The following is a 57,671-nucleotide window of genomic DNA, read 5'->3' as shown; positions in this document are numbered from 1 at the left end:
TTTAAATAATCGTTTTCTAAAGTGGAGTGCGATTGAATTTGGCTATAACCACAATGGTGATTCGTTAATAATAAGCCTTTTGGAGAAATAACCTCACTTGTACAGCCACCATTAAAATGACCGATAGCATCTTTAAGGCTTGAATTGTTTACATCGTAAATGTCTTTTGCAGTTAATTTACTGCCTAAACTTTGCATTTCATCTTCGTTCATTCCTTCTAATAATGAAGGAATCCACATGCCTCCTTGTTGGGCAGAAACTTGAACGACAATAAAAAAGAAAATAATTTTTAAAAAGCGCATGATTCGTATTTTTTGATTTTTTGTAAAGATAGAAAAGCTTGTTTCATATCTTTAATGTTTTAGCTAATAAAGCACGATATTTTATGAATTTCAAATCAAAATTACCAAATACAGGCACTACTATTTTTACGGTGATGAGTGCCTTGGCAAAAGAGCACAATGCTATAAATTTATCACAAGGATTTCCGAATTATCCTAGTTCACAAAAGTTGAATGACCTAGTCGCTGAAGCAATGAATAATGGCTACAATCAATATGCGCCAATGGCTGGGAATTTAGATTTGCGATTGGCGATTTCTCATAAATACGAATTGCTTTATAAAAACACCTATCATCCGGAAAAAGAAATTACGGTTACAGCTGGAGCAACCCAGGCTATTTATACAATTATTTCGGCTTTTATAAGATCAGATGATGAGGTTATTATGTTTAAGCCGGCTTACGATTGTTATGAACCCGCTGTAGAAATCAATGGAGGAAAAACGATTCCTATTCAATTGTCGGCACCAAATTATGAAGTAGATTGGGATGAAGTCGCTTCAAAAATCACATCGAAGACTAAGATGATTATTATTAATTCGCCTCATAATCCAAGCGGCACAATTTGGTCTAAAGAGGATATGCTTCAACTTCAAAAATTAACAGAGAATACAAATATCATTGTATTGAGTGATGAGGTTTACGAACATATTGTATTTGACAAAGCACAACACCAAAGTGCCTGTTTGTTTCAAGGTTTAAAACAACGCAGTTTTATTACAGCTTCCTTCGGAAAAACATTTCATAATACAGGTTGGAAAATTGGGTACTGTTGTGCACCGGAAGAATTGATGGTGGAATTTAGAAAAGTACATCAGTTTAATGTGTTTTCCGTTCATCATCCTTCGCAAAAAGGCATTGCAGATTATATGCAAGATGCCGAAACCTATTTAAGTCTGAATACATTTTTCCAACGTAAACGTGACTTGTTTTTAAATTTAATTTCGGAGTCTAGATTTAAGTTTCAACCTTCTAAAGGAACTTATTTTCAGGTTTTAGATTATTCCGAAATAACGGATGAATACGACGTAGATTTTGCTAAACGATTAACTGAGGAACATAAAATTGCGGGAATTCCACTGTCAGTTTTTAACGAAAAAGGTAAAGATGATAAGGTCTTGCGATTCTGTTTTGCCAAAACTAACGAAACCTTAGTGCAGGCTGCTGAAATCATTAATGAAATTTAATGTTAAATCTTTGGTAATGCTGTGACGTTCCAGTTTATTTGGGTCTTATTATTAAGAACCAAATAACTTATTATATCATGAAATATCAATACTTAATAACTTGTCTTTTGTTGGCCTTAATCGTATCTTGTGGTAGTAGCGAACGTGTTATTACTTCAGACGGAACCGTTTACGAACTAAAGGGTAATAAAATTATAAATGATGGCATTGACGTTGCTGAAAGTTTATCTGAAGAACGAAAAGCTGAAATTGAATCTGCCGTAGAGGCCCAACGAAAAGCGAAAATAGAGGCTTTAAAACGTCAAGAAGAACTAGACAAGAAGCAGAAAGAGTTAGAGAAAGTTCAAAAGGAGGCTGAGAAGAAGAGAAAAGAAGCTGAAGAAAAGCGTAAGGAAATTGAAAAGAAGCAGGCAGACTTAGAAAAAAAGTTAAAAGCTCAAGAAAAAGCGCGTGAGGCTTATTTGAAGGCGGAAAAACGTCTCGCTAGTAAGCTAGAGCGCTACGAAAAGCTTAAAGTTAAAGGGAAATTATCTCCTCGTGACGAAGAAAAATGGCAAAAAAGATTTGAAGGTTGGGAAGAAGATCTAAAAAAAGCCAAAATAGAAATGGATAACTTAAATAAGTAGAAAACATGAAATATATACTTACTAGTATTTGTCTTGTATTTGCGTTGTTTTTAAACGCGCAAGAAGTAGTGAAAGATGGAAAAACCTATGAGGTTAAAAAGGAGAAAATCTTTTTGGAAGGAAAAGAGGTGACTTCAACCTTAGATCTAGAATTAAAAGACGCGATTTTATTAGAAGCTACAACAATTTCTAAAAAACTGAAATTAGAAAAAGAGGCTATTAAACGATCTGAAAAGTTAGAAAAAGAAAAGAAACAGGCAGAAAAGGCACAGAAGAGGGCTGAAAAAGCTCAAAAGAAAGCTGAAAAAGAATTAAAACAAAAACAAAAACTTAAGAGGAACTACGATAAAGCGCAGCGCAATCTCCAAAATTCACAGAAGAAATTTGAAAGATTAAAAGATAAGGGTAAATTGTCTCCTGTTGATGAAGCCAAGTGGCTTAAACAACTTGAAAAGCTTTCAAAAAGAATGGAAGTAGCAAAAAGAAAACTATAAGTACAATGAGCAAGACATTAAATGTTGCCTTAGTACAAACGGATTTAGTTTGGGAAGATCCTGAGGCCAATAGACGTTTACTAGATGATAAGATCAACGCGCTTTCTAGCGAAGTTGATCTTATTGTTTTTCCTGAAATGTTTACTTCAGGATTTACTATGAATCCTTCGGCTGTTGCTGAAACTATGGAAGGTAGAACTATAGAATGGTTAAAAGAGAAAGCTAAAGAAAAACAAGCTGTCTTAATGGGAAGTCTTGTAATTACTGAAAATGACAACTTTTATAATCGTATGGTTTGTGTAGAGCCTTCGGGCGCTATTACAAAATACGATAAACGCCATACCTTCACTTTAGCAAACGAACATAAAGTCTATACAGCAGGAACTGAAAAGGTGATTTTTGAATACAAAGGTTGGAAAATTTGTCCGCTTGTTTGTTACGATTTGCGCTTTCCTGTTTGGGCAAGAAATGTGGAAGACTATGACCTTCTAGTTTATATAGCGAGTTGGCCAAAAGTCCGTATTACGGCTTGGGATACATTGTTAAAAGCAAGAGCTATCGAGAATATGACTTACTGTATTGGTGTCAATAGAGTAGGGCTCGACGGAAACAATCATGAATACAGTGGTCATTCTGTGGCTTACGATGTCTTAGGGAACCGATTAGATACTTTAAAGGAATCTGAAGATGCCACGGAAATTGTAACCCTTAAGAAAGATCAAATTAAAACCTATAGAGATAAACTTAGTTTTTTAAAAGATAGAGACTCTTTTAGTCTAAAAGTATAAAATCTATAATTTGATCGAAGTTGGAACGTACCTCGTCCATTTCTGTTTCCAAATAACTTACACGTTCTGGCTGAATACCTAAAAGGAAATTCCCTGTATCATATTTTCCATTTCCATTAGTGTCATGAATCACACGTAATGCATATTGTCTTGGGACTAAATTATTGAAGTCTACCACGGGAGATTCTGTGGCTAATTTTTCATACATCACATTTCCTTTGTTGTCGACCAATTGAACGATTAGTGGAAGTTTAGCGTTTTTAAGTCTAACACGTACATTACCATATTCAGACTTCATTTTTGTCCTCAGATTATAAGTCAGTGTGTCTTGATTCGAAGCATTATAAAAATCTGTAAAAGCTTCAGGAAGGAAGGTGAAATTGTAGGTCTGACCTTCTTGTTTAGCAATTGGAAATTTGTATTTATTATATATTGAATCATATTCCACCTCGAAGCCTACCTCTAAAGAATCTTTATCGATGATCTTAATTTTTGTTCTATCAATTTTAGATAATGGAATGTTAGCGCCTATTGTGAATTCGTCTTCAAAGTTTAAGATGCTAGATGTTAAGGATTTTAATACTAAAGAATCTGCTTTAAGCTTTCTGAAGCGATGTTTAAACGTGTCAACTGATTTTTCATTAGTGACAAGAAAAAATGTAGAGTCTGCTTCAAATTTAGGTTGATACCAATAGTACAAAGTGTCTTTGGTTTGGTCTTTAACAATTCGAGTTTTATAACCTTCAGGTGTATCGCCTAAGACGTCAATTCGCATATTTTCATAACTTCCTTCATAAGGAAAGATAAGTCTTGTTTCTCCATCCTGTGATGGTCTTATGGCTTTGAAATTAATTTCTTCCTTAAATAGTTTTAAAGGATACATCGAGTCCGATGGCACTGTGATATAGCCTTCATGAAAACCAATCTTATCTGCTTTTTGATCGAATAAATAATTTGAGTTTTTATCTTTTAAAGCGATTAATTTATACTTTCCAGCTTTTATATTTTCAATATTAAACGTAGTTAAGCTGTCTAATGTATTTGTAATATATCTTGGTTTTTGTTTATAAACAATAGAGTCATTGTACGTTGAGTCTACTTCATAAAGCATTACCGAAACAAAGGTTTCTGGCTCTTTAAGTAGGGCATCTTCAACATATCCTTTTACAGAAAGAGAGTCGATTGTATTTCCTGTAGAAAACACATAACGAAAGTAGGGATATGGATTCTGTTCGTTGTTATCTACAATACTCTCTCCAAAATTAAAAGCATAAGTAGTATTAGGAAGTAAAGTGTCCTGAATTTTAATAGTGATATACTTACTAGCGCCACCCATTGGAGTTACTATAGGGTCAGTGTCCATTGGAGGGGAAACGATAAGTTGTTTACGAAGGTCCTTGATTTTTACATATTCATCAAAGCGAATAACAATCTCATTACCTTTAAAGTTAGTCGAGAAATTTTCAGGTCTAGACTCTAATATTACAGGTGGATCTACATCTTTTTCGCCTCCAGAAGGTGTCCCGCGATTGGCACAACTAGCAACACTTAAAGCTATAATAATTAGACCTAATATTCGTATCACAGAGAAATGCATCTATTGAAAATAATTTAGCACAAAGAAACGATATAAATGATAACAGCCAAAACGTTTCATTTTTAGATTTTCCTTTTGACACGAATTTCACCAATTATCTCTAAGTTTTTTAAATCTTTTATATTTTAATAGACGTGACAATAAATGAAACTTGTGTCTTTTGTTTATCAAGAAATAAACAAATCTTCAGAAATTATTACTCAGCCAATATTAGATTTTCAGTATGGATATCCTTCTAATCTATACGATTCGTGTGAATCAGTGAAATTTGTGTCTTTTTTTACAAATAAGTTATTGCTGTTTTTTTCTCTTAATTTCTATTGCTCCAATATAATCGTAAAAATCAATCTGCAATGGCCATGGTGGCAAGACTTAACTTGATATTCTCGATTTTTAGTAATTCAGTTGCGCATGCTTCTACTGTGGCCCCTGTGGTAATAATGTCGTCGACCAATAAAATATGTTTTCCTATTAAGGATTGATTTTCGGAAATGGCGAATAAGGCACCATCATCATTCCAGCGTTTAATTCTCTCTTTGAAAACTTGTGTTGTAGATGGTTTAACCTTTATTAAAACGGTGTCGTTATAGTCGGCCTTTAATGACTTTGCGATTTCTTGACCAAATTTAGCAACTTGATTATAGCCACGTTTTCTAAGCTTAGTTTTATACAAGGGTACTGGAATCACGATATCTATTTTCTGATAAGCTTCTAAAGTAGCAAGTTCTGCCCCTAACCATTTGCCAAAAAACTCACTAATTTGTTCATGACCTCTATATTTTAAATTATGAAGAATTTGTTGCACAATTCCTTTTTTCGAAAAATGCAATAGAGCCGTTGCATGTTCTAGGGCAACACGACCATAAACGACCTTTTTTACAGTTTCAGAGTCATCAAAATGATAATTAGTAACTGGTAAATGATGTCTGCATCTTGTGCATAAAACAAGTTCGTTGTCGCTCAAAACATAGTTACAGGCCTCACAAACCGCCGGAAAAAATAAGTTTAACAAGTTTTTCACCTCTTAGTCGAATAAAATCACGCCCAACGTTAATATATTATAGTTTTGCCATTAAATTAAGAAATTAATAATGATTGTTAATCCCCTACTATTTAACTATCGGTTAATTATAGGATCTTTATTAGTAGTTTTAACGGTTTTAGGAGTATACAGCTATAATAATTATCAGTCTGTAGAATCCTATGAGCAATTCCTAAAGCAAGAGAAAGTCTTGATTGAGACTGAATTGTCAGAACTATTATTAGGTTATGAAGACTTAAGTCAAGATTACGAATTTATGGCTTTAGAACTTAAAGCTGCAAAATTGGAAACTCAAAAAACTCTAGATTCATTACGAATATTAAAGAGTGAATTATCCATAGTTAGTAAATTTAAAAATCAACTTCTTGTATTAAAATCAAAGTCGAAACTACTTCTTGGGACTATAGACTCCCTTAGTTTAGCAAATGAAAAACTACAGAATGATAAACGGTATGCATTAAAAACGATTCAGGACAAAACGGCTACTATCAATAATTTAGAAGAAATAAATGCTTCTTTGAATAGAACTATTAATAATGCGTCACTTTTAAACGCTGTTTCTATTAATGCTAGGCCATACAAACTAAAATCTGGTAAAAAGAAATTTACTGATCGCGCAAGACGAGCTAATGCTATAGATGTATGTGTTACATTAACAGAAAACCCATTGGCCCTAAACGGAAGAAAAGATATTTATATTCAAATTGTTGGTCCAGACGGCAATGTTGTTGCAGATAAAGGAGAGGTAGTTTTTGGGAACTCTTCATTGATTTATAGCAATAAAAAGACTGTAGACTACAATAATGAAAGCATGGAGATTTGTGCACAAGTGGTAACTGGTGATGATGACAAGCCTTTTGAGAAAGGCTACTATTTTGTTCACGTTTTTCATAAAGAGAGGAGCTTGGGGAGTACAAATATTGAGTTAAAATAATCTAATCATATAATTTTCCTAAAACCGTTCTGTTAATCAGAGCGGTTTTCTATTTTTGCAGTATTATGGCAAATGAAGATCAATTTAAAAAAGTAATCTCTCACGCAAAGGAGTATGGTTACGTTTTCCAAAGTAGTGAAATCTACGATGGACTTAGCGCAGTTTATGATTATGCTCAAAACGGAGCAGAATTAAAGAAGAACATTAGAGACTATTGGTGGAAAGCCATGGTACAAATGCACGACAATATTGTGGGCATTGATGCCTCTATATTTATGCATCCAACCACTTGGAAAGCTTCAGGCCACGTCGATGCTTTTAACGATCCTTTAATTGATAATAAGGATTCAAAAAAACGTTATAGAGCAGATGTATTGGTAGAAGATTATTGTGCCAAAATTGAGTCTAAAATTGAAAAGGAAATCAAAAAAGCACAAAAACGCTTTGGTGATGCTTTTAATAAAGATGAATTTGTGTCTACAAATCCTCGCGTTTTAGGTTATCAAGAACAAATTAATACCATTTTAAAACGTTTAGGACAGTCTTTAGAAAAAGAAGACTTAGCTGATGTTAGAGCTCTAATTGAAGGATTAGAAATTGCCTGTCCGTTGAGTGGAAGTAGAGAGTGGACAGAAGTAAAACAATTTAACCTTATGTTTGGTACTAAGCTTGGTGCTTCTGCTGAACATGCTATGGATTTATATTTACGTCCAGAAACGGCTCAAGGGATATTTGTGAATTTCTTAAACGTTCAGAAAACAGGACGTATGAAGATTCCATTTGGAATTGCACAAACAGGAAAAGCGTTTAGAAACGAAATTGTTGCAAGACAATTTATTTTTAGAATGCGTGAGTTTGAACAAATGGAAATGCAGTTCTTCATTAAACCAGGTACACAAATGGATTGGTTTAAGCATTGGAAAGAAGAACGTATGAAATGGCATCTATCTCTTGGAATGGGAGAAGATAATTACCGTTTCCACGATCACGAAAAATTAGCACACTATGCAGATGCTGCTACAGATATCGAATTTAAATTCCCATTCGGATTTAAAGAATTGGAAGGAATTCATTCGCGTACAGATTTCGATTTAAAACAACACGAAGAGTTTTCAGGAAAAAAATTACAATACTTTGATCATGAAGACAACGCGAGTTATACACCTTATGTTTTAGAAACGTCTATTGGTTTAGATCGTATGTTCTTAGCGGTTTTTGCAAATTCTTTGGTTGAAGAAGAATTAGATAACAATACAACCAGAACGGTTTTAAAATTACCTGCAGTTTTAGCACCAACAAAAGCAGCGATTTTACCATTAGTTAAAAAAGATGGACTTCCAGAAATTGCACAACAGATTGTTGACGATTTAAAATGGGATTTCAACGTCACTTACGATGAGAAAGATGCAGTAGGTAGACGTTATAGAAGACAAGATGCTAATGGAACACCATTCTGTATTACTGTAGATCACGATACTTTAGAAGATAACACAGTAACGATTCGTCATAGAGATACTATGGAGCAGAAACGTGTAAAGATTGAAGATTTAAGAGATATTATTAAAGCTGAGGTCGATGTAAAGCATTGGCTTAAGAAAATGCAGTAAATAAGTTCCTTTGGAAAAGGGAATCTAACGAGTATAAAAAACACCCAAGCTTTTAGTTTGGGTGTTTTTGTTTATAAGGATGGCATTTTTTCTAAAAACGAGAATTGAAAATAACGTCTAATTGTAAGGTGACTTGGCTTATCAATTAATGGCTATGGCCACCTTCACTTTCATTGAGCAACATACCAATACCTTTTATTAAAATTTGTTTGTTTTTAAAGTCGTCTGCATTTAAAATTTCAACAGCATCTTCAGTTTGTTTGCCAACTTCTAATTTTACTTTTTCAAGATGAAATACATCGTTTTCATCATTCTCTAAAGCTAAAGCATAAGTGCCATCCTCTAAACCGACTATCGCTTCTTGTGGTAAACCCATCTGTTTTGAGCTTTCCGTAATTATTTCAGCCTCTACAAACATACCTACAATAAATTGACCTTCTTCATTATTAACATGTCCGTGAACTTGTACACGTCGGCTTGCAGCGTCAATTGTTGTACCTATTAAGTGAACATCAGCTTCGAAAGTTTCCTCTGAAGCTTCTGGGATTTTAAAGAGAATTTTTTGACCTTTTTTAATGTTCATGATATCTTTTTCGAACACAGACAATTCTAAATGAATATGATGTGTATCTACAATTTCTAAGATGATATCACTAGAGGATACATAAGATCCATTACTCACATTTACTTTAGTCACAAAACCATCGATAGGCGCATAAAGATTTACACTTGAAGAAATAGTACCTCCTTCTACACGGGCTGGACTAATATTAAGCATTTGGAGTTTTTTACGTAAACCATTAAAGCGAGCGAGATTACTCTTATAATCGCTTTCTGCTTTTAAATAGTTTTTTTGGGATGTGATTTGCTCATCGTATAAAGTTTTCTGACGTTCGAATTCAGATTTTAGATAGCTTAATTGCTCCGCTACTTCAAGATAATTTTGTTGAATCTCTACATATTCAGGATTTTGAAGTGTGACCAAAAGCTGCCCTTTTTTAACCTCACTTCCAACCAATAGTGGGGTTTGAGTTATATAACCACCAATAAATGGAGAAATCGTCGATTTGTTCTGTGGTGGCACGTCTATCATGCCATTTACTTTTATAGATTGGTTAAAATCGAATTTAGAAACAGTACCAAATGCCATGTTCTCACTTTCAAATTGCGCTTTAGTGATGGTGATATGATCGTGATCAACCTCGGTTGTTGTAACGTCCGTTTCATTGGTCTTCTCGTTTGCACAGGCTATAAAAAGCATTGCGAATATTATGATATATAGATTTTTCATCTTTAAAATATATTTAAAATAAGGTGATTAATATTGATAACGGTTTGGTTGTAAGCATTTAGATTATCCAAATAAGACAATTCAATGTCTTTAGCTGTTTCCAAACTTTGGATGTATTGAAAAAAGTCAATTTCACCTTCCTTAAAGGTTCTGTTGCCTGTTTTAATAATTTCATCTTTTAGTCGTTTGCCTTGACTTTCATAATAACTTATAGCTTCTTCGTACTTGTTCAGTGTTGTAAGCAGTGATTGATATTCAGCATTTAACTGCACTTTATAATCATTTTGCTGTTCTGAAATGACCTCTTTAGCGATTCTTGAAGCTTTTATTTTTGAAGAATTTCCAAAGAACAATAAAGGAATTTTTAATCCAATTTGATAGCCTTTAATATTGGTATTCAGCTGGTCATTTTTGCCTTGAAAATATTCGAAACTTAAGTCTGGTAGTAGTTGCTGTTTTTCCATTTTATGAACAGCATTTTGATAATTTTTAGCATTTTCAAAATAGTGTAAACCGGCATTCTCTTGCATAGACGGGCTATGTAATTCTAATTGTTCTAATTCCTGTTCAATAATTTCTAGAGTATCCACTTGGACAATAGCTTTTAAGCGTTCTTTAGCGTAGGCTACATCTTGCAACGCTTGTTTGTAAAGCGTCTGTAGTTGCTGTTGTTTAGACTCTGCTGTGATGGTTTCTAAGTAATTTGTCTCACCTAGTTCAAAACGTCTTGCTGCTTTAGTGGCAAAGTCTTGGTATAAACTGTCCAAAAAGCGATACGTTTCCGCTTTGTTTTTTTCATAACGCAATTGGTAATAATTAGAATATACCGACTTTTTAAGTTGTTGAAACTTTAGGTCATATTTAGATTCTTCAACTAGTACCTGTGCTTTGTTAAGTTTTTTATCAGCAAAATACCGGGTTGGAAATTTGAAATCTTGGGTAATACCAAATACTTTTAAAACTTCGTTATTAACCTGCATATTACTTTCGTCGTAGTTGTAATACACTTCGGTTTTGTCAAAACTAAATGCCGATCCAACCAAAGCGTCACTCTGCTCAATTTGTAGATTCGAGGCTTTTAATCCGGCATTATTTTCAATGGCTAAATCTAAGGTTTGTTCAACGGTTAGTGGAGATTGCGCATTCCCATTCCACATAAATAAAAAGCCAAGTATAGTTGTGATTACTGTTATATTAATTTTCATTTCTTTTTTCTTTTGAAACCAAGCGTATAACACGGGTAGAACTACTAAGGTTAAAATCGTAGCCGTAAATAAACCGCCAATAACAACCGTTGCTAAAGGGCGTTGTACTTCGGCACCAGCATTGGTAGATATGGCCATAGGTAAGAATCCTAGAGCTGCAGCCGAAGCTGTTAGTAAAACGGGGCGTAAACGCTCAGTCGTGCCTCGCTTAATTAGATCTTCAATGGTATCGAAATTTTCTTCCTCTTTTAAAGCTTTAAAATGTTCGATTAATACAATTCCATTAAGTACAGCAATACCAAAAAGAGCAATAAAACCTACTCCCGCTGAAATACTAAAAGGTAAATCTCGTAGCCATAGTAATAAGACGCCACCAACTGCGGCGAGCGGAATTGCCGAATACACAATTAAGGCTTCTTTCACAGAGCCAAAAGCAAAATAAAGCAACACAAAAATTAAGGCTAATGCAATTGGAACAACAATTAGTAATCTGTTTTTAGCACTTTCTAAATTTTCAAATTGACCGCCATAGGTGATGGTGTAGCCAATAGGTAAATTCAGCTTGTCATCAAGAATAGTTTTTACATCATCTACTACGGATTCTAAATCTCGATTTCTAACGTTGATACCGACTACGATACGTCTCTTGGTATCATCTCTTGAAATTTGAGCAGGTCCTTCGGTATAGCTGATGTCGGCTAATTCGCTAAGTGGAATTTTATGCCCATTAGGAACATCGACATATAAATTTTGAAGACTGGATAAGTTCTTTCTACTTCCTTCATCTAATCTTACAACCAAATCAAACTGCTTTTCACCTTCAAATACATTTCCAACGGTTTCTCCAGCGAATCCCATCGTAATTAATCTATTTACATCGGCAATGTTTAAACCATAACGGGCAATTTTATTCCGATTATAATTCACACTCATTTGAGGTAGACCTTCAACCTTTTCAACAATTATATCTGAGGCACCGTCAATATTTTCAACTAATGATTTAACTTCATCTGCTTTGCGTGCCAATACGGATAAATCTTCACCAAATATCTTAATGGCCACATCGGCTCTAACACCAGTAATTAATTCATTAAATCGCATCTCAATCGGTTGCGTAAATTCTACGTCCATTCCTGGGATTATGGCTAAGGCTTCCTTAAACTTTTCAGCTAATTCGTCTTTACTTTCTGCAGAAACCCATTCATCTTTAGGTTTGAGTTTAATAATAACATCACTCTCTTCCATAGACATAGGGTCTGTAGGTACTTCCGCCGCTCCAATTCGCGTAACCACTTGATCTACTTCAGGAAATTTATCAAGTAATATTTGCTCGATTTTTGTGGTGATTTCTATGGTTTTACTCAAAGACGTTCCTGTTTTAAGTACGGGCTGAATTACAAAATCACCTTCGTCTAAAGTTGGAACAAATTCGCCTCCCATTCGGGTAAAAATTAAAACACTCGCTGCTAATAATATAGATGAAAGAATAATTACAGATTTTTTGTGTGCTAAGGACCAATTGATAATAGGCTGATACCTTCTGCTTACAAAACTCATTATTCTTACTGAAATATTTTTTGGCGAAGGTTTAGTTGGTTTTAAAAATAAGGAAGCTACAACAGGAACATAGGTTAAGCATAATAACATAGCACCTATTAAAGCAAAACTGAAGGTTAATGCCATTGGTCTAAACATTTTACCTTCAACACCACTTAAGGCTAAAATTGGGATGAATACAATTAGAATGATTAATTGCCCGAAAATGGCAGAATTCATCATTTTTGAAGCACTTTTTAGTGTAATTGAATCAATTTCTGATTGTTTTTCTGTTTTACTGAGAGCTTTTAACTTATCACTTTGAGAAATAATCCGGAATGCAATAAATTCTACAATAATCACAGCGCCATCAATGATAATCCCGAAATCAATGGCGCCAAGACTCATTAAGTTGGCATCGACACCAAAGACGTTCATCATGGAAATAGCAAACAATAAACTAAGTGGAATCACTGAAGCGACCACCAAGCCAGACCTGAGGTTTCCTAATAATAAAACCACTACAAAAATTACAATTAGTGACCCAAGGATTAAGTTTTCAGAAACCGTATAAGTTGTTTTATCGATAAGTTCTGTTCGCTCGAGGAATCCATTGATATACACACCTTCTGGTAAGGATTTTTCAATGGAGGCAACACGTTCATTTACGGCATCGATAATGGCTTTGGAATTACCATCTTTAATCATCATAATTTGCCCTAAAACTTTTTCACCTTCACCATTTCCTGTAATGGCTCCAAAACGCGTAGCACTACCAAAACCAACTTTAGCAACATCTTTAATATAAATAGGTGTGGAGGTGTTTTTTACTACAATATTTTCAATATCCTCTAAAGTTTTCACCAAACCTTCACCTCTAATAAAGAAGGCCTCGTTGTTTTTTTCAATATAACCACCACCTGCAACACTATTGTTTTTTTCTAAAGCCTCGTATATCTCAGAAATTGAAATATTCATAGCATTTAGTTGTTGTGGCTTAATGGCGACTTCATATTGTTTTAAAAATCCTCCCCAAGTATTCACTTCAACAACACCAGGAATTCCTGAAAGTTGTCTTTTCACAACCCAATCTTGGATAGTTCGCAAATCTGTAATGGAATAGCGATCTTCATAACCGGGTTTTACATCTAAAATGTATTGGTAGATTTCACCCAAGCCTGTAGTAATTGGTCCCATTTCCGGACTTCCGAAGCCTTCTGGGATTTTCTCTGAGGCTGACTTAATTTTTTCGGCAATAAGTTGCCTTGGTAAATAAGTACCCATTTTATCCTCAAAAACAATGGTCACCACAGAAAGGCCAAACTTAGATACAGAGCGAATTTCTTCTACTCCAGGTAGGTTTGCCATTTCCAATTCTACAGGATAGGTAATGAATTGTTCGACATCCTGAGTGGATAAATTTCGAGAAGTAGTAATAACCTGAACTTGGTTATTCGTAATGTCTGGTACAGCACCAATGGGAATTTGAGTTAAGGATAAAATTCCAAAACCTATTATAAAGGCGGTAAACAGAAATATAATCAGCTTGTTTTTTAAGCTGAATTTGATAATGCTTTCTAACATAATTCAAAAATTAGGAAATAATATTGGCCTGATTAAATAGAACCAGGAGTATAGTCTAAAGTGAATTATGCGTGTTTTGGTGGTTGAAAAATAGAAGGTTTCTCAAAATTAGTATGAGAATCAGTGTAGAAAAAATTGAATGGAATGCTTATAAATTCGTGATGTAAGAATTCAAAAGAAATTATAGGATTTATAAAAGCTGTGCTGATATGAGAACATAGTTGATGGGCATCTTTAAAAGGTAAATCTTGGTGCTCATCATGATCAGTTTTATGCTCGACTTCCGCATCACCATAATGCTCTGCTATAAATTCGAAAAAACTGTCACCATACATTTCCTTATGATACTCGGCATGTTCCAATAATATGCCGAACTTAGAAAGGTCCTCTAAGCCGATATTGAAACTTTGTATAAGTATCAAAAATGAATATGATAAAGCTAATAGTTTTCTCATAATTTGCTACGAATATACAAATTTTAGAAAGTACTAAATGTGATAAATGTCACATAGCTTAAAAATAGGCTTTTAGTTGAATAGTTCCGGTATGAATGGTTTTAGAAGTTTCTGTTTTTCGTCCAAAATAATTCAAATTCAGGTCTAAATATTTAGTCAACTTCTTTTGCGCTAATAAACTCCAAGTAAAGTTTTTTCCTGGTTGCAAACCTTCGAGCATTTGATAAGCTACAGGTGAATTAGCATTGCCTTCAAATTCATTTTGAAAAATATTGAACTCGCCTGTCAATGCTACCTTTTGAGTATTATTATAAGTGAAGGATAAGCCGTAATTATTCTGAACTAAAGATTCTAAGCTTCCAATTGAATTGTCCTTTGAAGTGTATTGATAAAACACATCGAACTGTGCACTTTCGTTAAATAGATAGGATAATTTAGGCTGAAATCGAGCTTCGTTAATATTGAAATTTCGGTTAGAAAAATTTTCACTTAGACTTTCGTTGACTCCAAAACTAGTAAGAGCATTTGCTAACCAATTCACTGCAAATTTATGCGTGAAGTTCAATTGATGATTGGTTAATTTATTTTCTTGAAATCCAATAGACAATAAATTCCGACTCGTATTAGTAAGGAAAGTATAAGAGGTTGTATATCGTTGTTTTCCACGATTAAAAAACAATACATTCCGAACACTATTATTTAAGGCTAGCTGATTGTCTTCATCCTCTTTAAATGGGTTGAGGTTGAAATTATTTCCTTCACGTTTTATTTTTCTATCGATTAAATATGACAACTGATTGTAAAAATGTGAAAAGAATTTCTCGGTTTTATTTTCTGAAGTACTCCATTGTTGCGGATTGAATGTTAGGGTCTGACTTAATCGGTTTTGATGCGTTCGTATAAAAATTTGATTAGGTAAAAGCACTCTAATATAACTGCCTTGATCAGCAAATTGCGCAACTTCAAATTCGTTTAATTCTTGAATTCCATTGTCGTTATAATCTATCCAAGTATATGCACCTTGCCCAGCTTCAACCTCTACATAGGTAAAATCTTGCTGTGGTAAGGTTCCTGAGTTGGTCTCAAAACTCGTGTTCCAAATAATCAGATTGTTGAATAATTTTTGACTGTAGTGTAATCGACTGTTTAAACTCTGTTCGTCTTCAATGGTGTTGTCTTCTGATTTTAAATCTCTATAATTTACGAAAAGTTGAAGGTTAGTATTTTTATTTTGAATTAATCGTGACTTTAAATAATAGGTGTTTGAATTATTGACGCGGGCTAATGAGTTGTTTCGTAAACTATCATTAAAACGTTTTATATAACCTACTTCAGCAAAAACTTTAGTGCTATCTCCAATACCTACAAAAGCTTCGTAAGCCTTGAATTTTTGACTTAAAGGCGTAAGTGAATCCGTTGAAATCACGCGTTGTTCGTTGTCTTCAGTAGAAAATTTCACACCTGTCCATTTGTTGTTTTTACCATAAACTATGCGATTAAATGAACGTAAAAACGTAGAGCGATTAATAGAACTTTCATTATTTAACAGACTTGAATTTGAAAATATTCTGAAATCACCTAGACGCAGGTTGGTCATTACATGATGACGGTTACCGTTAAATTGCTCTGAATAGTTTAAATGCTCAAAATTGTAGGTGGCATAGCCCTTTTTGGAATGTGATAGTCGAAGTCCTGAATTGATCAACAACTGGTTGGCTCTATTAATATTTTCGGGTTGATTTTCAGTGGTGTCCAAATTCCAATCTCGATTGAATTCAGCGCGATACAAGCGTTGAATGGTATTAAAGTTCTTTTGAATAAAATCCGTATCCACTGAAGCTGATAAATTCCAAAGACTGTCGGATTGAATGATGTTTTGATTTAAAGTTAATTTACCGGCATAGCCATCATTATTCTCATCATCTAAAGTTGAAAATAAATTACTGTCCTTTTTGCTACCTGCTAATTCAAAAAAGACATCTGTTCTTTCAGAAGGTTTATAGGCGCCATTAATCACTGCAATTTGTAATCGTTCAGGCGCAACGAGTTGAATAATGGGGTCATAATTACCTTGTGGAACTCCTGATATTGGTGCAACGTATTCAAAAATATTACTGATGGCATTTGAATTGCTCAACACATAATTTCCTTGATTTGCACCGACCAAGGAGAACTTAACACTGTATAATTCGTCTTGTGGATTATTTGAAAACACAAAGATCTCTTCAGTTCCAATAAATTCCTTTTTGTATAAAATTCGGTTTTCAGAATAGGATTGTGCTGTTGCAGAAGGCGCCACCATCAAATCCCGATTATCACCTGCATCAGCTAGAATCTGCGTTTGTTCAGTGGATAGGTTTTGTTGTAAGGGTTGATTTTTTGCATCAGATTCAGAATATATTGAAATATTCATTTTTAGTTTTTCGGTATCATATTGCGCGCCTCCAAAAACGGTAAATCTTGAATATTTCCGTTCACTAAATTGGTAATCGACGGTGATTCGCATTTCAGAAGTGATAGGAAATGTGGAATTGAATATAATTTCACCTGCATTATAATCTATAATATAATCATTGTTTTCACCACGTGTTAAAGGCACGCCGTTGACATATACCGTTTCACTACCAGAAACCACAAGAACATACAATTCATTATTCTGGCCACGTAACTTATAAGGTCCTTGATTTCCTTCTTGTGCTGTAAATTGAGTGGTTGTAAATTGTCCGCGAACCAAAGCACCTGAAGCAAATGCCGAGGTTTTTTCGCTCAAATTAGCATTCACTAATAAGCCTTGCACACGTTTAGAAAAGTTGGCAAAATAGCTGTTGTTATTTACCAAGTCTATATCGCCAGCTCGTATATTCCAATCGTCACTAAACAATTCAATAAAAACTTGGTCAAATTCATCTAATCGTTGAGAGTAACCACTTTCTTGCAAGGGAATATTCGCGTCTTGTATGGAGGCTCGTAAAGATACTTTATCACTCAGTTTTCCTGATATCTGTAAATCCAGTTCGCTATTTAAAACGGAGTTTTGATTATTTCCAATAGTGACACCTCGAGAAATACTTCCAGAGGTCGTTAAACCATCAAAAGGCGTATAGTTTATTTTCGACGTCGTATTTTGAAGTTGATAAAAGCGCTGAAACTCCGAGGAGCGCTCAATAATTACATCATCGTCTAACTGTTTGTAAACCTTGGTTAAAAAGTTGGGATAGCGTAGGTATTCAACTTGAATGGTGTCTAGATTAATTGGTTGCTTGAAATGTAAAATGGCCTTGGCAAAATCTACTGAATATAAAGTGGAATCTATGATGGTATTCTCTATCGACTTAATTAGAAATCGCGAAGGATTAATACTCACCGAATCAATCCGAATGGAATCTTTAACCGCAACTTTTTTTATTCTAAAATTACTATTCTGTTCTTGAGAAAAACCCAAAAATGATAATAGAAAAAATAGAAAAAGGACTGCGTTTTTCATGTAGAATAATAACTGCGGAAAGCTCTAAATATTTTATGCTTAAGTACGACGAGATATATTCGTTAAATCATACTTAAATTAATAGTGTAAAAGTAGGGTATTATTTATTTTCGCTAAAACACAAGAATTCAAATATGAAAATTGCATCATATAACGTAAACGGCATCAGAGCCGCTATAAATAAAGGTTTTATTGATTGGTTAAAAGCAACAGCTCCAGACGTTATTTGTCTACAAGAAATAAAAGCTATGGAAGATCAGCTCGATCTTGATTTGTTTAAAGAAGCTGGATATCACTATAATTATTGGTTTAGCGCTCAGAAAAAAGGCTATAGTGGTGTCGCTATTTTATGTAAAAAAGAACCTAATCATGTTGAATATGGTACAGGAATAGAATCCATGGATTTTGAAGGACGAAATCTTAGAGTTGATTATGATGAGGTTTCTATAATGAGTATGTATTTACCTTCAGGAACTAACGATGCGCGTTTATCACATAAATTTGAATATATGAATCTCATTTATGAGTATTTAAATGAGCTTCGATCAGAATTTCCAAATCTTGTGGTTTGTGGCGATTATAATATTTGTCATGAAGAAATTGATATTCACAATCCAAAAATGAAAGGTGTTTCTGGATTTTTACCAGAAGAACGTGAGTGGCTTGGAGAGTTTATTGATAGTGGATTTGTTGATAGTTTCAGACATCTGCATCCAGAACGTCAAGAATTTTCATGGTGGAGCTACAGAGCGAATTCTAGAGCCAATAATAAAGGTTGGCGTTTAGATTATGCAATGGTGAGTGAACCTTTACAAGAAAAAATCAAACGCAGCGTTATACTCACTGAAGCCGTTCATAGTGACCACTGTCCAATTTTATTGGAATTGGATATTTAATTGAAACTTAACCCGAAACTGAATTATAAACAAGAACATCTTATTAATTAGATCATGATAAAAAGAATTTCATTATTAGTATTGACTATCACATTATTCACCTCCTGTGTTTCCAAAAAGCTTTACACAGAAATGGAGGATAAATACGCAAATGCAAAAAAAGAAAATCGAAACTTATCTGAAGAAGTAGATGAATTGTATAAGCGAAATTCTTCCCTGAGTAATAATTTAGATCGTTTGCAGTCGTCTTATGATTCGGCTATTGCAGAGCGAGATAAGCTACAGTCCGATTATGCAGCGGCTAAAACAAATCTTGAAAACTTAAAGGCGTCTTATAATGCTTTAGAAGAAAATAGTTCGGCGGCAATTGCAAAAAACTCACAGAAGAATAGAGAACTTTTAGCGCAATTAGAAGCTAAAGAACAAGCATTAGCGACAGAAAACGAACGTTTAAAAACTTTGAAACAAGAATTAGAAAGTCGCTCCCAACGAGTTGCTGAACTAGAAAATGTAATTGCTTCTAAAGATGCTGAGATGAACAAGCTTAAAGACGCAATCTCTAAAGCATTAACTAATTTTGAAGGCAAAGGACTTACGGTTGAACAGCGCAATGGAAAAGTTTATATTTCTATGGAGAACAAATTGTTGTTCGAATCTGGAAGTTGGTATGTGGGAACTCAGGGAAAACAAGCTGTAAAGCAATTGGGAAGTGTTTTAGCTGAAAACCCAGAAATATCTGTTTTAATTGAAGGACACACTGATAATGTGCCATATAATGGAAATGCACAATTAAGTGGGAACTGGGATTTATCTGCAAAACGCGCGACATCTATCGTGAACATTTTAAGAGAAAATGCAGCTATTAATCCAGAAAACTTAACAGCAGCCGGAAGAGGAGAGTATGCGCCAATTGCTACTAATGATACTGCTGAAGGTAGAGCTAAAAACAGAAGAATTGAAGTGATTTTAACGCCTAAGTTAGATGAGATTTCAAGATTATTGAATGAGATTTAACAAATTCCTGTGAAGGCAGGAATCTTGTAAATAGAATTTAGACCTCAAAATTTATTATAACCTTTGAGGTCTTCTTATTTTTGCATGTATCAACTATTACTTTGAGCTTAGTCGAGAAGTCTCTAAAATTAAGTTTAATTAAAAGGGATTCCTGTGTTCGCAGGAACTAAAGATGAAATACACAACATTACCGAATACAGATATAAAAGTTAGTAAATTATGCCTTGGTACCATGACTTGGGGAAATCAAAACACCCAAGATGAAGGTTTCACTCAAATGGATTTAGCCTTAGATAGTGGCATCAATTTCTTCGATTGTGCTGAGCTCTATCCTGTTCCTGCGGAAGAAAAAACCTATGCGGAAACAGAACGTATTATAGGAAATTGGTTTGAGAAAACTGGGCAAAGAGATAAAGTTGTATTAGCAACAAAAATTGCGGGTACGGGAGATTATACAGCTCATATCAGAACGAATGGTTTTAGTAAAGAAGCATTGAACGATGCTGTAAACCATAGTTTAAAACGATTAAAAACGGATTATATAGATTTGTATCAACTCCATTGGCCGGAACGTACAACTAATACTTTTGGGATACGAGATTATTCGATTGATGAAAATGACCAATGGGAGGACAATTTTAATGATATCCTTCACAGCTTAGACGGCATTATAAAATCAGGAAAAATTAGACACGTTGGAATTTCTAATGAAAAAGCTTGGGGAACCATGCGCTATTTAGAGGAACACGAGAAGCATAACTTACCTCGAATGATTACCATTCAAAATGCCTATTCCTTATTAAATAGATTATTTGAAGGTGATTTAGCTGAAGTGGCGCACAGGGAAAATATTGGTTTATTGGCGTACTCGCCAATGGCATTTGGAGTTTTGTCTGGGAAATATCTCAAAGGAACCGCAAATGATAGATCACGACTAAATTTATTTAATAGATATACGCGTTACAGTAGTCCACAGTCTACAGAAGCTACGAAGCGTTATATGAAAATTGCAGAAGTGAATAATTTGAGTTTTGCTCAAATGGCCTTGGCATTTGTAACACAAAGACCTTTTGTGACAAGTACAATCATTGGTGCTACAGCTATTGATCAATTAAAGGAAAATATAGATAGTACTAATGTCTCCTTATCGGATGAAGTTCTTAAAGCTATCAATGAAGTTCATGCTGAGATCCCAAATCCAGCACCGTAAATAAAAAGCATTCTTTTAAAGGAGTGCTTTTATTGTTCTATAGCTTAATCTGACGATTGATCTGTTCTTGTAATGAGATAAAAGTTTCGGTTCTTGAAACTCCTTTTATGCTTTGTATTTCAGAATTCAAAACATGCATCAAATGCTCATTGTCCTTACATAGAATCTTGATAAAAATAGACCAATTCCCTGTGGTGTAATGACATTCTATCACTTCGGGAATCTTTTGTAATTGTTTTACAGCTTCAGGATTACTCATGGCTTTGTCTAAATAAATACCAACAAATGCCATTGTTGTATAGCCTAAGGCTTTTGGATTGAGGATAAATTTAGAACCTGCTAAAAGACCAGATTTTTCCAGTTTTTTCAATCGTTGATGTATAGCGGCTCCAGAAATTCCAACATTACGAGCTATTTCTAGAATTGGCGTTCTAGCGTCTTCCATAAGAGCGCGTAAAATTTTCTTATCAATTCCGTCAATGTGAATACCGTTGTCCTTAACTTTCATAATTAATCTATTAGATTGAAAGTTAAAGATAAAAAAAGCGTTTCAATTTGAAACGCTTTATAATATTTATCTAATTATTAACTGGTCTATATACTTAATGGATTATAACCTAAGTATGGGACTTCGTATTCCTTGAAGATTACATCATGAGATTCTAACTCTTTCAAAATAGGTGTGTATACTTCTTTTGTAATTGGAATTTGAACACCAGGCGTTTTTATTTTACCATTTAAAATAGCTAAGGTCGCAATAGCAACTGGTAATCCTACTGTTTTAGACATAGCAGTGTAAGTTTGATCCTTACCAAGAGTTACCATCGTGGCGTCGATTTGATGTTTTTTGCCATCAAGTTCATAGCCGAATTTATGATACATCACAATCATGTCTTTATCTTCTTGATCTAATGTCCAACTGTCCATAAGAATCTTCTGAAGAATTTGAGCTGGAGTTGCTTTATCTAACTCCACCATTTTATCATCGTTGAAAATATCAAGCTCTACAAATTTTTCCCAAACCATGTCGTCTTGGTCAATTTTTAAAGCATGTCTAAATTTTAATTCAACAGAATCTGTTGGACTATAAGGTAGAAACGCATTAACAAAATCACGATAACTCATGTTTTTACTATCGTCAATAGTGTAGCTGTCGTCTGTCATTCCTAATTGAACAAAAGCATTCCAAGCTCTACTAAAGCCTACACGTCTAATTGTGCCGCGATATAAAGTTTTAACATTGTCTAAGCCGTACACTTCTTGATATTTCAAGGAATCCCTGTTGGCATAACCTTCAAAACGACCAAAACCTTCCACATCTAAAAATTCAGTTCGTCTAAATAAACGGTTATATGGAATGTACTTAAATTGATTTTCTTGTAAGAATTTTGCAGCACCGCCTTGTCCAGCAACAACTACGTTTCTTGGGTTCCACGTAAATTTATAGTTCCAAAGATTATTGTCGCTTTCAGGAGCTACTAAACCACCGGTAAAGGATTCAAACAAAATCATTTTACCTCCTTTATCTCTAATGCGATCAATGACGTGCATTGCACTCATGTGGTCTATACCAGGATCCACACCGATTTCATTCATAAAGATGAGGTTGTTGGCTTTTGCATCCTCGTCTAAAGCTTGCATTTCTGGGCTCACATAGGAAGCTGTGACCATATTCTTTTTATAGGTAATACAATCTTTAGCAACTTCTATATGAAAACGTGCTGGTAGCATCGAGATAACGATATCTGCCTGTTTTATAGCAGCCACTCTAGATTCAGCATTAAATACATCTAAGTGTATTACATCTGTATTAGGATGATTGCCAGTGAGTTTTTTAGCATTGTCTACATTAAGATCACCGATAGTGATTTTTAGATTTTCAGTTTGAGATTTTTCGAGTAGGTATTTTATAAGATATGATGAGGATTTGCCTGCACCAATAATTAAAATGTTTCGCATAATTGGGTTTATATGACTAATTTTGTAAGCCACGAATGTAACAAATAGAATAGGCAATTAAAACCTAAACGGTAATTTTTATTATGAACAAGACACTATTAACCACTGGAGCAATATTAGGTATTCTTGGAATTATTTTAGGTGCTTTTGCTGCGCATGGTTTGGAGAAAATGGTTGATGCTGATGCGATTAAGACTTTTGAAACGGGCGTGAGATATCAAATATACCATGCGTTTTTTCTTCTTATTGTAAGTCGTTTGACTTTTCTGAATTCTAAATTGAAAAAAGTAATATTCTATTTGGTGCTCATAGGTGCCATTTTCTTCTCTGGCTCTATTTATGGATTAGCTACAAACACATTGTCAAGCTTTGATTTTAAGACTATTGCAATGATTACGCCCTTAGGTGGACTACTTCTAATCGGGGGTTGGACGGTTTTATTAGTTGGTATTATAAGAGCTAAAGTTGAATAATGTTAATCTTAAGCGTTTTATTGAAATAAAATTATAATTTTGCAATCTAAAATAACACAACAATTATGGTAAACCATACACAATCAACGAAATCGATTTCGTTAGATCAATACGGCATTAAAAATGCTAAAGTCAAGTATCAATTATCTTCAGATGAGCTTCATGCTGAAACTATTGCTAAAGGCCAAGGTGTAGAATCATCATTAGGAGCAATAGCTGTTAATACAGGTGAGTTTACTGGGCGTTCGCCATTAGATAGATTCATAGTAAAGGATGATGTCACTAAAGATAGAGTTTGGTGGGGAGATATCAACATTCCTTTTGATAGCGATAAATTTCAAAAGCTTTACGATAAGGTTGTTGATTATTTATCTGAAAAGGATGTATATGTGCGTGATAGCTACGCCTGTGCAGATGAGAACTATAAGCTTAATATTAGGGTAATCACTGAATATCCTTGGAGTAATATGTTTGCTCACAATATGTTCTTACGTCCTACAGAGGAAGAGTTAAAAGATTTTACACCAGAATGGACTGTTGTTAACGCTCCAGGCTTTATGGCAGATCCTGAAGCCGATGGAACACGTCAGCATAATTTCGCTATTTTAGATTTTACTAGAAAGATAGCTCTAATTGGTGGTACTGGTTATACAGGTGAAATTAAGAAAGGTATTTTCTCTGCGCTTAACTTTATTCTTCCTGTATTTAAGGAGACTTTACCAATGCACTGTAGTGCAAACGTTGGAAAAGAAGGAGATACGTCTATTTTCTTCGGATTATCTGGAACTGGTAAGACAACCTTATCTACAGATCCAAATCGTAGCTTAATTGGAGACGATGAGCACGGTTGGACTAAAGAAAATACAGTTTTCAATTTTGAAGGTGGATGTTATGCTAAGGTGATTAATTTATCGCAAGAGCAAGAGCCAGAAATATATGGTGCCATTAAAAAAGGAGCAATCTTAGAAAATGTGATTTTGGATGAGCAAGGCAACGTTGATTTTGCTGACACTTCTATTACACAAAACACGAGAGTAAGTTACCCTATTTATCATATAGATAATGTTAGAAAACCTTCAGTAGGAGCCAATCCAAAGAATATCTTTTTCTTAACGGCAGATGCGTTTGGAGTATTGCCTCCAATATCTAAGTTAACACCAAGCCAAGCAGCATATCACTTTATTTCAGGTTATACAGCTAAAGTAGCTGGTACAGAAGCAGGAGTTGTAGAGCCAGTGCCAAGTTTTTCAGCTTGTTTTGGAGCGCCATTTATGCCATTACACCCAACGGAATATGGAGATATGTTAAGTAAAAAGATGTTAGATGCAGGTGTTAATGTTTGGTTAGTGAATACTGGCTGGACAGGTGGTCCTTACGGTGTAGGAACACGTATGAAATTAAAATACACGCGTGCTATGATTAATGCAGCATTAAATGGTGAATTAGGTGACTATACTTATGAGAATTATCATATTCATTCAGTATTTGGAGTAGCGCAACCAAGAACTTGTCCTGGAGTGCCAACTGAAGTATTAAGCCCAAGAGCTACATGGAAAGATGACAAAGCATATTATACTATGGCATTTAAATTAGCAAATGCTTTTAGAGAGAATTTTAAAAAGTACGAATCTAATGCGTCTGAAGAAGTTAGACGTGGTGGACCGCAGCGTTATATGTTTTAGTACTTAGTTATATATAAATAAAAAAGGGATTCTAAATTTAGAATCCCTTTTTTTTATCTTATTGTTGAAACTATTTGCCTTTATTTACAGAATCAATATATTTCTGTAAAGCCATAGTCATTGAAGGTGTTTCAGGAGTTGGTGCAGAAATGTCTACACGTAATCCTTTTTCCTTTACAGCCTTAACTGTTGTGTTTCCAAAGACAGCTATACGTGTGTTATTTTGTTGGAAATCTGGAAAATTATGGAACAATGATTCTATTCCAGAAGGACTGAAGAATACTAATATATCATAATACACATCTGCCAAATCAGATAAATCACTAATTACAGTTTTGTAAAATGTGGCTTGTTTCCAATTAACTCCTAATTCATTTAATAAAGTTGGAATTTCTGGTTTTACCTTATCTGTAGTTGGAAGTAAAAAGGCTTCGTCCTTATACTTCTTAATCAAAGGCATTAAGTCTTCAAATGTTCGTTTACCAACATAAATTTTTCGTTTTCTATAAACTACATATTTCTGTAAGTAATACGCAACTGCTTCAGACTGGCAAAAGTACTTCATAGAATCAGGTACTTTAAAACGCATCTCATCTGCAACTCTAAAGAAGTGATCTACTGAATTTCTACTAGTAAGAATGATTGCTGTATATTTACTAAGATCCACTTTTTGTTGCCTTATATCCTTAGCTGATACACCTTCAACATGAATGAAGGGTCTAAAGTCCACTTTTACTTTTTGTTTTTCTTGTAAATCAAAGTATGGAGAGTTCTCTATTTTAGGCTCTGGTTGCGATACTAAAATCGTTTTAACTTTCATAGGTAAACCTGGTGTTTTAAACGTTATATTCTCTAATTACCTTATACAAAAGAATATAAGGTCCGATTTCGAGAGCGCAAAGATACAAAATAAAATAGAAAAAGTTAGGGTTTATTGATTTTTGATAAGATTTATATGATATTAAAAATCCTACAAAGTTTATGATACAAACCATTGTAAACGCTATGATGAGTACAATTTCTGCCGAATATTTGGTATATAATAAAAACAAATTTGCCATAAAAAAGAGCAAACCAGAATAGTTTTTAAATGTGGTTTTTTGAAATAAATAATCATCAATCATGCTATCTATTTCAAAAAGGCTTCCTATGAGGCGTTCTAGTAAGGTTTTAATTATAATTATGGTTGAAACTGCAAATAATAACTTTAAGAAACTAACGAGTTCAAAATTTAATGGTGAGACAAATGTAGAATAAGCGAAATATGTAAAAATACTGAGTGAGACACTGAGGTTTATGAATAAGACGCTGTCAAATTGATCGATAAATTTTTGATCTTTAGAGTAAATCTTAAGGTAGCGCGAATTACCGATTACGTAGATAAAATCGTTAAATCTAAGTGTGTTTAAAAACTTAGCCACAACAACGGAAAATAACCCTATCATTGTGAATATAGTGAACCACTCGTGTGTAATATAATTTCGCATATGCTGCTAAATTATGAAGAATATTAAGCTAATACCAATTAAATATTAAAATGGCTTAAAATAAAATTTTCATATAAGCAATGAACAAAAATCTTATCTATCAAAAACGTTAATTCCGCCCTATAATCCATTAAAAACTTTACTTTTGTTGAAATTCTAATAGCTACTCAAAAGAGTATTTAAAAATGAGTTTATGTCTGACGCTATTGTCATTATTCCAACATACAATGAGATAGAAAATATCGAAGCCATAATAAGAGCTGTGTTTTCTCAGCCAAAAAGGTTTCATGTTCTTATTGTAGATGATAATTCACCAGACTCTACTAGTAAAGCTGTTAAAATTTTACAAGAGGAATTTAAAGACCAGCTACATTTATTAGAACGAAGAGAAAAGAGTGGCTTGGGTACGGCTTATATAGCTGGATTTGAATGGGCATTAGAAAAATCTTATAACTACATCTTTGAAATGGATGCCGATTTTTCGCATAACCCTGACGACTTAATAAAGCTGTACGATGCTTGTGCAACAGGCGGAGGAGATATTGCGGTAGGTTCTAGATATGTAAAGGGAATTACTGTTGTGAATTGGCCATTGTCACGTATTCTCTTATCTTATGGGGCATCTCGATACGTAAGACTAATAACACGGATGAAAGTTAAAGACTCCACGGCAGGTTTCGTTTGTTATAAAAGAGAAGTTCTAGAAGCAATTAACCTTAAAAAAGTAAAATTTGTTGGTTATGCTTTTCAAATTGAAATGAAATTTAAAGCCCATAAAAAAGGGTTTAAAATAGTTGAAATACCGGTTATATTTAAAGATAGAACCAAAGGAAAATCAAAAATGAGCGGAAGTATTATTTCTGAAGCTATTTTTGGAGTGATTAGTTTAAAGTTAAAAAGTTTATTTGCTAATTAATAAAAGATGATACGAAATACCCTCATAAAAAATGCAAGAATAGTCAACGAAGGAAAAATCTTTGAAGGTGATATTCTTATTGAAGATGATATTATAAAAGAAATTGAAACTTCTATAAGTGTTAAATCTGCTGATATTTTAGTTGTCGATGTAGAGGGGAATTATGTGTTTCCTGGAATGATTGACGATCAAGTGCATTTTAGAGAGCCTGGTTTAACACATAAAGCAAACATTGAAACCGAATCAAAAGCGGCTATAGCTGGTGGTATTACATCATTTATAGAAATGCCAAATACAAATCCACAAACAACGACCATAGAAAAATTAGAAGAAAAATTTGCTATTGCGGCCGAATCATCTTACGCTAATTACTCATTTATGTTTGGAGGAACAAACGATAATTTAGACGAGATATTAAAAGTAGATACAAAAACAGTGGCAGGTTTGAAGCTGTTTTTAGGATCTTCAACAGGAAACATGTTGGTAGATAATCCTGAGGTATTGGAGAAGATATTTACAAGTACAAAAATGTTGATTTCAGTACATTGTGAGGACGAGGATACAATAAAAGCAAATTTAGATAAATACATTGCGGAGTATGGTGATGATATTCCAATGGAGTTGCATCCTAAAATCCGAAGTGAAGAAGCCTGTTATTTATCGTCTTCAAAAGCCATAGAATTAGCAAAGAAGACAGGAGCAAGGTTGCATATTTTTCACGTATCTACCGGAAAGGAAACCAATTTGTTTTCAAATAAAATTCCTTTAAAAGATAAAAAGATTACAGCAGAAGTTTGTGTACATCATTTATGGTTCTCAGATGAGGATTATGCGAGAAAGGGAAGTCATATTAAATGGAATCCAGCGGTGAAAACATCTAATGATAGAGATCAACTATGGAAAGCTTTGCTAGATGATAGAATTGATGTGATAGCAACAGACCATGCGCCTCATACCTTAGAGGAAAAAAACAACCCTTATACAAGTGCTCCGTCTGGAGGGCCATTAGTACAGCATGCTTTAGTTTCGTTAATGGAAGCTCATCATCAAGGTAAAATTTCTGTAGAGAAAATCGTTGAGAAAGCGTGTCATAACCCAGCCATTCTTTTTGAAGTTGAAAAACGAGGTTTCATAAGAGAAGGATATTATGCAGATTTAGTTATTGTAGACCCACAGAGTCCTTGGACAGTTAATAAAAGTAATATTTTATACAAATGTGGTTGGTCTCCTTTTGAAGGTAATACATTTAAAAGTCGAATTACACATACCTTTGTTAATGGAAAACTAGCCTATAATAACTTTAAAGTTTTAGATGTTAAAGCAGGAAAACGACTAACTTTTAATAGATAAGATGTTAAAGCATATAATTATAATAGTTGCAATTGGCAGTCTTCTTATAAGCTGCAACAGTTCGGATGCACCAAAGAAGCCAAACCCTTTGCTGTCTAAAAGTCAAATGTCTGAATTGCTTTATGATTTATATGTAATTAACGGAGCGAAGAGTGTGAATAGGACATTGCTGGAGGTTAATGGCTTTAAGCCGGAAACTTATATTTTAGAAAAATATAATATAGATAGTACTCAGTTTGCCGATAACAATATTTATTATGCCTATGACGCAGAATCATATAAAGAGATAGTGGTTAAGGTTAAAGAAAGGCTTGAGAGAGAAAAGAAAGCTCTAGAAGTTATAAGAGATCGGGAAAGTGACTCTCTTAGAAAACGAAGAGACTCCTTGAGAAAGGAAGGGGATAATCTAAAAGAACCTTTAAATGAGGAGTCAAATAAAACTGCTGTTTTTCAATAACTCTAACTTTCGAGATCGTTAAGATAACGTTGACTTACCACCTCGATAACTTTTTCTATTGGTTTAAATTCAAAACTTAAAGCGGTTTTTATCTTAGAATTATCGTATCTCTTTAGGTTTTGCAATGATTTGGCAGTTTGTTTAGTTAAACTTCGGCGTTTACCAAAAAGTTTAGAATTCAACCAATCTAACCTCCAAGCTACGCTTAGCAACCAAGATTTTGCTTCTTTTGTCGGGGCTTCCACCTTTAAGGCTTCAGCAGTTTTTTGAATGAAGTTTTTGAAATTCATGTTTTCAGATACTAAAATATAGCCTTCATTTTTAATATCGCTTTCCGTAAGTCTTTTCATGACTTCAACCACATCCCAAACATCTACATATCCTGTAACACCTGTGGTGTAATAAGTCATTCCTTTATAAATTCGTTTAAAAATGCTACCACTTCCACCCGAATTCCAATAACCTGGACCTAAAATAATTCCTGGATTAACAATGACGGCATCTAAACCTTCCTGAGTTCCGCGCCATACTTCCAGTTCGGCACCGTATTTCGTTATACCATAAATGCTATTATCACCTTCTGAATTCCATTCGGTTTGTTCGTCTATAAGTGTTTCAGGATTGCTGTGATGGCCTATAGTGGCTATAGAACTCACATAGCACAGTTTTTTAATCTGGTGACTAATCGATAAGTTTACAATATTGGCAGTACCTTCAATATTAGTTTTTCGTAATTGCTTGTATTTATCCGGTTCAAAAGATACAAAGGCGGCACAATGATATACATAAGTTACATCTTTAAACGCCATTTGGAGTTTAGGAATATCATTAATATCCGCTTGAATCCATTCAATTTTGTTAAATAGCGCCTCAGCATCATCACTATAATAAGAGAAGACGTGTTTAACGCGATTTAGTGTTTTTTCACGACGGTAAATAGCACGTACTTTTTTATTATCACTAATTAATTTAAATAGTAAATGCGAGCCAACTAATCCTGTACTTCCTGTAACTAATATCATATGGTAAAGTTACATTTTTTGAAGCTATTTTCTTAAAAATATAGTCTTGTAAATTGGGCTAAAATTGTCTTTTGTCTTTAGCAAGGGAAGTCTATCTTTGCGACATCAATTTTGAAACTAAAAGACAATGGCAAATAAATTTGTAGAAGAATTACGTTGGAGAGGAATGGTACATGATATCATGCCTGGAACTGAGGAGCAATTAGACAAGGAAATGACGACAGCTTATATTGGCTTTGATCCGACTTCAGATTCACTACACATAGGGAGTTTAGTGCCTATTATTTTATTGGTTCACTTAAAAAGAGCAGGTCATAAGCCTGTTGCCTTAGTAGGTGGCGCTACTGGAATGATTGGAGATCCATCGGGAAAAAGTGACGAACGTAATCTTTTAGATGAGGTAGCTTTAGAACGAAATGTTGCTGGAATAAAAAGAGTTTTATCTCGATTCTTAGATTTTAATTCAAATGATAAAAACGCTCCAGTGTTAGTCAATAACTACGACTGGATGAAAGATTTTAGTTTTATCGAATTTGCTCGTGACGTTGGTAAACGAATCACGGTGAATTATATGATGGCTAAGGATTCTGTAAAAAAGCGTTTTTCTGGGGAAGAAGGAAGTGTTGGAATGTCGTTTACAGAATTTACATACCAGTTAATTCAAGGATACGACTTTCATTATTTGTACAAAACAATGGATTGTAAGTTACAAATGGGTGGAAGTGACCAATGGGGGAATATTACAACAGGAACTGAATTAGTAAGACGTATGCATGATGGAGAAGATCAAGCAAAAGCATATGCTATGACCTGTCCATTAATCACAAAAGCAGATGGTTCTAAATTTGGCAAAAGTGAAGGTGGGAATATTTGGCTAGATGCCGATAAAACTTCGGTTTATAAATTCTACCAGTTTTGGTTAAACTCTACAGATGAAGATGCTGAAAAGTATATCAAAATTTTTACATTTTTAGATAGAGAAACGATTGAAAAATTAATCGAGGATCATAAAGAAACGCCACATTTACGTTTATTACAGAAGCGTTTAGCCGAAGAAATAACAGTATTTGTTCATAGTAGAGAGGATTACGAAAATGCGGTTAAGGCTTCGGAAATTTTGTTTAGCAAAGATTTTAAAAATGAAATTAAACAATTGTCTGAAGGTTTATTCTTAGATGTATTTGAAGGTGTAAAACAAGCCGAAATTTCAGCTGCAGAATTTAATGAAGGTATTGATATGATTGGTGCATTGTCTGCAAAAACAAACTTCTTAAGTTCTAATGGAGATGCACGAAGAGCTTTGAAAGAAAATGCAGTAGCTGTGAATAAGGAAAAAGTAAAAGAGGATTATATTTTATCTTCTGAAGATTTAATCCATGATAAATATGTAATCATAAGTAGAGGAAAGAAAACTAATTTTATTTTGAAAGTAGTTTAAGAACTTTGCTTTTAAATATTAAAGACGTCGCTAATCTAAATGTAGTGGCGTCTTTTTTTTTGCAAAAAAAGAGTGCTCAATATTTCTACAGAGCACTCACTAACCAATCAATCAACTAATGAAAATCAATCTTTTTCACAGTGATATATAAGTCGTAAATAATTTTAATTCCTTACAAAGCCATTAAGTTGCAGCCTCTAATATCTGAATTGTCAAACCTACCTATAATTTCAAATTGCCCGTTGTCATAAACTCTTCCTAAATCTTGAGTAGCAATAAATGAACAGGAATTTATATTCGCTAAATCTATAATATTAATGCCACCGGTTTTATTGGGCTCTTGAAGAGTGAGGGCATCTTCAGTGTCACGTGTTAGGATTTTCATCCAAGGCGGACATTCAAAAATACCATGTCCTTTAGAATAGGCTTGACTCAAAAGTTCCGTCATGCCATATTCACTGTGAATTTTTTCGACACCAAAACCCGATTGTAAAATTTGATGTAATTCTTGTCTTATAATTTCTTTTCGTCTGCCTTTCATACCTCCAGTTTCCATAACAGTAGTATGTTTTAAGTGGAGTTGAAACTGTTCAACTAAATCTAAAAGCGCAAATGAAACGCCAATAAGTAATGTTTTTTGTTTGCGAGCTTCTAGGGAGTTCAAAGTGTTAGCTAACTCTTCCAGATTATTTAAATAGAATCCACTTTCTGGCTGTTGCGATTTATCAATTAAATCATTCACCATATAAATAAGAGAAGAGCCGTCACGCTCTAAATAAGAGGGCAGTAAAGCTAATACTACATAATCGTCAATATTTCCATAGAAGTGTTTAAAAGCGTTAAGATAACTCTCTTCATATAACTTTATATCTGTGACTAAATGTTTGCTAGTAATACTTCCTGTTGTGCCAGAACTTGTAAATGTTTTTTCAATTGAACCTCTTGAACTTATGACCTCATGCGTTTTAAAAAACTGAATGGGAAGAAATGGAATTTCGAAAACACTTTTAATATCTGAAGGATTTTTATAAAGCAAATCGCAAAATGAACGATAGACGCCATTGTTTTCAAACTGAAATTTAAAAACATCTAATGCTAAAGCATCAAAATCTGCCTGTGATTTTATTTTAAAAATGTCTTCTTTAGATATCATGATGCAAAAATATGGAAAATAAAAAAGCGTAGCTCAAATTATAGAGCTACGCTTTAAAATGTAATAAAAACTATACTTATTTAATTACTAATTTCTTAGTAGTAGAAGTGTTGTTTTGAGTGATTTTTACGATGTAAACACCAGACTTTAAGTTCGCAATATTTAACGTATTGTTCGTTAAAGTTTCGTTTTTAACTTGCTTCCCTAGGATGTCAAAAACTTGTACGTTCATCGCATCGTTGCTAGTAGTTGTAATAGTTACATTTCCACTAGTAGTTGGGTTTGGGTATAAACTAAATACGTTAGCGTTAAAATCATTTACGCTCATTGGTTCAGCGATATCACTTAAGTATCTTGGCATAATTTGCGTAGTTCCACTAAATTGTGCGCCAATACCTGTAATACTTACAGCAGTAGTTGGGATATCAGTACCAATTAAATCTTCGTCACCAAAAGCAACTCTACATACAGTTACGTCAGAACCATTAGCGACGTCATAACTTGTGTTGTCAGTGAATACTCCTGCGTCAGAAAACGTTACATTGTTTAATGCAATTAATCTACTTTGGTAAGTGTCTCCACTGCTAATCAATTCAGCAGCAGTAATTACTATTGGTGCTAATGTGTTACCTGTTGAAGATGCTGCATCTACATTTGCAGTAGGAACAAATTGAAGAGTTCCATTGAAATTAGAAAGTTCACCTTGTAAGCCAGTTATACCATCACCAATATTAAATTGAGTGCTTAATGTACCTGCAGAATCATCAATTAAAATTCCAGCTCCACCATCTTGAATATACTTTTGGTTTCTTGTGTTTTCTGTAACAATATAAGAAATGATAGCTTCGCCAGTTAATTCGTATACTTCTCCAAGATTACTAGCTCTTAATTCAGAAATATTAGCTACTTGATTAACAGTACCTACAGTAAAAGTCACAGTATCTGAATCAATTATTTCAGTTCCGTTTAATAAATCAACATTAACTACATAAGTTTCACCATCAGTAGTTGCTACTTCAAAAGGGCTTGTTGCATTTGCAGTAGCAGTACCATTTACAGTTACAGTAACAGTTTCTCCACCAGCTAAATTAGCAGTTGTAAATTCAACATTCGTTGAAGTTGTTCCAGCGATTAAGACATCGTTATCACCTGGGCTAGTAATTGCAACAGTAGGAATAGCTACACCAGTATAACCTGTCCATGAGATATCATCAAGAACCATTTGTTGGTTTCCGTCACTTCCATAAAGTCTTAACATAACATCAACATCTCCAGGGATATTAATATCTTCAACAATAAAAGGAATCACGGTTGTGTCTTCTCCTGCACCATACTCTGGTTCAAATTGAGCAACAACAACGCCGTTAGCAAGTAATTCTAATTTACGTTGAGCACCACCAGTAAAAGCTTTTCTAGTATTTACTGAGAAGTTTCCAATTCCGCCAGAAATAGTAGCAGATAGGCTACTTGGTTCGTTAGCTCTTCTTAGCATAATGCCATTTCCATTAATTGGGTAGTCACCTTGATCTCTAGAGTGAGTATACGTCCATGTGGCATCCGTTCCAGTAAAACTACCATCACTATAACTAGCAGGAACTGTACTATTGTCAAAGTTTTCAGTCCCTTGGGCAAAAGCAGTAAGGCTTAAAAGAGTAAATAAAGTAAATAAAAAGTAAATTTTCTTCATAATTGATTTATATAAAAGTTAGAAAACAAATATAATAACAAATAGTGAGTTTTCAGAATCAGAAGCGTTAATACTTGTTAATTTGATAATGAGATAACATGGTAGAGGTCAGGCACTTCTTTATTTTATAAAATTGTAATCTTAATGTTAGGGAATTGTTATCAATTGAATACCGTAGAAGCTTAATGCAGATATATTTTATATTTACATATTAATTAAAGATAAACACCATTGAAAAAGAAAGACATTAAAATTTTATTGGTTGACGATGAGCCAGATATTCTAGAAATTGTTGGTTTTAACTTATCTGCCGAGGGTTATCAAGTAATAAAAGGCGAAAATGGAGAGGAGGCAGTAAAGCTGGCTAAGAAACATAAACCTCACTTAATTATCCTAGACGTAATGATGCCTAAAATGGATGGGATTGAAGCTTGCGAGCGCATTAGAGAATTTCCTCAATTGAGTGAAACAATTATCACGTTTCTTACTGCAAGAGGAGAGGACTATTCTCAGGTTGCCGGATTTGATGCTGGTGCCGATGATTATATCGCTAAGCCAATAAAGCCAAAAGTCTTAATTAGTAAAGTAAAGGCCTTATTAAGACGTCTGAAATCTGCTGAAAATAGTACAGAAAGTGTTTTAACAATTGGTGATCTGATAATTTATAAAGATGAATATAAAATCACGGTAAAAGGCGAAGAAATTACACTGCCAAGAAAGGAATTTGAATTACTATCTTTGTTAGCAACTAAGCCTGGTAAAGTCTTTAAACGTGAAGAAATTTTAGATAATGTTTGGGGAAATGAAGTGGTTGTTGGCGGAAGAACCATAGATGTTCACATTAGAAAACTTCGCGAGAAAATTGGAGACGAATCCTTTAAAACAGTTAAAGGTGTTGGCTACAAGTTCATGGACTAATGAAGAAAAAGAACTTTAAGAAAACCTACAAATTCGCGTTGCGAACAGCCTTATTGGTGACCATATTTTCGTCACTGTTGGTGTGTGGGTTTATGTTATTTCTTAATGTGCTTAGTTGGCATATAATTGTCTATCCATTATTATGTTTTCCAATTTGCTTTATTATTATCGAGTATAGAGTAGAGCGATTTATCTATAGACGCGTAAAAAAGATTTATGACGACCTGACTCTTTTGGAAACGACAAGTTTAAGGCAGCAACCCATAACTACAGATATGGGAACTTTAACAAAAGAAATTGAAAAATACGCAAAGACTAAAAAGTTTGAAATTGAAACTTTAAAAATCAGGGAGGAGTATCGGAAAGAGTTTATTGGAAATGTCTCTCATGAATTTAAAACACCATTATTTACGGTTCAAAATTATATTCTAACCCTGTTGGATGGTGGGATTAAGGATGAGAAAATCAGAAAAAAATACCTTTTAAGAGCGAGTAAAGGTGTAGAACGATTAACCTATATCGTTAAAGATTTAGACATGATCACCAAATTAGAAGTTGGAGATCTTAGTTTGGAGAAAGAAAATTTTGATATGGTGAAGCTCGTTCAGAATGTTTTTGATTTGTTTGAAATGAAAGCAAGTAAAAAACAAATAACTCTAACCTTTGATATCGACTACCCCAATCCTATTATGGTTTATGCAGATAAAGAACGTATCCAACAAGTATTAACTAATTTAATAGTAAACTCAATTAAGTACGGAAGGGAAAAGGGGACAACAGAAGTAAGCATTGAAAATTTAATTAAAAACAAGGCCATTATTAGAGTGACAGATAATGGCGAAGGCATTGCTAAAGCAAATCTTCAGCGTTTATTCGAACGATTTTATCGTGTGGATAAGAGTGGTTCTCGTAAAGAAGGTGGTTCGGGATTAGGCTTGTCTATAGTAAAACATATTATTGAAGCGCACGAAGAAAAAATCTATATCGAAAGTGAACTTGGTGTAGGTAGTGAATTCTCTTTTACACTAGAAAAGTCGAAATAAATCAGCGAACTTCACATCAAAAGTTTCAAACTTAAAGCCTGAATATTTCTCAACGTGATTCAATTTTTCTAAAGTAAACTCATGTTGTGTACAATATGGAGCAATTCCTTCAGATTCTATTTTTTTGGCTAAATAGTCTTGTTCAAATTGTCCTGGAGTAGGAATGAAAAAGGCTTTCTTTTCAAGTTTTGCTAAATCCATAAGCGTTGTATATCCAGATCGACTCACAATTAATTCACTTTCATTAATAGTCGATTCAAGCTGAGCACTCGTCATAAAATTATAAATGGTCATGTGATTATGTTGAATTTTACGTTGTTCCGATTCAATAACACCTTTGACAAAACAAATCTTTCCCTTAAAGTTTTTCAACGCTTCAAAGAGGATTTCTTCTAAAAAGGTTCGTTGTGGTTCTGGACCAGAAAGAATAACTAGAAGTTGATAATTGATGTTAGACTTGTGTTTTTCAAATCGAGATAAAGGCCCTAAATAGTTTACGGTGGATTTGAAATTTTCTACATGACCTAAAATTCCACTGAGGTTTTTTTCGGTTTTATAATCTGGAATCCAACATTCATCAAATTGTGAAATGATTTTTTGATGCCATTTGGTGCTCAGCCAAGTCGTGTTTCCACTTAATACTTGTAACTGATGTGTTATAAATACAGAAGGAATATTGTCATGTCTTACCCCAAAACGATTGTCGGAAATAATTCCTGAAATCGATTTCGAATTGACTAACTCCCGGATAACTTTTTCTTCTTTTTTGATAATTTTTAGAAGTCGAGGGGCATTTTTCAAAAATTTTAATCGAAGTCGGTTGGGATTTTTAGAATATCTAATATTGTAGGAAGGCAATTCAACAGCTTCAAGATTAGGAAATTCTTTTTTTAATAATTCAAGTGATGCGCCGTCACTCGCAATAATGGGTTCAAAATTATTTTGGATGAGTTCATTTATAATAGGAATACATCGTGTTGCATGACCTAATCCCCAATTTAATGGCGCTACTAAAATCCGTTTTTTGTGATGAATGGTCATAATCTTTTTTGTTTTGATTAATTCTTATGGATTTTATTTAGGATATGAATGGCTGAAACAAAGGTAAACCTAAAATCTTTGCTTAATTTTACCGAATTATTTTAAAATACGAAAATCTAAGATAGGTGGGAAGTAAAAACAAACTCAAACGCTTTAAAGAAAATGAAACTTTTCATAACGTGTATCAACCAACAAGAGACGAGTTGGTGAATGCTCAATATCCTTTGAAAGGTAAATGGAAGTCGGAAGTATTTAAAAACGATAACCCTTTAGTATTAGAATTAGGGTGTGGCAAAGGCGAATATACTGTTGGTTTAGCTAAACGTTATCCTAACAAAAACTTTATCGGAATAGATATAAAAGGTGCTCGTTTTTGGAGAGGGGCTAAAACTGCTGTTGAAGAAAACATTCCTAATGCTGCTTTTATTAGAACGCAAATAGAACTCATAGAATACGTGTTTGCTGAAAATGAAGTTGATGAAATTTGGATCACCTTCCCAGACCCACAAATAAAATACAAACGAACAAAACACCGTATGACCAATATGGCGTTTTTAGAACGTTATAAAAAAGTTTTAAAGCCTGAAGGCTTAATGCATTTAAAAACGGATAGTGAATTTATGCATGGTTATACCCTAGGATTACTTCACGGTTTAGGTCACGAGGTGCTTTACTCTAATCATAATGTCTACAAATTAGAGGGCAGTCCAGAAGAAGTTATTGAAATTCAAACCTTTTACGAAAGTCAGTATTTAGAAAAAGATAAGGCAATTACGTATATTAGATTTAAAATCAACTAAAGTTTGAGTATAACCGTAATTTTCTTTCTTGGTCTTTTAGTTGCGCTGATTGGTGTAATTCCACCTGGTTTACTCAACATGACAGCTGCAAGAATAAGCTTAAAAGAAGGAGCAGCACGCGGTATCATGTTTTCGGTTGGTGTGTGTATTGTAGTTTATATTCAAACGTATGTGGCTGCTATTTTTGCGCGATATTTATCCAATCATCCCGATATAGTTGAAATTCTAAAGCGCGTTGCTTTAGTGATTTTTGTTCTTATTACTATTTATTTTTTGGTTTTAGCCTCTAAGCAAAAAGAGCCTAAACTTGAAACCGAAATTAAAAGTAAACACGGCAGATTATTACACGGAATGTTACTGTCTGTGCTTAATGTCTTTCCAATCCCTTATCAAGCTTATATGACTATTACTTTAGTGTCTTTTGGGTGGATGGATTTTGAAAAACTAAGTATTGTTACTTATGTCACCGGAGCGGCAACAGGAACCTTTGTGATGCTCTATTTCTATATTTTCTTCTTTGATAAAATTAAAGATCGGGCTTTTACTTCTCAAAAAAGCATGAATCTCAGTATCGGAATTATAACAGGTCTCGTTGCCTTGGTTACCTTAATTAATCTTATAAGAGACCTTTAAATGACATCTGAAACCCTTGGATTTTTCGAAAAAGTTTATGAGGTTGCCAAACAGATTCCATACGGCAGAGTTACCAGTTATGGCGCAATTGCAAAATATTTAGGAGCGGCAAGAAGTGCTAGAATAGTTGGTTACGCTATGAATAATTCTCATACTAAAGAGGTGCCAGCTCACAGAGTAGTCAACAGAAAGGGACTCTTAACTGGAAAACATCATTTCGAAGGAACTAATTTAATGCAACAGCTTCTAGAAAGTGAAGGCATTGAGGTCATCGAGAATCAGATTCAAAATTTTGAAACTCTATTTTGGGATCCCTCTAAGGAACTTTAAGGCTATTTATTACTGTATTAATTCAGATTACTATCTATAAAAAAGGTGATAATTTGATCAGACAAATCATTAGAGATTGAAACGAATTTGTACTAATAATCAGCACGATTAATAACAACAATCCATCGATTACACAATTCAATTTAAGTCTTTCAATTTCTAATCCTTTTGCAGTATCTTTGCATTTAGAATTAATCTTAATAAGAACAGAGTCAGGTGCATTAGCCCACTCTAGTCAATCATCATAGATATGAAACTGAACAAACAAGATATACTTAACGCGCTTAAAACGATTACAGCTCCTGGTGAAGGTGAAAATATGGTGGATAGTGGTGCGGTAACAAATGTGGTTACTTTTGCAGATGAAGTCATTGTAGATATTACGATAAAGAATCCTACACTTCAGGCACGTAAGAAGACTGAAGTTGAAATCATGCAAACCATTCATAAGAAAGTTTATGAAAAGGCGAAGGTGAAAGTAAATGTAAAAGTTGAAGCAGCTGCGGCAGCACCTAAAAATGAAATTAAAGGAAAAGCGATTCCTGGAATTCAAAATATTGTGGCTGTAGCGTCTGGTAAAGGTGGTGTTGGTAAATCTACAGTAACTGCAAACCTAGCGGTTACTTTATCTAAAATGGGATTTAAAGTTGGTGTCTTAGATGCAGATATTTACGGACCGTCAATTCCAATTATGTTTGATGTGGCTAATGAACGCCCTATCTCAGTGAATGTAGACGGTAAATCTAAAATGAAACCAGTAGAAAACTACGGCGTTAAGGTGTTGTCCATCGGTTTCTTTACTAAGCCAGATCAAGCGGTGATTTGGAGAGGACCTATGGCTTCAAAAGCATTAAATCAAATGATTTTTGATGCAGCTTGGGGAGAATTAGATTTCTTGTTATTGGATTTACCTCCAGGAACAGGAGATATTCATTTGAGTATTATGCAAGCCTTACCTATTACAGGAGCGGTTGTTGTAAGTACACCTCAAAATGTAGCTTTAGCTGATGCTAAAAAAGGAGTAGCCATGTTTCAACAAGATAGTATCAATGTGCCAGTGTTAGGGATCATTGAAAACATGGCCTATTTTACACCAGCCGAACTTCCAGAAAATAAATATTATATATTTGGAAAAGAGGGTGCTAAGCATTTAGCCGAAGATTTAAAAGTTCCGTTTTTAGGAGAAGTTCCATTAGTACAAAGTATTAGAGAAGCGGGTGATGTTGGAAGACCTGCAGCTATGCAAACAGCGACTCCAATTGAAGAAGCTTTTGAAAATATAACTCGTGAAGTTGTTCAACAGGTCGTGTATAGAAATGAAGCCTTACCGGCTACTGAAGCAATAAAAATTACAACCATGGCAGGTTGCTCTGCTGTTAAAAAGAAATAAATGGGCACAGAAGAACTAAGATTAAATGTAGAAAAGGCATTGGATGAAATCCGTCCGTTTTTACAAAATGATGGTGGAGATATTAACCTATTATCTATCGATGATGGTAAGTTTGTTAAAGTTCAACTTGTCGGTGCTTGTACATCTTGCAGCGTAAACCAGATGACCTTAAAGTCTGGCGTGGAAATGACGATTAAAAAGTACGCTCCACAAATCGAAAGTGTTATTAATGTAGAATAGATAGAGTGACATTTGTCACATTTAATATCAAATGACATTAGTAATTTTGCACACATATAATAGCTAAATAAGATAATTGACAAGGTTTTATGCTGAAGGCATTTCAGTTATCCTTGTGAATTTTTTAATAATAAAAATTTTGATGGTTGTCTTTATATGACCGTCTTCGAAGGAATAAAATGATTAAAACAGATATACTAATTATTGGAGCAGGGCCAACAGGATTGTTTACTGTTTTTGAAGCAGGCCTTTTAAAGTTAAAATGTCATTTGATTGACGCATTACCACAACCTGGTGGACAATGTTCGGAGCTTTATCCTAAAAAACCTATTTACGATATTCCAGCTTATCCAGAAATTCTTGCTGGTGATCTAACGGAGAAGTTACTTGAACAATGTAAACAGTTCGAGCCTGGATTTACTTTAGGTGAACGCGCTGAAACATTGGAAAAGCAGGAAGATGGAACTTTCATTGTAACCACTAATAAAGGTACAAAACATCATGCACCTGTGGTGGCTATTGCAGGAGGATTGGGAAGTTTTGAGCCTCGTAAACCTTTAATTCACAATATTGCTGATTATGAAGATAAGGGTGTGGAGTACATGATTAAAGAACCTGAAATGTATCGCGGTAAAAATGTGGTTATTGCAGGTGGAGGTGATTCTGCCTTAGATTGGAGTATATTTTTAAGTGATATAGCAGATAGAGTAACATTGGTTCATAGAAGAAATGAATTTAGAGGTCATTTAGATTCTGTTGAAAAAGTTCAAGAATTAAAAAATCTTGGTAAAGTGAACCTAATTACGCCAGCGGAAATCACAGCTATCAATGGTGATGGAAGAGTTGAAACTGTTGAGGTTACTAAAAAAGGTGAAGAACCATATTTGTTAGAAACAGATCATTTTATTCCATTATTTGGTTTATCGCCTAAGTTAGGACCAATTGGTGATTGGGGACTTGAAATAGAGAAAAACGCTATAAAAGTTAATAATTCTTTAGATTACCAAACCAATATTCCTGGTGTATTTGCCATTGGAGACGTTAATACCTATCCGGGGAAATTAAAGCTAATCCTTTGTGGTTTTCATGAAGCAACTTTGATGTGTCAAGCAGCATATCAGATTATCAATCCTGGTAAACGTTATGTTTTAAAATATACAACGGTTGCTGGAGTAGATGGGTTTGATGGTACTAGAAAAGAAGCACCTAAAGCTGTTGTAAAGGCATTTGATTAATTAATATAAAACTTCATTTAAGGTTTTAAAATCTAGAGTTCGTTATACCGTATGGAACAAGATATAAAAATCATCATCATAGATAGGGAAGGTGTAAAGCACGAGGTTGAAGCACCAACAGATATGGCAATGAACTTAATGGAAGTGGTTCGTTCCTATGAGCTTGCTCCAGAAGGTACTATTGGTGTCTGTGGAGGAATGGCTATGTGCGCCTCTTGCCAATGTTATGTGTTAAGTAATACGGAATTGCCAGAAATGCAAGACGACGAAGAAGCGATGCTTTCTGAGGCTTTTTATGTGAAAGATAATTCGCGTTTAGGTTGTCAAATTCAAATGACTCCTGAAATGGATGGCTTAACAGTAGAGTTAGCCCCTGAGTCTTAAATTCAGTTTCTATTACAAGTATGATGTTTTTTTGGTGTTTTATGCCAAGGGATTAGTTCGTTTTATAATCACTCAATTTCGTTGGGCCTTCCAATAGAAATCGGTCGATTTTTAAATTGCCGTCTTCAGAAGTAACGATTTGCCATTTAATTAAGGAAATCGCACCATTTTCAATTTCAAGTCCAGTAATACTTCTTGGGTGAACACAACTCCCATCATTAAAATATGCGATATCGCCTGGCTCAGGAAAACGTGGCCTATGTGTATGACCAACAATAGTAATTAAATTGTTGTTGGCAATAATCCATTTTTTAGTTCTGCGTTCTATTTTAATGAGTTCAGTGTAATTTTTAGCTGGACTTGTGGGGTCCGCGATTCCCATCACATTTAAAGGTTTCCACAACACACGTACCATAAACCGACTCCATTTCCAAAACAAGAAATTCCACCAATCGGCTTGATGACCATGGGTCAAAAATAATTGTTGATTTGTTTCAGAATGTTCTAAGATAATGCCTTCATGATATTTAATATCACAAAAAAGATCTTCGTCTTTACCTGTTTTAGGGTCGAAATAGGTGCTTAAATGTTTTTCTACATAATTTGGATTCCGATAAACCATATCATGATTACCCCATATCATATGTAATCGGTCTTCATCATGAAATTGCTTCATGAGCATATACACGTTCTTGTGGGCGTAAAAGATAGATTCAAAGGTGAGGTTTTCCCATAGCTCATCACCATCGCCGAGCTCACAATAACTGAATCCTTCAAGATAGTAGTGTCTTAAAGCGTGATAATAAATATTTCGATTATTAGCAAAGTCGTCTGCAAAGCTATTATCACCTCTATGGCAATCGCTAAATAATATAAATTTAGAGGAATCATCAAAACTTAAGCGTTTTGCATTTTTATAAGCGCGATCTAAACGAGTTCTTGAAGACATAAAGTAAATTTAAATAAAAAATGCTTCCCAATTATGAGAAGCATTTTTATAATTTTATTTTCAATTCTATCTGAGTGAATTAATCAATCGTCGCTTAGCGGCTTATTTAAAAGCGTTTAAACCTGTAACATCTAAACCAGTAATAAGTAAGTGAATATCGTGAGTACCTTCATAAGTAATGACACTTTCAAGGTTCATAGAGTGGCGCATAATGCTGTATTCACCTGTGATTCCCATACCACCTAACATTTGTCTAGCTTCACGTGCAATATTGATAGCCATATCCACATTGTTTCGTTTAGCCATAGAGATTTGCGCTGAGGTTGCTGTACCGTTTTCGCGCATAACACCTAATCGCCAAGCTAATAATTGTGCTTTAGTGATTTCAGTTATCATTTCAGCTAACTTCTTTTGTTGTAGTTGGAATTGTCCAATTGGCTTGCCAAATTGCAAGCGTTCTTTGCTATAACGTAAGGCCGTATCGTAACAATCCATAGCAGCACCAATAGCTCCCCATGCAATACCAAAACGAGCTGAATCTAAACATCCTAATGGAGCACCTAAACCAGATTTATTTGGTAATAAGTTTTCTTTAGGAACTTTTACATTATCAAAAATTAGCTCACCAGTTGCCGAAGCTCTTAATGACCATTTATTATGAGTTTCTGGTGTAGAAAAACCTTCCATACCACGCTCTACGATTAAACCGTGAATTCTTCCTTCTTCATTCTTTGCCCATACTACAGCAACTTGACAAAAAGGAGCATTAGAAATCCACATTTTAGCACCATTTAAAAGATAATGGTCGCCCATATCTTTAAAATTCGTAGTCATACCTCCTGGATTAGAACCGTGATCTGGTTCAGTAAGTCCAAAAGAACCCATCCATTCGCCAGAAGCTAATTTCGGTAAGTATTTTTTGCGTTGTTCCTCGTTTCCGTACTTCCAAATCGGATACATTACCAATGATGATTGTACAGAAGCTGTACTACGAACGCCAGAATCACCACGTTCAATTTCTTGCATTATTAAACCATAAGAAATTTGGTCTAATCCAGCACCACCATATTCTTCAGGAATATAAGGTCCAAAGGCTCCAATTTCTGCTAAACCATTAATGATTTGCTTAGGGAATTCTGCTTTTTGCGCATATTCTTCAATAATTGGAGATACATCACGTTTAACCCATTCTCTTGCGGCATCACGTACTAATTTATGCTCGTCAGTAAGTAATTCGTCAAGGTTATAATAATCAGGTGCTTCGAATAAATCTGGTTTCATTTTATTGTTGTTTTGGTCAAGTGAAATCCGCATATATGCTTGTTACACTTGTTCTCTATTAACTTTATTTTATGTTGAATAAATTCAAAAGGTATTATCGAAACAAATGTAACGAAATCGTTTGCATTGCCCAACTGCCAAATTACATTTTCAAGTAAAAATCTTTGGTCAGATTGATGTAGTCATCTGTATATTGATGTCTTGAAGTTTCAATAATTAATTCTAAAGCCGAAGTTTCTTTCTTTTGAAAAGAGAACTCTAACAAACTTCGCTTAATCTCTGATTCAGGGCTCCCTTTAATATGAAGTGAACGGTTAAGGAATAAGCCTACTTTTGAAGCTAATTCTACAAAGTTCGATTCTTCTTTAAATGGAATAACTGTAGAAAAGATACCATCTTCAGATAGTAGTTTTGCCGCGGCATAAATTAAATGTTCAAAAGGCATGGCATCATTAAATCTAGCCAAGTCTCTTGATTTGTCTTGGGTTTTATAATCTTCAGAATAGAACGGAGGATTGCAAATAATAAGATCGAATTCGTCATCTACCTCTTCAATAAATTCTAATAATGAAGCGTGATAACAAAATAAACGGTCTGACCATGGTGAGTTTTCAAAATTTTCAGCGCATTGCTCGTAGGCATCGGCATCAATTTCAATAGCTTCTATGTTTTCTGCTGAACTTCTTTGTGCAATCATTAATGATAAAACTCCAGTTCCAGCTCCTATATCTAAAACTGAAAAAGGACGCTTGTCTATAGAAGTCCATGCGCCAAGTAAAACGCCATCGGTACCAATTTTCATGGCACATCGATCTTGGTTAATGGTAAATTCTTTGAATTTGAAGGGTTTGCTCATAGTATTAGTGTCATTGCGATGATCAAAGACATAGCAATCTCATTCTCAGAGGTTACGTTTAGCTATATATAGAAATTAGTCTTCGAGATATAAATCAATCAGACCTTCAGGTGTGTCTACCTCAATAGTTTTGTTTTTTCGATCAACTTTCACAATGAACTCATCGTTTAATGGTATGAGAATCTCTGTGCCATCTCTATCAATTTCGAATAAAGCTTGAGCTGTAGTATCGTTAATTCCTGTAATAATTCCAACATCGCCAAAGTTCTTGTCTTTTACTTTGAAGCCAATCACTTCATGAAAATAAAACTTATCACCTTCAAGTTTAGGTAATAAATCTAGAGGAAGATATAATTCGGTTTTTAAAAGTGAATCTGCGTCTGCTTCAGAATCTACATCTTCAAGTTTTAAGCGTAATAAATCTGATTTATGTAATTGAGAAGACTCTATTAAAAACGGTACTAAATTTCCTTTTAGGTCTATAAAAATAGCGTCGAGTTCATCGTACAATTCTGGTTCGTCTGTATCCAATTTTGCTAGAAGTTCACCTTTAAAGCTATACTTCTTTACAATCTTACCTAAATAAAAACAATCTTCCTTTTTCATAACAAATCTTGTTCCCGTAAAAACGGGATATGTTTATTTACATATTTTAAATAAAAATACTATTTAACAAAAAAAACCCAGACGCAAATGGTCTGGGTTCAAAAGTATAAAAATAAATTTTCTACTCTTCTTCGTTAGAAGCATTTGTTTCTTCAGTTGCAACATCTTCTGCTACTTCCTCTTCAACAACTGGTGCTGCCGCAGCAATACGAGCTTCGTTTACAGCTTTTTCAGCTTCTAATGCTTTAGCTTTCGCTTCAGCTTGAGCTTTAGTTAAACCTTCAGCTTTCGCTTCAATTTTAGCTGCCTTTTCTTCCAACCAAGCATTGAATTTCTCTTCTGCTTGCTCTTCAGTTAATGCACCCTTTCTAACTCCTCCAGCTAAATGAAGTTTAAGTAAAGCACCTTTATAAGATAAAATTGCTCTAGCAGTGTCAGTTGGTTGTGCACCGTTTTGTAACCACTTCACAGCTCCGTCAACATCTAATTCGATAGTTGCAGGATTTGTGTTTGGATTGTAAGCACCTAATTTTTCTAGGTATTTACCGTCTCTTTTAGCGCGTGAATCCGCAGCTATAATCCAGTAATAAGGTTTTCCTTTTTTACCGTGTCTTTGTAATCTAATTTTTACAGGCATAAATTATTAATTAGTGAGGTTCTCGACCTCTGTTATTAATGAGGGCGCAAAGATACTATATTTTTTTTATTTACACTGATTTAATGTAATTTATACAACAGAAAAAAACATGAAATAACAATATTTAAAAATATTATACTTTTGACATTCTTGTTTCCTTATATTTGAAACATCGATAAAAGTCCTATAAAAATGAAAAAACTTATCCTCTTAACTCTTGTTTTTGTTACCTTATTTAGCTGTGGTGATGATGTTGAATTTAATGATCCTGCCTTTCAAGGTGATCGTGAGAACGAACTCTGGCGAGCTAAGGCTTATTCAGCTAGTATATCAGAAAATGGATTCTTAACCATTACAGGAATAAATAATGCTGAATCTGTACACTTGAAAGTTCCATCAATAACCGAAGGTACTTATGTAGTGGGGTCAGTAAATACCATTTCAGCAGATTATGTTGATGGCTTTGGGGTTACTTATTCAACGACTAATCGTCCTGATGAAAGTGTTTCCTTGTACCCAGAATTAGGAGAGATAGTTATTGAAGAAATTGATGTTACAAGTAAAACATTCACTGGAACCTATAGGTTTTTAGCCTTTGATGAATCTGGTTTAAATTCAGTTGGATTTACGAATGGCATTTTTCATAGAGTGCCTTTAATATCTGGCGAAATACCAAATAATGCTACAACCTGTGTTGATGCGCAAATAGCTGCTGATGATGCAGCAATAGCTTATTCGGCTGCTGTTTCTACAGATTTAGAATTTATTAATAGTGCAGAGTATGCAACGGCTTGTGCTAATTATAAGGATGCTTTAATTATGAAGCAAACCTTTTGTGGAGACGAAACAGGATCTATACAAACTATAATTGATAATTTAGGTGATTGCCAAATTGCTTGTGATCAAGCGATAGCTAATGTTACAGAAGCTGAGTCGCAATATGTGACCGCAACTATTGGGAACTTTATGGACAAATGTGCTCAGTATTTATTGTATTTAGAAGATCAGATTGCAATTTGTGGAGATGCCGATGGGGTAATTCAAGCAAAAATAGATGCTTTAGATTGTGGTGATGATGATGCGGACAGTATTCCAAATGCATTTGAAGATTTCAATGGAGATGGAAATCTTGAAAATGACGATACAGATGGTGATGGTATTCCTAATTATTTAGATAATGATGATGATGGTGACGGCATTTTAACAATTTATGAATCTAAAGATGAGAATGGAAATCCAATCGATACAGATGGAGATGGTGACGTAGATTATTTAGATAATGACGATGATGGTGATGGTATTTTAACTATAAATGAAAATGCTGATCCTAATGGCGATGGTAACCCTGATGATGCTTTGGACACAGATGGTGACGGAGTTCCGGATTATTTACAGCCAGCATAAGTCAAGTAAAACATATTTTAAAAAAGCGCTACTTTTTAAGTGGCGCTTTTTTTATGTTCAAAACTCTTCACAAAATCATTTCAGATAAGTACAAATTCTATGTAATTTTATTCGCTAACTTTTTACCAAGTTTAAAGGTGAAAGTTTTCGCTTTAAAAGTCGTCTAAGAGCTATTACAGTTGTAGTTAAATTTACTTCAACTGTACTCGGCAAATTGTTCTAGTCATTTCAAAACAGAACAAAAAAGCATAAACACAATATAAAACAACGAAACAATAAGATGTATTTAATATTCGATACCGAGACCACAGGATTACCAAAACGTTGGGATGCACCAATTACTGATACAGATAATTGGCCAAGGTGTATTCAAATTGCTTGGCAACTTCACGATGCTATGGGGAATTGTATCGAGCATCAAGATTTTTTGGTGCAACCAGATGGATTTAATATTCCGTACGATGCCGAAAAAATTCATGGAATCTCCACTGAATTAGCTCAAGAAAAAGGGGTTCCTCTTTCTGAGGTTTTAGAGAAATTTAATATAGCATTATCTAAAACCAAATTTGTGGTCGGACAAAACGTGAAGTTCGATTTAAACATTATGGGGGCGGAATTTGTTAGAGAAAATGTAGATAATCCTCTTCAAGAATTACCAGTTTTAGATACTTGTACGGAGCATACAGCTGAATTGTGTCAGCTTCCGGGAGGTCGTTATGGGAAGTTTAAACTCCCAACATTAACCGAGTTACATCAGTTTTTATTCAATAAACCATTCGCAGAAGCGCATAATGCCACTGCCGATGTTGAAGCCACAACTCGTTGTTTTTTAGAATTAATTAGACGAGAAGAATACACCAAAGAGGAATTGGATGTTGCGCCAGATTATTTCGAGAAATTTACTGAAGCAAATCCAGCGGAGATTCAGCTGATTGGTTTAAAGCATATCAATCTTAAAAAAGAGAGTGCAAAAATCAATGCGCGACTTCAAAAAGAGCAAGCTGCAGAAGATCCAATTGTAATAGATAAAGAGGCGGCTTCACAAATAGGCGAAGCGGACTTTGCGCATCTCCATAACCATTCTCAGTTTTCCATTCTTCAGTCTACAATTAGCATAAAGGATTTGGTTGCAGCAGCAGCTAAACAAAATATGCCTGCTGTGGCCTTAACCGATCATGGTAATATGATGGGTGCTTTTCATTTTGTGGCGGCGGTTTCTAATCACAACAAAGGCGTAATGGCGCAGCATAAAGCCGCAGAAGAAAGCGGTTTAGAGAAAAAAAGCAGAATCATTAAGCCCATTGTAGGTTGTGAGTTTTTCGTCTGTGAAGATCATACTGATAAAACTAGAAAAGACAATGGTTATCAAATTGTTTTGCTAGCTAAGAATAAAAAAGGCTATCACAATTTGGCAAAATTATCATCTGCAGCATTTACTGATGGATTCTATTATGTGCCGAGAATTGATAAAAAATTAATTGAAAAATATAAAGAAGACATCATCTGCTTAACAGGGAACCTTTATGGTGAAGTGCCTAGTAAGGTGCTAAACATTGGTGAAAACCAAGCTGAAGAAGCCCTATTGTGGTGGAAGGAGACTTTTGGTGACGATTTGTACATCGAGTTAATGCGACACAATCAAGAAGATGAAAATCGTGTGAATCCAGTGCTTATTGAGTTTTCTAAAAAGCATGATGTTAAATTAGTCGCTACAAATAATACATATTACGTCGAGCAGGAGAATGCCAATGCCCATGATATTTTACTGTGTGTAAAAGACGGAGAAAAACAAGCTACTCCTATTGGTCGAGGTCGTGGCTACCGATACGGTTTACCGAATCAAGAATATTACTTTAAGTCTTCGGAAGAGATGAAGGCGTTGTTTAGAGATGTTCCTGAAGCTATTGTTAATATTCAAGAAGTTATAGATAAAATTGAACCTTATGAGTTAGCTCGTGACGTATTATTACCCGCTTTCGATATTCCAGATGAGTTTAAGCATGAGGATGATTTAAAAGATAATGGTAAGCGAGGTGAGAATGCTTATTTAAGGCATTTAACTTATGAAGGCGCTAAAAAGCGTTACGGTGAAATTACCCCTGAGATAGAAGAGCGTCTCGATTTTGAGTTAAGCGTAATTGAGAATACAGGTTATCCTGGTTACTTCCTAATTGTTGAAGATTTTATTCGTGAAGCGAGAAATATGGATGTTTCTGTGGGGCCAGGACGTGGTTCTGCAGCAGGTTCTGTAGTAGCTTATTGTCTTTGGATTACGAATATTGACCCCATTAAGTACGACTTACTTTTTGAGCGTTTCTTGAATCCGGATCGTGTGAGTATGCCCGATATTGATATTGATTTTGATGATGAGGGCCGTGGTCGTGTCATGCAATATGTAATTGATAAGTACGGAGCAAACCAAGTGGCTCAGATTATTACTTACGGAACCATGGCAGCAAAATCGTCTATTCGAGATACTGCGAGAGTTTTGGATTTGCCACTAAATGAAGCCGATCATATCGCGAAGTTAATACCACTGATGTCTAAACTTGGAAAGATATTTGGACTTTCAGAAAAGGAATTAGCTAAAAAGTTTAGATCCGAAGATTTAGAAAAAATCAATGAACTTCTTAATATATCCGATGGTGAAGATTTACAAGCCGAAACCGTAAATCAAGCACGAATATTAGAAGGTTCGGTTAGAAATACTGGGATTCATGCTTGTGGTGTTATTATTACGCCAGGAGATATTACGAATTATGTACCGGTTTCTGTAGCTAAAGATTCCGATTTATATGTGACCCAATTCGATAACTCGGTGGTAGAAAGCGCAGGCTTGTTGAAAATGGATTTCTTGGGATTGAAAACCTTGACTTTAATTAAGGATACCGTGAAAATTGTTAAGGCTAAACACGGTATTACATTAGATCCTGATACGTTTCCATTAGATGATGAGGAAACTTACAAACTTTTCCAACGTGGTGAAACTGTTGGTGTGTTCCAATATGAATCACCAGGTATGCAGAAACACATGAAAAATCTGAAACCCACGGTTTTTGATGATTTAATTGCAATGAACGCTTTGTATCGTCCAGGGCCAATGGAGTATATTCCAAGCTTTATTGCTCGTAAACATGGTGATGAAGAAATCGAATACGATTTACCTGAAATGGAAGAATATCTTAAGGAAACTTATGGTATTACGGTTTACCAAGAGCAGGTGATGTTACTTTCTCAGAAATTGGCAGATTTCACTAAGGGTGAAGCCGATGTCTTGAGGAAAGCCATGGGTAAAAAACAAATTGCGGTTTTGGATAAAATGAAACCGAAATTTATTGATCAGGCAGGAGCTAAAGGTTTAGACAAGACAAAACTTGAAAAAATCTGGAAGGATTGGGAAGCCTTTGCAAGTTACGCCTTCAATAAATCGCACTCTACATGTTATGCATGGATTGCGTACCAAACAGCTTATTTAAAAGCACATTATCCTGCAGAATATATGGCAGCGGTACTTTCTAATAACATGAATGATATTAAGTCTGTAACCTTCTTTATGGAAGAGTGTAAACGGATGCGACTTCCTGTTTTAGGACCAAGTGTCAATGAAAGTTTTTATAAATTCTCTGTAAATAAAGATAATGCCGTTCGTTTTGGAATGGGAGCCATAAAAGGTGTAGGTCATGGTGCTGTTAAGACTATTGTTGAAAACAGAAAAGACGGTCATTATAAATCTATTTTCGATTTAGCCAAACGTATCGATTTACGTGCAGCCAATAAAAAGGCCTTTGAAGGTTTAGCAAACGCAGGAGGGTTTGATTGTTTTACCGATACACATAGAGCACAGTATTTTGCGCATGATGGTGATGGAATTACCTTTTTGGAAAAAGCCGTGAAATATGGAGCAAAACATCAGGAGAATGAAAATTCGGCTCAAGTAAGTTTGTTCGGAGAAGCAAGTGATGTACAAATTGCCGAACCACAAGTTCCACCATGTGAAGATTGGGGAACTATGGAAAAACTATCTAGAGAAAAAGAAGTTGTTGGAATTTACATTTCTGGTCACCCTTTAGATGATTTCTCAATCGAAATGAAAACCTTCTGTAATGGAACCGTAGCTCTATTTAATAATTTAGAAGACATTGTTAATAAGGAAGTCACTTTTGGTGGTGTAGTTACTGATGTGCAACATCGTGTTAGTAAACAAGGAAAAGGTTGGGCTCTATTCACTATAGAAGATTATACGGATAGTTTTGAATTCAGAATATTTGGTGAGGACTATTTGAAATTCAGGCACTTCTTTGTAATTAATTCCTTCGTCTATGTGAGAGCATTTGTCCGAGAAGGTTGGACAAATAGAGATACTGGTAAAAAAGGTGATCCAAGGATTCAGTTTAATAGTTTCCAATTGCTGCATGATGTGATGGATACTTATGCGAAAAAATTGTCAATTCAACTAAATATTAGAGATTTAGAAAAGGATACTGTTTCCATATTGTACGATTTAGTAAAGACTCATGAAGGTAATCAGACTCTAAATTTTGTAGTCTATGACAATGCTGAAAAGATAAAGGTTCAAATGCCTAGTCGAAAAAATAAGATTAAAATATCTCAAGAATTATTGAATCAGTTAACGGAACATGATGTGATGTATAAGTTGAATTAATAGGCTGATTTAATGGAGGATTAGCCGAATATATAGGTCTTCAATAAAGCTATAAGTAAAACATATACGGGGTTTGTAAGGTTTCAGAAATATTTTGACTAATTTTGTGAATCTGCCGGTAGAAGGTAGGTTTAAGTTGAAGTACAATACAATTAAAAAATAATAATTATGGCATTAGAAATAACAGATGCAAATTTTGAAGAGACAGTATTAAAGAGCGAAAAGCCAGTAATGGTTGATTTTTGGGCTGCTTGGTGTGGACCTTGTCGTATGGTTGGACCAATCATTGACGAAATTAGCACAGAATACGAAGGGATAGCTGTAGTTGGTAAAGTAGATGTTGATGCAAATCAAGAATTTGCTGCAAAATATGGTGTTAGAAACATCCCAACTGTTTTGATTTTTCAAAATGGTGAAGTTGTTGGTCGTCAAGTTGGAGTGGCGCCTAAAAACGCATATTCAGACGCTATCGACGCACTTTTATAGTCTTTACTCTAAAAGAATTGATAAAAGGTTTGCCTATACGGCAAACCTTTTTTAGTTTGGACAGATGTTAGATATTAAGGATTAGAAATTTGGAAATTGTTAATGCGTTTTCATAGAAGTCAAGTCCCATATTGCCTAACAGTCAACATACCTTTTTAGTAGTATATATAATTTCAAAGGATCATAGCTCAATAGACCGTATTCTATCTTTTAATAAATGGACTTACAACAAGAACTCAACAAAGCAGGAGGTTTTAAGAATCTTGAATTACTCGCTAAGCAAGTCGTAGAGGGTTTTATTGCAGGTATGCACAAAAGTCCGTTTCATGGGTTTTCTGCCGAATTTGCTGAACATAAAATCTATAATCAAGGTGAAAGCACCAAACATATAGATTGGAAATTGTATGCCAAGACAGATCGTTTATATACCAAGCGCTATGATGAGGAAACTAATTTAAGATGTCATCTCATCGTCGATAACAGTAGTTCTATGCATTATCCTGAATCGGCCGGCACAACCTTAGAAAACCTTAATAAAATTGCATTCTCGGCCTTAGCGAGTGCCTCATTGATGCATATTTTAAAAAAGCAACGTGACGCTGTAGGATTAAGTATTTACAGTGATAATTATGATTTTTATGCACCTGAAAAAGGGAGTGAGCGTCATCATCATATGTTGTTACATCAATTAAATGAAGCCGTAGTTTCGAATCCAAAAGCAAAACAAACAGAGACTTATAAATATTTACATCTGATTGCAGAAAAAATCCATCGCAGATCTTTAATATTTTTATTTACGGACATGTTTCAATCGGCTGAAGATGACGAAAAACTATTTGAAGCATTACGTCACTTAAAGCATAATAAGCATGAGGTGGTCTTATTTCATGTGTTTGACAAAAAAAGAGAGCTCTCTTTTGATTTTGATAATAGACCTAAACGATTTATAGATATTGAGACAGGAGAGCACATTAATTTGTACGCTGATACCATAAGGGATAACTATGAAAAGGCTGTACGTGACTATTTTACAAATTTGAAGCTTCGTTGTGGGCAATATAGAATTAAGTATGTAGAAGCCGATATTAGCGCTGGTTTCAATAGCATATTGACCTCATATATGATAGAGCGACAAAAATTTATTTAATTTTTTTTTGATTTTTGTTTGTGAAATTGAAAATGCGGTGTATATTTGCCCTCGCAATTACGCAACGGTCTGGTAGTTCAGTTGGTTAGAATGTCGCCCTGTCACGGCGAAGGTCGCGGGTTCGAGTCCCGTCCAGACCGCTAAAATTGCAAAACTAAAGCTTCAAGAAATTGAGGCTTTTTTTTCGCGAGATTTCCAGAGTTTTGGGAATTTGAAAATGTTGTGTTGTTCTAGGAGAAGTCCTAGAGTAGTGAAGTTTCCAATGTTGTTGGAAATTCCAATGAGAAGCTTTCCTTTTTTCTGAATAAGAAGATTGGGATGCTTTTTTGTTTTAGGATGGTTCTTATCTTCAAAAACCAAATAAAAAGGTGTCCTATTAGGTGTCCCATTTTTTCTTCAGGTGCCCAAAAATTATTTCAGGGAATCCTGAAAATCAATACGTTAAGTATTCGGCAACTCCAGTTATTATTTTCTACCAATAAATCCACAAGAGTTCATTAGTATGTGCTTTAGAAGTTTTACTATGTCTAAAGACATTTATTTGTATAATACTTACAAAAAAGGAACTTTGTCGGATGAAATATGCATTTAATCGATGGTAAATTTGCGTAATTTAATTTTCCGTGTATATTTGTAGTCCTTTATGAGTCTAAAAATCACTTGTTAAGGAAAGAATTAATCCATTTTACTTTAAGACTTAAACGTCCCTCGTTTTAATTTTAGTGCTTTTTTAGGTTTAACCTAAATAATTAATAATCCATTCCCTCCCAATTAAGCAGCGCTTTGCGTTGTAAATTATTATGTAACTAAATTTTAAAACTTTAATTAAATACTTATGAAAACCCTAAAAATTACCCTTGCACTAGTAGCCGTTTTATTGTTAACAGTTTCAGTAGTAAATCGAGAGTCTGTAACAACAGTAGCAGATGTAGATACTGAAATCAAAGAAAGATCTACTAAAATTGACTTGTTAGCGCATAGAAAGACTAAATTGTCTGTGCCTACTCGCGGATAATTATTTAACCAAATTTAATACATAAGCCTTTACTCATAAGTAAGGGCTTGCTTTGTTAAAATTAGTGTATTGAAAACAAGATATTTTAGTTTAAATTTGAAGTGAATACTGAACTATAATATTTTGAAATTAAATCTCCTTTTCTTCATTTTCCTCTTGTATCTACCAAGTGTAGGTAATTCACAAATGAAGTCTGAAAGGAAATTAAAGGACAGTATTACTCAGCTTATTAAAGTTGCAGAAAACGATCAATATTCAGATGATGAACGACTCGAGATTCTTCAACGAGCGGATCGTATAGCTCAGGGCTTAAAAAATGATTCTATTCAGTTAGAAACGACTAAACAAATTCGGAATTATTATTTCGACATGGGGCAAATGGATGATTACATCCAAAGTAACCAAAAGATTAAAAACCTTGCCGTAAAAATAGCCGATTCTAGCTCCTTAGGAAATGCTTATGATGCTCTTGGGTTTTCCTATTTTCATACTGGCGTTAAAGACAGCTCTTACCATTATTACCTCAAGGCAGTTAATGTATTTGATGAGATTAATGATAATATATTTCTCTCGAATAGTCTGAGTAGTCTAGCGACTTTACAAGTGGATGGAAAAGACTACTTTGGAGCTGACGAAAATGCGATCAAGGCCTTACGTTTACTAGAAGGTGTACAAGAGACTAATATTATTTTAGATCGTAAATGGATTCTTTACAATCTATTGGGGAATATTGCAGACGCTATTGGTGAAAATGAAAAGGCCTTAGAGTATCATGATGAGGCTCTAAAAGTGGCTAAACGCATGGAGAATGATTATAATAATGGAATTTACTCCTTGAACAATATTGCCTATGTAAAACGGAAACAAGGGTTGTACGCTGAATCAAAGGAAATATTCAAGGAGGTCTTATCTACCTCAAATTTATATGAAGATGACCCTTCGTTTTATGCTCTAATATTAGAGAATTTAGCTTTTACTGAATTCCTGACTGGTACATATGATAGGGAAAATATAGTTTCATCTTTTGAAAAGTCTTATGCAATAGCCGATAGTTTAAACGATGACCTCACTAAGACGGGGACGGTAATTAGCATGGCGAAATTTTATAATTCTATAAATGAAAAAGATAAAGCTCTCAATTTAGCAGAAGAAGCATATCAGCTGTCTAAAAATCTAGAAGTGAATGAAATTCTGTTTCAGTCAATGCTTTTATTGGCAGAACTTAATGAAGGAGAAACATCTAAAAGATATTTTAATGAACATATAAAGCTTAGTGATAGTCTCTTAAATGTTGAAAGAAATGTGAGGAATAAGTTTGCTAGAATTGAATTAGAGACTGAAGAGCTCGAGGCTAAGAACAAACAAATATCTAAGGAAAACTTATATCTTCTTATCTTATCAATGGGCCTTATGGTTACGGCTGTTCTCTCATTTATTATTGTTTCTCAACGAGCAAAAAACCGAAAGTTAAAGCTGAATCAAGTGCAGCAAAAAGCCAATGAAGATATTTATAACTTAATGTTGATTCAACAAGATAAAGTGGATGAAGCTAGGGCAAAAGAAAAAATGAGGGTCTCCAAGGAATTGCACGATGGGGTATTAGGTAGGCTTTTCGGAACCAGGTTGAGTTTAGATAGTATTAATTTAAAAGAAGGTAAGGAAGCTGAACTAACTAGGGCCAATTATATTAGTCAGCTT

Annotated in this window: 50 protein-coding genes and 1 tRNA gene (2 of these 51 only partly in view); 31 read left to right on the top strand and 20 right to left on the bottom strand. The window is 34.4% G+C overall.

The window, feature by feature from the left end; translation table 11 throughout:
• A protein-coding gene (locus DFQ11_RS02270) for a S46 family peptidase (protein WP_110473987.1) crosses the window boundary here: on the bottom strand, positions 1-302 show its 5' portion. The gene continues 1,798 nt to the left of window position 1, outside the view; only the first 302 of its 2,100 coding nucleotides appear in the window; the start codon lies at positions 300-302; its stop codon lies off the left edge, out of view.
• Positions 303-385: 83 nt separating this feature from the next.
• Here DFQ11_RS02270 and DFQ11_RS02265 point away from each other — a divergent pair, with 83 nt between their 5' ends.
• The 4 genes from DFQ11_RS02265 (at position 386) to DFQ11_RS02250 (ending at position 3,436) form a co-directional block, all read left to right on the top strand.
• The gene (locus DFQ11_RS02265) at positions 386-1,528 is read left to right on the top strand and encodes a methionine aminotransferase (RefSeq protein WP_110474804.1); all 1,143 of its coding nucleotides are present in this window, start codon (positions 386-388) and stop codon (positions 1,526-1,528) included.
• A 77-nt stretch (positions 1,529-1,605) separates the two neighbouring features.
• Entirely contained in the window at positions 1,606-2,154 is a 549-nt protein-coding gene (locus DFQ11_RS02260) for a hypothetical protein (protein ID WP_110473986.1), read from the top strand.
• Between the two features lie 5 nt (positions 2,155-2,159).
• Positions 2,160-2,648 carry a hypothetical protein gene (locus DFQ11_RS02255; protein WP_146221487.1) on the top strand — a complete coding sequence of 163 codons (489 nt, stop codon included), beginning with the start codon at positions 2,160-2,162 and terminating at the stop codon, positions 2,646-2,648.
• A 5-nt stretch (positions 2,649-2,653) separates the two neighbouring features.
• A complete protein-coding gene (locus DFQ11_RS02250; protein ID WP_110473984.1) occupies positions 2,654-3,436 on the top strand; it encodes an amidohydrolase in 783 nt (260 codons plus the stop codon).
• On the opposite strand, the gene DFQ11_RS02245 is transcribed toward DFQ11_RS02250, so the two are convergent.
• Positions 3,420-5,021, bottom strand: coding sequence for an Ig-like domain-containing protein (locus DFQ11_RS02245; RefSeq protein ID WP_308425317.1), 1,602 nt, complete (start codon positions 5,019-5,021; stop codon positions 3,420-3,422). The two genes, DFQ11_RS02250 and DFQ11_RS02245, sit on opposite strands and share 17 nt — an antisense overlap.
• 355 nt (positions 5,022-5,376) lie before the next feature.
• Entirely contained in the window at positions 5,377-6,054 is a 678-nt protein-coding gene (locus tag DFQ11_RS02240; protein WP_110473982.1) for a ComF family protein, read from the bottom strand.
• 70 nt (positions 6,055-6,124) lie between these two features.
• Between DFQ11_RS02240 and DFQ11_RS02235 the strand changes: the two genes are divergently transcribed.
• Entirely contained in the window at positions 6,125-7,009 is an 885-nt protein-coding gene (locus tag DFQ11_RS02235) for a hypothetical protein (protein WP_110473981.1), read from the top strand.
• A gap of 65 nt (positions 7,010-7,074) precedes the next feature.
• Positions 7,075-8,616, top strand: a complete 1,542-nt coding sequence (locus DFQ11_RS02230) for a glycine--tRNA ligase (protein WP_110473980.1) — start codon at positions 7,075-7,077, stop codon at positions 8,614-8,616.
• 145 nt (positions 8,617-8,761) lie between these two features.
• On the opposite strand, the gene DFQ11_RS02225 is transcribed toward DFQ11_RS02230, so the two are convergent.
• The 4 genes from DFQ11_RS02225 to DFQ11_RS02210 all read right to left on the bottom strand — a co-directional run bounded on the left by DFQ11_RS02225 (position 8,762) and on the right by DFQ11_RS02210 (position 18,171).
• The gene (locus DFQ11_RS02225; protein WP_110473979.1) at positions 8,762-9,907 is read right to left on the bottom strand and encodes an efflux RND transporter periplasmic adaptor subunit; all 1,146 of its coding nucleotides are present in this window, start codon (positions 9,905-9,907) and stop codon (positions 8,762-8,764) included.
• Positions 9,908-9,909: 2 nt separating this feature from the next.
• Positions 9,910-14,232: a CusA/CzcA family heavy metal efflux RND transporter gene (locus DFQ11_RS02220; protein ID WP_110473978.1), complete on the bottom strand. Its 4,323-nt coding sequence runs from the start codon at positions 14,230-14,232 to the stop codon at positions 9,910-9,912.
• A 65-nt stretch (positions 14,233-14,297) separates the two neighbouring features.
• Complete coding sequence (locus tag DFQ11_RS02215; RefSeq protein ID WP_110473977.1) at positions 14,298-14,687, bottom strand: hypothetical protein; 390 nt, start codon at positions 14,685-14,687, stop codon at positions 14,298-14,300.
• Positions 14,688-14,745: 58 nt separating this feature from the next.
• Entirely contained in the window at positions 14,746-18,171 is a 3,426-nt protein-coding gene (locus DFQ11_RS02210) for a hypothetical protein (protein WP_110473976.1), read from the bottom strand.
• 134 nt (positions 18,172-18,305) lie between these two features.
• Here DFQ11_RS02210 and DFQ11_RS02205 point away from each other — a divergent pair, with 134 nt between their 5' ends.
• The 3 genes from DFQ11_RS02205 to DFQ11_RS02195 all read left to right on the top strand — a co-directional run bounded on the left by DFQ11_RS02205 (position 18,306) and on the right by DFQ11_RS02195 (position 21,291).
• Positions 18,306-19,067, top strand: a complete 762-nt coding sequence (locus DFQ11_RS02205) for an exodeoxyribonuclease III (protein ID WP_110473975.1) — start codon at positions 18,306-18,308, stop codon at positions 19,065-19,067.
• 54 nt (positions 19,068-19,121) lie between these two features.
• Positions 19,122-20,081 (top strand): OmpA/MotB family protein, encoded by a 960-nt coding sequence (locus DFQ11_RS02200; RefSeq protein ID WP_110473974.1) that lies wholly within the window; start codon positions 19,122-19,124, stop codon positions 20,079-20,081.
• A 172-nt stretch (positions 20,082-20,253) separates the two neighbouring features.
• Positions 20,254-21,291, top strand: a complete 1,038-nt coding sequence (locus DFQ11_RS02195; RefSeq protein WP_110473973.1) for an aldo/keto reductase — start codon at positions 20,254-20,256, stop codon at positions 21,289-21,291.
• Between the two features lie 37 nt (positions 21,292-21,328).
• Here DFQ11_RS02195 and DFQ11_RS02190 read toward each other — a convergent pair whose 3' ends face one another.
• Complete coding sequence (locus tag DFQ11_RS02190) at positions 21,329-21,799, bottom strand: Lrp/AsnC ligand binding domain-containing protein (protein ID WP_110473972.1); 471 nt, start codon at positions 21,797-21,799, stop codon at positions 21,329-21,331.
• 86 nt (positions 21,800-21,885) lie between these two features.
• Entirely contained in the window at positions 21,886-23,250 is a 1,365-nt protein-coding gene (locus tag DFQ11_RS02185; RefSeq protein WP_110473971.1) for a saccharopine dehydrogenase family protein, read from the bottom strand.
• Between the two features lie 83 nt (positions 23,251-23,333).
• On the opposite strand from DFQ11_RS02185, the gene DFQ11_RS02180 reads away from it, so the two are divergent.
• Positions 23,334-23,723, top strand: coding sequence for a DUF423 domain-containing protein (locus DFQ11_RS02180; protein ID WP_110473970.1), 390 nt, complete (start codon positions 23,334-23,336; stop codon positions 23,721-23,723).
• A 65-nt stretch (positions 23,724-23,788) separates the two neighbouring features.
• Positions 23,789-25,405 carry a phosphoenolpyruvate carboxykinase (ATP) gene (gene pckA / locus DFQ11_RS02175; RefSeq protein WP_110473969.1) on the top strand — a complete coding sequence of 539 codons (1,617 nt, stop codon included), beginning with the start codon at positions 23,789-23,791 and terminating at the stop codon, positions 25,403-25,405.
• A gap of 70 nt (positions 25,406-25,475) precedes the next feature.
• On the opposite strand, the gene DFQ11_RS02170 is transcribed toward pckA, so the two are convergent.
• A complete protein-coding gene (locus DFQ11_RS02170; protein ID WP_110473968.1) occupies positions 25,476-26,225 on the bottom strand; it encodes a uroporphyrinogen-III synthase in 750 nt (249 codons plus the stop codon).
• Between the two features lie 16 nt (positions 26,226-26,241).
• Entirely contained in the window at positions 26,242-26,850 is a 609-nt protein-coding gene (locus tag DFQ11_RS02165) for a DUF4271 domain-containing protein (protein ID WP_229791225.1), read from the bottom strand.
• A gap of 235 nt (positions 26,851-27,085) precedes the next feature.
• On the opposite strand from DFQ11_RS02165, the gene DFQ11_RS02160 reads away from it, so the two are divergent.
• From DFQ11_RS02160 to DFQ11_RS02150, 3 genes are read left to right on the top strand one after another with little or no spacing between them, the layout of a single operon-like run.
• Entirely contained in the window at positions 27,086-27,808 is a 723-nt protein-coding gene (locus tag DFQ11_RS02160; protein ID WP_110473966.1) for a polyprenol monophosphomannose synthase, read from the top strand.
• 9 nt (positions 27,809-27,817) lie between these two features.
• Complete coding sequence (locus DFQ11_RS02155; RefSeq protein WP_110474803.1) at positions 27,818-29,158, top strand: dihydroorotase; 1,341 nt, start codon at positions 27,818-27,820, stop codon at positions 29,156-29,158.
• Between the two features lies 1 nt (position 29,159).
• Entirely contained in the window at positions 29,160-29,615 is a 456-nt protein-coding gene (locus DFQ11_RS02150; RefSeq protein ID WP_110473965.1) for a DUF4296 domain-containing protein, read from the top strand.
• Positions 29,616-29,617: 2 nt separating this feature from the next.
• On the opposite strand, the gene DFQ11_RS02145 is transcribed toward DFQ11_RS02150, so the two are convergent.
• Positions 29,618-30,637, bottom strand: a complete 1,020-nt coding sequence (locus tag DFQ11_RS02145) for an NAD-dependent epimerase/dehydratase family protein (protein WP_110473964.1) — start codon at positions 30,635-30,637, stop codon at positions 29,618-29,620.
• A 127-nt stretch (positions 30,638-30,764) separates the two neighbouring features.
• Here DFQ11_RS02145 and tyrS point away from each other — a divergent pair, with 127 nt between their 5' ends.
• A complete protein-coding gene (gene tyrS / locus DFQ11_RS02140) occupies positions 30,765-32,075 on the top strand; it encodes a tyrosine--tRNA ligase (RefSeq protein WP_110473963.1) in 1,311 nt (436 codons plus the stop codon).
• 172 nt (positions 32,076-32,247) lie between these two features.
• Here tyrS and DFQ11_RS02135 read toward each other — a convergent pair whose 3' ends face one another.
• Together DFQ11_RS02135 and DFQ11_RS02130 are read right to left on the bottom strand one after the other, a co-directional pair.
• Positions 32,248-33,228, bottom strand: coding sequence for a LuxE/PaaK family acyltransferase (locus DFQ11_RS02135; protein WP_110473962.1), 981 nt, complete (start codon positions 33,226-33,228; stop codon positions 32,248-32,250).
• 76 nt (positions 33,229-33,304) lie between these two features.
• A complete protein-coding gene (locus DFQ11_RS02130) occupies positions 33,305-34,915 on the bottom strand; it encodes a T9SS type A sorting domain-containing protein (protein ID WP_110473961.1) in 1,611 nt (536 codons plus the stop codon).
• Between the two features lie 231 nt (positions 34,916-35,146).
• On the opposite strand from DFQ11_RS02130, the gene DFQ11_RS02125 reads away from it, so the two are divergent.
• Entirely contained in the window at positions 35,147-35,833 is a 687-nt protein-coding gene (locus DFQ11_RS02125; protein WP_110473960.1) for a response regulator transcription factor, read from the top strand.
• A complete protein-coding gene (locus DFQ11_RS02120) occupies positions 35,833-36,876 on the top strand; it encodes a sensor histidine kinase (RefSeq protein ID WP_110473959.1) in 1,044 nt (347 codons plus the stop codon). The genes DFQ11_RS02125 and DFQ11_RS02120 overlap by 1 nt, the downstream gene beginning before the upstream one ends.
• Here the strand turns inward: DFQ11_RS02120 and DFQ11_RS02115 are convergent.
• Positions 36,859-37,917 (bottom strand): glycosyltransferase, encoded by a 1,059-nt coding sequence (locus tag DFQ11_RS02115; protein ID WP_110473958.1) that lies wholly within the window; start codon positions 37,915-37,917, stop codon positions 36,859-36,861. The two genes, DFQ11_RS02120 and DFQ11_RS02115, sit on opposite strands and share 18 nt — an antisense overlap.
• A 125-nt stretch (positions 37,918-38,042) precedes the next feature.
• Between DFQ11_RS02115 and trmB the strand changes: the two genes are divergently transcribed.
• The 7 genes from trmB (at position 38,043) to DFQ11_RS02080 (ending at position 42,929) form a co-directional block, all read left to right on the top strand.
• Positions 38,043-38,717: a tRNA (guanosine(46)-N7)-methyltransferase TrmB gene (gene trmB, locus DFQ11_RS02110; protein WP_110473957.1), complete on the top strand. Its 675-nt coding sequence runs from the start codon at positions 38,043-38,045 to the stop codon at positions 38,715-38,717.
• 3 nt (positions 38,718-38,720) lie between these two features.
• Positions 38,721-39,350, top strand: a complete 630-nt coding sequence (locus DFQ11_RS02105) for a LysE family transporter (RefSeq protein WP_110473956.1) — start codon at positions 38,721-38,723, stop codon at positions 39,348-39,350.
• Positions 39,351-39,680 carry an MGMT family protein gene (locus DFQ11_RS02100; RefSeq protein ID WP_110473955.1) on the top strand — a complete coding sequence of 110 codons (330 nt, stop codon included), beginning with the start codon at positions 39,351-39,353 and terminating at the stop codon, positions 39,678-39,680. It abuts the gene before it with no gap.
• A gap of 250 nt (positions 39,681-39,930) precedes the next feature.
• The gene (locus DFQ11_RS02095) at positions 39,931-41,070 is read left to right on the top strand and encodes an Mrp/NBP35 family ATP-binding protein (RefSeq protein WP_110473954.1); all 1,140 of its coding nucleotides are present in this window, start codon (positions 39,931-39,933) and stop codon (positions 41,068-41,070) included.
• Complete coding sequence (locus tag DFQ11_RS02090) at positions 41,071-41,310, top strand: NifU family protein (protein WP_110473953.1); 240 nt, start codon at positions 41,071-41,073, stop codon at positions 41,308-41,310.
• Between the two features lie 179 nt (positions 41,311-41,489).
• Positions 41,490-42,545, top strand: a complete 1,056-nt coding sequence (locus DFQ11_RS02085) for an NAD(P)/FAD-dependent oxidoreductase (protein WP_110473952.1) — start codon at positions 41,490-41,492, stop codon at positions 42,543-42,545.
• A 51-nt stretch (positions 42,546-42,596) separates the two neighbouring features.
• On the top strand, positions 42,597-42,929 hold the full coding sequence (locus tag DFQ11_RS02080; protein WP_110473951.1) for a 2Fe-2S iron-sulfur cluster-binding family protein: 333 nt from the start codon (positions 42,597-42,599) through the stop codon (positions 42,927-42,929).
• 52 nt (positions 42,930-42,981) lie between these two features.
• Here the strand turns inward: DFQ11_RS02080 and DFQ11_RS02075 are convergent, their stop codons facing one another.
• The 5 genes from DFQ11_RS02075 to DFQ11_RS02055 form a co-directional block, all read right to left on the bottom strand.
• The gene (locus DFQ11_RS02075; RefSeq protein WP_110473950.1) at positions 42,982-43,878 is read right to left on the bottom strand and encodes a metallophosphoesterase family protein; all 897 of its coding nucleotides are present in this window, start codon (positions 43,876-43,878) and stop codon (positions 42,982-42,984) included.
• Positions 43,879-43,980: 102 nt separating this feature from the next.
• Positions 43,981-45,159, bottom strand: coding sequence for an acyl-CoA dehydrogenase family protein (locus DFQ11_RS02070; RefSeq protein ID WP_110473949.1), 1,179 nt, complete (start codon positions 45,157-45,159; stop codon positions 43,981-43,983).
• Between the two features lie 142 nt (positions 45,160-45,301).
• On the bottom strand, positions 45,302-46,015 hold the full coding sequence (locus DFQ11_RS02065; protein ID WP_110473948.1) for a tRNA1(Val) (adenine(37)-N6)-methyltransferase: 714 nt from the start codon (positions 46,013-46,015) through the stop codon (positions 45,302-45,304).
• A 75-nt stretch (positions 46,016-46,090) separates the two neighbouring features.
• Positions 46,091-46,621, bottom strand: a complete 531-nt coding sequence (rimM, locus tag DFQ11_RS02060) for a ribosome maturation factor RimM (RefSeq protein ID WP_110473947.1) — start codon at positions 46,619-46,621, stop codon at positions 46,091-46,093.
• 121 nt (positions 46,622-46,742) lie between these two features.
• Positions 46,743-47,258 carry a 30S ribosomal protein S16 gene (locus DFQ11_RS02055; protein WP_110473946.1) on the bottom strand — a complete coding sequence of 172 codons (516 nt, stop codon included), beginning with the start codon at positions 47,256-47,258 and terminating at the stop codon, positions 46,743-46,745.
• A gap of 192 nt (positions 47,259-47,450) precedes the next feature.
• Here DFQ11_RS02055 and DFQ11_RS02050 point away from each other — a divergent pair, with 192 nt between their 5' ends.
• The 7 genes from DFQ11_RS02050 to DFQ11_RS02015 form a co-directional block, all read left to right on the top strand.
• Positions 47,451-48,662: a DUF6252 family protein gene (locus DFQ11_RS02050; RefSeq protein ID WP_110473945.1), complete on the top strand. Its 1,212-nt coding sequence runs from the start codon at positions 47,451-47,453 to the stop codon at positions 48,660-48,662.
• 280 nt (positions 48,663-48,942) lie between these two features.
• Entirely contained in the window at positions 48,943-53,325 is a 4,383-nt protein-coding gene (dnaE, locus tag DFQ11_RS02045; protein WP_110473944.1) for a DNA polymerase III subunit alpha, read from the top strand.
• Positions 53,326-53,493: 168 nt separating this feature from the next.
• Entirely contained in the window at positions 53,494-53,811 is a 318-nt protein-coding gene (trxA, locus tag DFQ11_RS02040) for a thioredoxin (protein WP_110473943.1), read from the top strand.
• Between the two features lie 217 nt (positions 53,812-54,028).
• Positions 54,029-54,958, top strand: coding sequence for a DUF58 domain-containing protein (locus tag DFQ11_RS02035; RefSeq protein WP_110473942.1), 930 nt, complete (start codon positions 54,029-54,031; stop codon positions 54,956-54,958).
• 66 nt (positions 54,959-55,024) lie between these two features.
• Positions 55,025-55,098: transfer RNA gene (locus DFQ11_RS02030), tRNA-Asp, on the top strand.
• Positions 55,099-55,793: 695 nt separating this feature from the next.
• Positions 55,794-55,973: a hypothetical protein gene (locus DFQ11_RS02020; protein WP_110473940.1), complete on the top strand. Its 180-nt coding sequence runs from the start codon at positions 55,794-55,796 to the stop codon at positions 55,971-55,973.
• Between the two features lie 123 nt (positions 55,974-56,096).
• Positions 56,097-57,671 carry the 5' portion of a tetratricopeptide repeat protein gene (locus tag DFQ11_RS02015; protein ID WP_146221486.1) on the top strand. Its footprint extends 465 nt past the window's final position, so only the first 1,575 of its 2,040 coding nucleotides appear in the window; the start codon lies at positions 56,097-56,099; its stop codon lies beyond the right edge, outside the window.

It is taken from the genome of Winogradskyella epiphytica (genome assembly GCF_003217215.1).
Taxonomy (GTDB): domain Bacteria; phylum Bacteroidota; class Bacteroidia; order Flavobacteriales; family Flavobacteriaceae; genus Winogradskyella; species Winogradskyella epiphytica.
The sequence above is the reverse complement of the archived record's forward strand: the minus strand, read 5'-3'. Positions and strand labels throughout refer to the sequence as shown.

Bases quoted from the DNA above. Each gene is read 5' to 3' on its own strand.
- DFQ11_RS02055 (WP_110473946.1), bottom strand. From the start codon at position 47,258: ATGCCTGTAAAAATTAGATTACAAAGACACGGTAAAAAAGGAAAACCT.
- DFQ11_RS02210 (WP_110473976.1), bottom strand. From the start codon at position 18,171: ATGAAAAACGCAGTCCTTTTTCTATTTTTTCTATTATCATTTTTGGGT.
- pckA (WP_110473969.1), top strand. From the start codon at position 23,789: ATGGTAAACCATACACAATCAACGAAATCGATTTCGTTAGATCAATAC.
- trxA (WP_110473943.1), top strand. From the start codon at position 53,494: ATGGCATTAGAAATAACAGATGCAAATTTTGAAGAGACAGTATTAAAG.
- DFQ11_RS02265 (WP_110474804.1), top strand. From the start codon at position 386: ATGAATTTCAAATCAAAATTACCAAATACAGGCACTACTATTTTTACG.
- DFQ11_RS02145 (WP_110473964.1), bottom strand. From the start codon at position 30,637: ATGATATTAGTTACAGGAAGTACAGGATTAGTTGGCTCGCATTTACTA.
- DFQ11_RS02165 (WP_229791225.1), bottom strand. From the start codon at position 26,850: ATGATAGGGTTATTTTCCGTTGTTGTGGCTAAGTTTTTAAACACACTT.
- DFQ11_RS02070 (WP_110473949.1), bottom strand. From the start codon at position 45,159: ATGAAACCAGATTTATTCGAAGCACCTGATTATTATAACCTTGACGAA.
- DFQ11_RS02255 (WP_146221487.1), top strand. From the start codon at position 2,160: ATGAAATATATACTTACTAGTATTTGTCTTGTATTTGCGTTGTTTTTA.
- DFQ11_RS02235 (WP_110473981.1), top strand. From the start codon at position 6,125: ATGATTGTTAATCCCCTACTATTTAACTATCGGTTAATTATAGGATCT.
- DFQ11_RS02065 (WP_110473948.1), bottom strand. From the start codon at position 46,015: ATGAGCAAACCCTTCAAATTCAAAGAATTTACCATTAACCAAGATCGA.
- DFQ11_RS02130 (WP_110473961.1), bottom strand. From the start codon at position 34,915: ATGAAGAAAATTTACTTTTTATTTACTTTATTTACTCTTTTAAGCCTT.
- DFQ11_RS02225 (WP_110473979.1), bottom strand. From the start codon at position 9,907: ATGAAAAATCTATATATCATAATATTCGCAATGCTTTTTATAGCCTGT.
- DFQ11_RS02090 (WP_110473953.1), top strand. From the start codon at position 41,071: ATGGGCACAGAAGAACTAAGATTAAATGTAGAAAAGGCATTGGATGAA.
- DFQ11_RS02085 (WP_110473952.1), top strand. From the start codon at position 41,490: ATGATTAAAACAGATATACTAATTATTGGAGCAGGGCCAACAGGATTG.
- DFQ11_RS02250 (WP_110473984.1), top strand. From the start codon at position 2,654: ATGAGCAAGACATTAAATGTTGCCTTAGTACAAACGGATTTAGTTTGG.
- DFQ11_RS02120 (WP_110473959.1), top strand. From the start codon at position 35,833: ATGAAGAAAAAGAACTTTAAGAAAACCTACAAATTCGCGTTGCGAACA.
- DFQ11_RS02195 (WP_110473973.1), top strand. From the start codon at position 20,254: ATGAAATACACAACATTACCGAATACAGATATAAAAGTTAGTAAATTA.
- DFQ11_RS02160 (WP_110473966.1), top strand. From the start codon at position 27,086: ATGTCTGACGCTATTGTCATTATTCCAACATACAATGAGATAGAAAAT.
- DFQ11_RS02190 (WP_110473972.1), bottom strand. From the start codon at position 21,799: ATGAAAGTTAAGGACAACGGTATTCACATTGACGGAATTGATAAGAAA.
- DFQ11_RS02075 (WP_110473950.1), bottom strand. From the start codon at position 43,878: ATGTCTTCAAGAACTCGTTTAGATCGCGCTTATAAAAATGCAAAACGC.
- DFQ11_RS02215 (WP_110473977.1), bottom strand. From the start codon at position 14,687: ATGAGAAAACTATTAGCTTTATCATATTCATTTTTGATACTTATACAA.
- rimM (WP_110473947.1), bottom strand. From the start codon at position 46,621: ATGAAAAAGGAAGATTGTTTTTATTTAGGTAAGATTGTAAAGAAGTAT.
- DFQ11_RS02095 (WP_110473954.1), top strand. From the start codon at position 39,931: ATGAAACTGAACAAACAAGATATACTTAACGCGCTTAAAACGATTACA.
- DFQ11_RS02205 (WP_110473975.1), top strand. From the start codon at position 18,306: ATGAAAATTGCATCATATAACGTAAACGGCATCAGAGCCGCTATAAAT.
- DFQ11_RS02115 (WP_110473958.1), bottom strand. From the start codon at position 37,917: ATGACCATTCATCACAAAAAACGGATTTTAGTAGCGCCATTAAATTGG.
- DFQ11_RS02200 (WP_110473974.1), top strand. From the start codon at position 19,122: ATGATAAAAAGAATTTCATTATTAGTATTGACTATCACATTATTCACC.
- DFQ11_RS02180 (WP_110473970.1), top strand. From the start codon at position 23,334: ATGAACAAGACACTATTAACCACTGGAGCAATATTAGGTATTCTTGGA.
- DFQ11_RS02050 (WP_110473945.1), top strand. From the start codon at position 47,451: ATGAAAAAACTTATCCTCTTAACTCTTGTTTTTGTTACCTTATTTAGC.
- DFQ11_RS02170 (WP_110473968.1), bottom strand. From the start codon at position 26,225: ATGAAAGTTAAAACGATTTTAGTATCGCAACCAGAGCCTAAAATAGAG.
- DFQ11_RS02260 (WP_110473986.1), top strand. From the start codon at position 1,606: ATGAAATATCAATACTTAATAACTTGTCTTTTGTTGGCCTTAATCGTA.
- DFQ11_RS02035 (WP_110473942.1), top strand. From the start codon at position 54,029: ATGGACTTACAACAAGAACTCAACAAAGCAGGAGGTTTTAAGAATCTT.
- DFQ11_RS02020 (WP_110473940.1), top strand. From the start codon at position 55,794: ATGAAAACCCTAAAAATTACCCTTGCACTAGTAGCCGTTTTATTGTTA.
- DFQ11_RS02220 (WP_110473978.1), bottom strand. From the start codon at position 14,232: ATGTTAGAAAGCATTATCAAATTCAGCTTAAAAAACAAGCTGATTATA.
- DFQ11_RS02080 (WP_110473951.1), top strand. From the start codon at position 42,597: ATGGAACAAGATATAAAAATCATCATCATAGATAGGGAAGGTGTAAAG.
- DFQ11_RS02135 (WP_110473962.1), bottom strand. From the start codon at position 33,228: ATGATATCTAAAGAAGACATTTTTAAAATAAAATCACAGGCAGATTTT.
- DFQ11_RS02150 (WP_110473965.1), top strand. From the start codon at position 29,160: ATGTTAAAGCATATAATTATAATAGTTGCAATTGGCAGTCTTCTTATA.
- DFQ11_RS02185 (WP_110473971.1), bottom strand. From the start codon at position 23,250: ATGCGAAACATTTTAATTATTGGTGCAGGCAAATCCTCATCATATCTT.
- tyrS (WP_110473963.1), top strand. From the start codon at position 30,765: ATGGCAAATAAATTTGTAGAAGAATTACGTTGGAGAGGAATGGTACAT.
- DFQ11_RS02100 (WP_110473955.1), top strand. From the start codon at position 39,351: ATGACATCTGAAACCCTTGGATTTTTCGAAAAAGTTTATGAGGTTGCC.
- dnaE (WP_110473944.1), top strand. From the start codon at position 48,943: ATGTATTTAATATTCGATACCGAGACCACAGGATTACCAAAACGTTGG.
- DFQ11_RS02230 (WP_110473980.1), top strand. From the start codon at position 7,075: ATGGCAAATGAAGATCAATTTAAAAAAGTAATCTCTCACGCAAAGGAG.